Annotated in this window: 50 protein-coding genes and 3 pseudogenes (2 of these 53 cut by a window edge); 17 read left to right on the top strand and 36 right to left on the bottom strand. The window is 66.7% G+C overall.

The annotated features are described in order from the left end of the window. The 7 genes in view from LRS12_RS20490 to LRS12_RS18575 are tightly spaced (at most 27 nt apart) and all read right to left on the bottom strand, a layout consistent with a single transcriptional unit that may run on beyond the window. Positions 1–38: the beginning of a CoA transferase gene (locus tag LRS12_RS20490; RefSeq protein ID WP_374581584.1), read on the bottom strand. It extends 169 nt beyond the left edge of the window; only the first 38 of its 207 coding nucleotides appear in the window; it begins with the start codon at positions 36–38; its stop codon lies off the left edge, out of view. After that, positions 35–1174, bottom strand: a complete 1140-nt coding sequence (locus tag LRS12_RS18600; protein ID WP_257846193.1) for a CaiB/BaiF CoA-transferase family protein — start codon at positions 1172–1174, stop codon at positions 35–37. The genes LRS12_RS20490 and LRS12_RS18600 overlap by 4 nt, the downstream gene beginning before the upstream one ends. A gap of 27 nt (positions 1175–1201) precedes the next feature. Further along, a complete protein-coding gene (locus LRS12_RS18595) occupies positions 1202–2164 on the bottom strand; it encodes a CoA transferase (protein WP_257845962.1) in 963 nt (320 codons plus the stop codon). Beyond that, entirely contained in the window at positions 2161–3354 is a 1194-nt protein-coding gene (locus tag LRS12_RS18590; protein ID WP_257845961.1) for a CaiB/BaiF CoA-transferase family protein, read from the bottom strand. The genes LRS12_RS18595 and LRS12_RS18590 overlap by 4 nt, the downstream gene beginning before the upstream one ends. Continuing rightward, a complete protein-coding gene (dctP, locus tag LRS12_RS18585) occupies positions 3351–4391 on the bottom strand; it encodes a TRAP transporter substrate-binding protein DctP (RefSeq protein ID WP_257845960.1) in 1041 nt (346 codons plus the stop codon). The genes LRS12_RS18590 and dctP overlap by 4 nt, the downstream gene beginning before the upstream one ends. A 3-nt stretch (positions 4392–4394) precedes the next feature. Continuing rightward, complete coding sequence (locus tag LRS12_RS18580) at positions 4395–5699, bottom strand: TRAP transporter large permease (protein WP_257845959.1); 1305 nt, start codon at positions 5697–5699, stop codon at positions 4395–4397. After that, on the bottom strand, positions 5689–6225 hold the full coding sequence (locus LRS12_RS18575; RefSeq protein WP_257845958.1) for a TRAP transporter small permease: 537 nt from the start codon (positions 6223–6225) through the stop codon (positions 5689–5691). The genes LRS12_RS18580 and LRS12_RS18575 overlap by 11 nt, the downstream gene beginning before the upstream one ends. 89 nt (positions 6226–6314) lie before the next feature. Between LRS12_RS18575 and LRS12_RS18570 the strand changes: the two genes are divergently transcribed. Then, positions 6315–6830, top strand: a complete 516-nt coding sequence (locus tag LRS12_RS18570) for a MarR family winged helix-turn-helix transcriptional regulator (RefSeq protein WP_257845957.1) — start codon at positions 6315–6317, stop codon at positions 6828–6830. Here LRS12_RS18570 and LRS12_RS18565 read toward each other — a convergent pair. The 5 genes from LRS12_RS18565 to LRS12_RS18545 are packed head-to-tail and all read right to left on the bottom strand — an operon-like array spanning position 6821 to position 15800. Next, positions 6821–8584, bottom strand: a complete 1764-nt coding sequence (locus LRS12_RS18565; protein WP_257845956.1) for a CocE/NonD family hydrolase — start codon at positions 8582–8584, stop codon at positions 6821–6823. The two genes, LRS12_RS18570 and LRS12_RS18565, sit on opposite strands and share 10 nt — an antisense overlap. Then, positions 8581–10065 (bottom strand): alpha/beta hydrolase domain-containing protein, encoded by a 1485-nt coding sequence (locus tag LRS12_RS18560; protein WP_257845955.1) that lies wholly within the window; start codon positions 10063–10065, stop codon positions 8581–8583. The genes LRS12_RS18565 and LRS12_RS18560 overlap by 4 nt, the downstream gene beginning before the upstream one ends. Further along, complete coding sequence (locus LRS12_RS18555) at positions 10062–11594, bottom strand: tannase/feruloyl esterase family alpha/beta hydrolase (RefSeq protein ID WP_257845954.1); 1533 nt, start codon at positions 11592–11594, stop codon at positions 10062–10064. The genes LRS12_RS18560 and LRS12_RS18555 overlap by 4 nt, the downstream gene beginning before the upstream one ends. After that, on the bottom strand, positions 11591–13135 hold the full coding sequence (locus tag LRS12_RS18550) for a tannase/feruloyl esterase family alpha/beta hydrolase (protein ID WP_257845953.1): 1545 nt from the start codon (positions 13133–13135) through the stop codon (positions 11591–11593). Before LRS12_RS18550 ends, LRS12_RS18555 begins: the two co-directional genes overlap by 4 nt. Positions 13136–13145: 10 nt before the next feature. Continuing rightward, positions 13146–15800 carry a TonB-dependent siderophore receptor gene (locus LRS12_RS18545; protein ID WP_257845952.1) on the bottom strand — a complete coding sequence of 885 codons (2655 nt, stop codon included), beginning with the start codon at positions 15798–15800 and terminating at the stop codon, positions 13146–13148. Between the two features lie 142 nt (positions 15801–15942). Between LRS12_RS18545 and LRS12_RS18540 the strand changes: the two genes are divergently transcribed. Continuing rightward, the gene (locus LRS12_RS18540) at positions 15943–16395 is read left to right on the top strand and encodes a MarR family winged helix-turn-helix transcriptional regulator (protein ID WP_257845951.1); all 453 of its coding nucleotides are present in this window, start codon (positions 15943–15945) and stop codon (positions 16393–16395) included. 33 nt (positions 16396–16428) lie between these two features. On the opposite strand, the gene LRS12_RS18535 is transcribed toward LRS12_RS18540, so the two are convergent. The 5 genes and pseudogenes from LRS12_RS18535 to LRS12_RS18515 all read right to left on the bottom strand — a co-directional run bounded on the left by LRS12_RS18535 (position 16429) and on the right by LRS12_RS18515 (position 22904). After that, entirely contained in the window at positions 16429–18477 is a 2049-nt protein-coding gene (locus tag LRS12_RS18535) for an acetate--CoA ligase family protein (RefSeq protein WP_308223059.1), read from the bottom strand. Between the two features lie 177 nt (positions 18478–18654). Then, positions 18655–19492 (bottom strand): annotated as a pseudogene (locus tag LRS12_RS18530) (p-hydroxycinnamoyl CoA hydratase/lyase). A 30-nt stretch (positions 19493–19522) separates the two neighbouring features. Then, entirely contained in the window at positions 19523–20050 is a 528-nt protein-coding gene (locus LRS12_RS18525; RefSeq protein WP_257845950.1) for a DUF3237 domain-containing protein, read from the bottom strand. Positions 20051–20054: 4 nt separating this feature from the next. Next, on the bottom strand, positions 20055–21479 hold the full coding sequence (locus tag LRS12_RS18520; RefSeq protein ID WP_257845949.1) for an aldehyde dehydrogenase: 1425 nt from the start codon (positions 21477–21479) through the stop codon (positions 20055–20057). A gap of 33 nt (positions 21480–21512) precedes the next feature. After that, entirely contained in the window at positions 21513–22904 is a 1392-nt protein-coding gene (locus LRS12_RS18515) for an MmgE/PrpD family protein (RefSeq protein ID WP_257845948.1), read from the bottom strand. A gap of 59 nt (positions 22905–22963) precedes the next feature. Between LRS12_RS18515 and LRS12_RS18510 the strand changes: the two genes are divergently transcribed. Then, a complete protein-coding gene (locus LRS12_RS18510) occupies positions 22964–24220 on the top strand; it encodes a S9 family peptidase (RefSeq protein WP_257845947.1) in 1257 nt (418 codons plus the stop codon). On the opposite strand, the gene LRS12_RS18505 is transcribed toward LRS12_RS18510, so the two are convergent. The 4 genes and pseudogenes from LRS12_RS18505 to LRS12_RS18495 form a co-directional block, all read right to left on the bottom strand. Continuing rightward, complete coding sequence (locus tag LRS12_RS18505) at positions 24217–24411, bottom strand: hypothetical protein (protein ID WP_257845946.1); 195 nt, start codon at positions 24409–24411, stop codon at positions 24217–24219. The genes LRS12_RS18510 and LRS12_RS18505 overlap by 4 nt on opposite strands. A gap of 229 nt (positions 24412–24640) precedes the next feature. Beyond that, positions 24641–25432, bottom strand: a pseudogene (locus tag LRS12_RS20485) (NAD-dependent epimerase/dehydratase family protein); the annotation flags it as partial. Next, positions 25347–26324 carry a hypothetical protein gene (locus tag LRS12_RS18500; protein WP_257845945.1) on the bottom strand — a complete coding sequence of 326 codons (978 nt, stop codon included), beginning with the start codon at positions 26322–26324 and terminating at the stop codon, positions 25347–25349. The gene LRS12_RS18500 and the pseudogene LRS12_RS20485, both read right to left, overlap by 86 nt. A gap of 62 nt (positions 26325–26386) precedes the next feature. Next, positions 26387–27379, bottom strand: a complete 993-nt coding sequence (locus tag LRS12_RS18495; protein ID WP_257845944.1) for a LacI family DNA-binding transcriptional regulator — start codon at positions 27377–27379, stop codon at positions 26387–26389. A 78-nt stretch (positions 27380–27457) separates the two neighbouring features. On the opposite strand from LRS12_RS18495, the gene LRS12_RS18490 reads away from it, so the two are divergent. The 5 genes from LRS12_RS18490 to LRS12_RS18470 are packed head-to-tail and all read left to right on the top strand — an operon-like array spanning position 27458 to position 35010. Beyond that, positions 27458–28636, top strand: coding sequence for a cytochrome P450 (locus LRS12_RS18490; RefSeq protein ID WP_257845943.1), 1179 nt, complete (start codon positions 27458–27460; stop codon positions 28634–28636). Beyond that, positions 28633–29754, top strand: a complete 1122-nt coding sequence (locus tag LRS12_RS18485) for a CapA family protein (protein WP_257845942.1) — start codon at positions 28633–28635, stop codon at positions 29752–29754. The genes LRS12_RS18490 and LRS12_RS18485 overlap by 4 nt, the downstream gene beginning before the upstream one ends. Continuing rightward, positions 29751–30797, top strand: a complete 1047-nt coding sequence (locus tag LRS12_RS18480; RefSeq protein WP_257845941.1) for a hypothetical protein — start codon at positions 29751–29753, stop codon at positions 30795–30797. The genes LRS12_RS18485 and LRS12_RS18480 overlap by 4 nt, the downstream gene beginning before the upstream one ends. Positions 30798–30856: 59 nt before the next feature. Then, complete coding sequence (locus tag LRS12_RS18475) at positions 30857–33490, top strand: TonB-dependent siderophore receptor (protein WP_257845940.1); 2634 nt, start codon at positions 30857–30859, stop codon at positions 33488–33490. Then, the gene (locus LRS12_RS18470) at positions 33490–35010 is read left to right on the top strand and encodes a tannase/feruloyl esterase family alpha/beta hydrolase (protein ID WP_257845939.1); all 1521 of its coding nucleotides are present in this window, start codon (positions 33490–33492) and stop codon (positions 35008–35010) included. Before LRS12_RS18475 ends, LRS12_RS18470 begins: the two co-directional genes overlap by 1 nt. Positions 35011–35157: 147 nt before the next feature. Here LRS12_RS18470 and LRS12_RS18465 read toward each other — a convergent pair whose 3' ends face one another. The 4 genes from LRS12_RS18465 to LRS12_RS18450 are packed head-to-tail and all read right to left on the bottom strand — an operon-like array spanning position 35158 to position 38669. Then, a complete protein-coding gene (locus tag LRS12_RS18465) occupies positions 35158–35667 on the bottom strand; it encodes a hypothetical protein (protein WP_257845938.1) in 510 nt (169 codons plus the stop codon). Beyond that, complete coding sequence (locus tag LRS12_RS18460; RefSeq protein WP_257845937.1) at positions 35564–35914, bottom strand: hypothetical protein; 351 nt, start codon at positions 35912–35914, stop codon at positions 35564–35566. The genes LRS12_RS18465 and LRS12_RS18460 overlap by 104 nt, the downstream gene beginning before the upstream one ends. 5 nt (positions 35915–35919) lie before the next feature. Further along, a complete protein-coding gene (locus LRS12_RS18455; protein WP_257845936.1) occupies positions 35920–37401 on the bottom strand; it encodes a hypothetical protein in 1482 nt (493 codons plus the stop codon). Then, on the bottom strand, positions 37398–38669 hold the full coding sequence (locus tag LRS12_RS18450; protein WP_257845935.1) for an MFS transporter: 1272 nt from the start codon (positions 38667–38669) through the stop codon (positions 37398–37400). Before LRS12_RS18450 ends, LRS12_RS18455 begins: the two co-directional genes overlap by 4 nt. 83 nt (positions 38670–38752) lie before the next feature. Here LRS12_RS18450 and LRS12_RS18445 point away from each other — a divergent pair, with 83 nt between their 5' ends. Beyond that, the gene (locus tag LRS12_RS18445; RefSeq protein ID WP_257845934.1) at positions 38753–39940 is read left to right on the top strand and encodes a cytochrome P450; all 1188 of its coding nucleotides are present in this window, start codon (positions 38753–38755) and stop codon (positions 39938–39940) included. 93 nt (positions 39941–40033) lie between these two features. Here LRS12_RS18445 and LRS12_RS18440 read toward each other — a convergent pair whose 3' ends face one another. The 6 genes from LRS12_RS18440 to LRS12_RS18415 all read right to left on the bottom strand — a co-directional run bounded on the left by LRS12_RS18440 (position 40034) and on the right by LRS12_RS18415 (position 46213). Further along, positions 40034–42346 carry a TonB-dependent receptor gene (locus LRS12_RS18440; RefSeq protein ID WP_257845933.1) on the bottom strand — a complete coding sequence of 771 codons (2313 nt, stop codon included), beginning with the start codon at positions 42344–42346 and terminating at the stop codon, positions 40034–40036. A 358-nt stretch (positions 42347–42704) separates the two neighbouring features. Next, complete coding sequence (locus LRS12_RS18435; RefSeq protein ID WP_257845932.1) at positions 42705–43367, bottom strand: GntR family transcriptional regulator; 663 nt, start codon at positions 43365–43367, stop codon at positions 42705–42707. A 32-nt stretch (positions 43368–43399) separates the two neighbouring features. Next, entirely contained in the window at positions 43400–44722 is a 1323-nt protein-coding gene (locus LRS12_RS18430; protein ID WP_257845931.1) for an MFS transporter, read from the bottom strand. A 48-nt stretch (positions 44723–44770) separates the two neighbouring features. Continuing rightward, positions 44771–45196, bottom strand: coding sequence for a MarR family winged helix-turn-helix transcriptional regulator (locus tag LRS12_RS18425; RefSeq protein ID WP_257845930.1), 426 nt, complete (start codon positions 45194–45196; stop codon positions 44771–44773). Continuing rightward, positions 45193–45465, bottom strand: a complete 273-nt coding sequence (locus LRS12_RS18420) for a hypothetical protein (RefSeq protein ID WP_257845929.1) — start codon at positions 45463–45465, stop codon at positions 45193–45195. Before LRS12_RS18420 ends, LRS12_RS18425 begins: the two co-directional genes overlap by 4 nt. A 67-nt stretch (positions 45466–45532) precedes the next feature. After that, entirely contained in the window at positions 45533–46213 is a 681-nt protein-coding gene (locus tag LRS12_RS18415) for an aromatic ring-hydroxylating dioxygenase subunit alpha (protein ID WP_257845928.1), read from the bottom strand. 81 nt (positions 46214–46294) lie between these two features. On the opposite strand from LRS12_RS18415, the gene LRS12_RS18410 reads away from it, so the two are divergent. Continuing rightward, positions 46295–47401, top strand: coding sequence for a 5-methyltetrahydropteroyltriglutamate--homocysteine S-methyltransferase (locus LRS12_RS18410; protein ID WP_257845927.1), 1107 nt, complete (start codon positions 46295–46297; stop codon positions 47399–47401). Between the two features lie 141 nt (positions 47402–47542). Here LRS12_RS18410 and LRS12_RS18405 read toward each other — a convergent pair whose 3' ends face one another. Genes LRS12_RS18405 through ligK form a run of 5 tightly spaced genes read right to left on the bottom strand, consistent with a single transcriptional unit; the run spans position 47543 to position 51296 of the window. Continuing rightward, positions 47543–48007 carry a hypothetical protein gene (locus LRS12_RS18405; protein ID WP_257845926.1) on the bottom strand — a complete coding sequence of 155 codons (465 nt, stop codon included), beginning with the start codon at positions 48005–48007 and terminating at the stop codon, positions 47543–47545. Continuing rightward, the gene (locus tag LRS12_RS18400; protein ID WP_257845925.1) at positions 47923–48705 is read right to left on the bottom strand and encodes an MFS transporter; all 783 of its coding nucleotides are present in this window, start codon (positions 48703–48705) and stop codon (positions 47923–47925) included. The genes LRS12_RS18405 and LRS12_RS18400 overlap by 85 nt, the downstream gene beginning before the upstream one ends. Then, positions 48702–49577 (bottom strand): amidohydrolase, encoded by an 876-nt coding sequence (locus LRS12_RS18395; RefSeq protein ID WP_257845924.1) that lies wholly within the window; start codon positions 49575–49577, stop codon positions 48702–48704. The genes LRS12_RS18400 and LRS12_RS18395 overlap by 4 nt, the downstream gene beginning before the upstream one ends. Further along, on the bottom strand, positions 49574–50629 hold the full coding sequence (locus LRS12_RS18390; protein ID WP_257845923.1) for a 4-oxalomesaconate tautomerase: 1056 nt from the start codon (positions 50627–50629) through the stop codon (positions 49574–49576). The genes LRS12_RS18395 and LRS12_RS18390 overlap by 4 nt, the downstream gene beginning before the upstream one ends. Further along, positions 50622–51296 carry a 4-carboxy-4-hydroxy-2-oxoadipate aldolase/oxaloacetate decarboxylase gene (ligK, locus tag LRS12_RS18385; RefSeq protein WP_257845922.1) on the bottom strand — a complete coding sequence of 225 codons (675 nt, stop codon included), beginning with the start codon at positions 51294–51296 and terminating at the stop codon, positions 50622–50624. Before ligK ends, LRS12_RS18390 begins: the two co-directional genes overlap by 8 nt. A 118-nt stretch (positions 51297–51414) precedes the next feature. Between ligK and LRS12_RS18380 the strand changes: the two genes are divergently transcribed. The 7 genes and pseudogenes from LRS12_RS18380 to pobA form a co-directional block, all read left to right on the top strand. Further along, a complete protein-coding gene (locus tag LRS12_RS18380; RefSeq protein WP_257845921.1) occupies positions 51415–52623 on the top strand; it encodes a LysR family transcriptional regulator in 1209 nt (402 codons plus the stop codon). 157 nt (positions 52624–52780) lie between these two features. Further along, positions 52781–53692 (top strand): NAD(P)-dependent oxidoreductase, encoded by a 912-nt coding sequence (locus LRS12_RS18375; RefSeq protein WP_257845920.1) that lies wholly within the window; start codon positions 52781–52783, stop codon positions 53690–53692. Next, positions 53689–54708, top strand: a complete 1020-nt coding sequence (locus LRS12_RS18370; RefSeq protein ID WP_257845919.1) for an amidohydrolase family protein — start codon at positions 53689–53691, stop codon at positions 54706–54708. The genes LRS12_RS18375 and LRS12_RS18370 overlap by 4 nt, the downstream gene beginning before the upstream one ends. Next, the gene (gene ligA, locus LRS12_RS18365; protein ID WP_257845918.1) at positions 54705–55115 is read left to right on the top strand and encodes a protocatechuate 4,5-dioxygenase subunit alpha; all 411 of its coding nucleotides are present in this window, start codon (positions 54705–54707) and stop codon (positions 55113–55115) included. Before LRS12_RS18370 ends, ligA begins: the two co-directional genes overlap by 4 nt. Before the next feature lie 2 nt (positions 55116–55117). Then, the gene (locus tag LRS12_RS18360; RefSeq protein ID WP_257845917.1) at positions 55118–55999 is read left to right on the top strand and encodes a class III extradiol dioxygenase subunit beta; all 882 of its coding nucleotides are present in this window, start codon (positions 55118–55120) and stop codon (positions 55997–55999) included. Positions 56000–56096: 97 nt separating this feature from the next. Continuing rightward, positions 56097–57044 carry a Gfo/Idh/MocA family oxidoreductase gene (locus LRS12_RS18355; RefSeq protein ID WP_257845916.1) on the top strand — a complete coding sequence of 316 codons (948 nt, stop codon included), beginning with the start codon at positions 56097–56099 and terminating at the stop codon, positions 57042–57044. 40 nt (positions 57045–57084) lie between these two features. Further along, positions 57085–57671, top strand: a pseudogene (gene pobA, locus LRS12_RS18350) (4-hydroxybenzoate 3-monooxygenase) (it continues 583 nt past the right edge of the window).

Below are 57671 nucleotides of genomic sequence, written 5' to 3'. Positions count from 1 at the left end.
AGCCCTTCAAGCGGGCGTTCGCGGGTGGCTTCGGTCACGGGAGTCGTCCTTCAAGTGCAGCGGCCTGCGCCGCGGTGTAGCCTAGGGTCGCCAGCACCTCCGCCGTATCGGCACCCGCAGGGCGGGCAACGGCGGCGGGCGTGGCGGGGGTATCGGAAAGCCGGATCGGGCAGCCGGTGTGGCGCACCGTGCCGCCGCCGGGCGCGGGCAGATCGAAGATCATGCCGCGCGCGTGATTGTGCTCATTCTCCATCGCCTCCGCGACGGTCAGGATCGGGGCGAACTGGGTGCCCGCCGCGTCGAGGATGGCGAGCCATTCATCGCGCGGCCTGGTCGCCATCACCTGCGCGATGCGGTCCTTCATCGCGGGCCAGTTGGGACGGTCCATCTGCTTGTCGGCGAGGTCGGGCAGGCCGATCGTCTCGACGAAGATCCGCCAGTAACGCGGCTCCATGTCGGTGGTGACCAGCCATTCGCCATCGGCGCAGCGCCAGATTCCGCTGTCGGCGCGGTGCATCCCCTTGGGCGGTGCCTTGGCGAGGTCCGGGTTGCGCGACAGGATGTTGGCGATCAACGCGAGCGAGGCGTCGGACATGGCGATGTCCACCTGCTGCCCCCGGCCCGTCGTCGCGCGCGCGATGACGGCGGCGAGGATGCCGATCACGGCATTCGATCCGCTCAGCAGGTCGGCGACCGGAACACCGGGGAAGGCGGGGCGGTCCGGATCTTCGCCCATCCGCGACAAAGCGCCCGCAATCGCCAGCGCGACCGGATCATGGCCGGGCTTGCGCGCATAGGGTCCGGTCTGGCCGCACAAGGTGACGGAGCAATAGATGAGGCGGGGGTTACGCGCCGCCATCTCGGGCCAGCCATAACCCATGCTGGCCATCACGCCGGGGCGGTAATCCTCGACCAATATGTCGGCCTGATCGATCAGCTTGAGGATCGCTTCGCGCCCGTCGTCGCTGCCGGGGTCGATCAGTACGCTCTTTTTGCCGCGTGCGAGGATGTCGTGGGCGCGGAGCCGGGCATTTTCCGCGTCGGACAGCTTGTCCCAGCCAAACACCTTGCGCTGCTTGGCCAGCTCGCGCGGATTCTCGACGCGGATCACCTCCGCGCCGAGGTCCGCGAGCAGCCAGGTGCAATAGGGGCCGGGGGAGGAATTTAGAGAAATCGACGACCTTGAGGCCCTGCAACGCGGTCATTGCCCGTCCTCCAGCGACGACACCCACAGCTTGCCGGGCAGCTTCACGCCATCGACATCGCGCCACAGCCCCCGCGCGGCGAGATGGTCGCTGGCGAGCGCATCGGCGGGCGTGTCGATCCACGACAGGCCAAGCCCGTTCGCCTGCGACATTGCGCCAAGCTCGGCGCGGGTGTGGCGCAGGAAGGAGGCTTCGACCACCGCCTCCCACTCGATCAGCGTTTCGCGCGGGACATCGGCGACGAGGATCGCGTCCCAATCGACTTCGGCGAGTGGCCCGGCGGCGTCGCCCATCGCCTTGACCATGCCGCGCATCATCGGCTGGTTGTCGACCAGCGCCCAGGTGACAAAGCCATCGGCGCACGGCCAGACCTGCCGCACGCCGGACTTGCCGCGGATCAGCAGATTGCCGGTGCGGTTGCCGACCCGCCCGGTCCATTGCCAGGTCAGCGGCTCGCGATAATTGGCGAGCACGGCGGACTGATAGGCGGAGACCTCGACCAGCTGACCTTTGCCGGTCGTAGCACGGGCATGGAGCGCGGTGAGCGCGCCGATCACCGCCTGAATGCCGGCGAGCGCATAGGCCTGTTCGCCGGGCAGCGTCAGCGGCGCGCGGTCGGGATCGCCGATGATCGTCATGAGGCCGGAGCGCGCCATGAGCGTCAGATCGGTTTCGGGCCGCCCGTCATTGGGCCCGCCGGGCAGGAACGGCGCGACGACTACGTCGATCAGCTTCGGGTTGGCGGCGGCTAGCGCATCGTGGTCGCGGCCGGGATTACGGAACAGGATATCGGCGGTGGCGAGCAGCGCTTCGGTATCGCCGGTCTGCTTGCCGGGGTTCCACGCCGCGTCGCCGGGTTCGGCGCGCACGACCTGCGCACCCAGTTCGGCGAGCATCCGGCCTGCGAGTTCGCCCAGACCTTCGGTCAGATCGACGATGGTGAGATGCGCGAGCATCATGCGAGCGCTCCCGCTTCGGTAAGTTCGCGGACTTCGGCTTCGCTCATACCGAGCAGACCGACGAAAATTTCATGGTTGTGCTCGCCCAGATTGGGCGGCGCGTCGACGCGGATGTCGCTGTCGGAGAAGCGCAACGGCGGGGCGGGCAGTTCGGTGCAGCCCAGCTTGCTGTGCGTGACCGGGCGGTAATGGCCGCGCTCGATCAGTTCCGGATCGGTGAACACGTCGCGGCCGTCGTTGACCGGCTCGGCTGGGATGCCGAGCGCGGCGAGCCGGTCGGCCAGAACGCGCTTGTCCTGCCCGCGCGTCCACGCCGAAAGCGCCGCGTCGAGTTCGTCCTCATGTGCCTTGCGCCCGGCCAGCGTGTCGAAGCGCGCATCGGCGATCCCTGCGACCTGTGCCAGGGCCGCCCATTCGCCATCATCGCGCACCGCAATCGCGATCCATTGATCCACCCCGCGCGCGGGATAGGCACCCTGTGGTGCGCGGTGGGGCGAGCGATTGCCGGGCTTGCCGCCCGCGCCGGTCTGCTCGGCCAGAAACCGGTCGGCCATGACGTGGATCAATGGTTCGGTCTGGCTGATATCGATCAGCTGGCCCTCGCCGGTCTGGCGGCGATGTTCGAGCGCGGCGAGCGTCGCGACGGTCGCGAACATCGGCGCGACGACATCGCCATAGGCGAACGGTGCCATGTGCGGATCGCGATCGGGCCAGCCGGACAGCGCCGCCATGCCCGACAATGCGCCCGCCGAATTGCCGTATCCGCGCATCGTGCCGAGCGGTCCCTTGCGCCCCGCCACGCTGACGCTGATCTGGATGATGTCGGGCTTGATCGACTGGAGCGTATCGAAGCTCAGGCCAATCCGGTCCATATAGCCATGGCTGAAATTCTCGACCACGATATCGGCCCAGGCGACCAGCTTCTTCGCGACCTCGATCCCCTTCGGGTCGTTGAGATTGATCGTCACCCCCAGCTTGCTGGTGTTGGTGATCGCGAAGAAGGTCGAGGCGTCGGGATCGCGTCCGCCACCGGCGAACGGGGGCGAGAGACGACCCAGGTCGAGCCGCTTGCGCGATTCGATCTTGATGACCGTCGCGCCCAAGTCCGCCAGATCCTTGGTCGCGCGTGGCCCCGCGCCGACCCAGGAGAAATCGGCGACCTTGACGCCTTCAAGGGGGAGCTTGCTCATCGCGCTGCCACCTTCGCATCGCACCGGATATCGCCGCTCGCGATCAGCCGCTGTGCTTCCTCATAGATCGGCACTGCGTCGATCCCGATCTTGCCTAGCCGCTCGGCCTGAATGCGTGCATCCTTGTTGTAGAGCGCATCGAATGCTTGCTGTTCCTGCGCGGGGATGGTGGAGAAGGTGATCCCTTCCTTTTTCCCATAATCGATCCCCGCCTGCTCGGCCTTGAGCAATTGGCGGTTGAGCGCCGCTTCCCACACCTTGCGCCCCTCGATCAGGACCGCCTGAAGGTCGGGGGGCAGCTGTCGCCAGGTCTTGTCCGACATCGCGCGCGCGGGATAGGCGCCGCGACTGAAGCGGATCGTGGTGAAATGTTTCGCGACTTCCGCGAAGTGCAGGCTGCGGATCGTGTCGGCGGGGGCGACGACGCCGTCGATCACGCCCTTGGCGAGTGCCGAATAGACCTCGCCCATCGGCATGTTGACCGGGTCCGCGCCGAGTTGCTTGAGGATGTCGACCGCGTCGCTCTGCGCGCGCAGGCGCAGACCGCGAAAGTCGGCGAGGCTGCGGATCGGGCGATCCTTGGTCAGGACGCCCGGGAAATTGCCGCCCTGCACCGCGAGTACATGCAGCCCGTGCAACTCGTTCTCGAAGGTGGGGAAGCGCTTGGCGAGGCAATCATAGATCGCAACCTGATCGGTGATCGTTCGCACCCCGCCATAATAGGCCGCCTGTCCGCGGAGCAGGTGCGCGCCGCCCTTGGCATAGATGGGCGTAATCAGGCCGATGTCGGCGACGCCGTGACGCACCTCCTCCATGCTCATGTCGGACGAGATCAGCGCGCCGGACCAATAGGGCTTGAACGCGATGCGTCCGCCGCTCTTGGCCTCGACCCACTTCATCCATTCCTGATCGGCCAGCCCGAACGGGTGGGTGGGGGTATAGGGGCTGGCATAGGTCAGCACATGCTGCGCCGTCGGCGCGGGCGCGACGTTGCACCCGGCGAGCGCGAGCGCGGCGAGGATCGGTAACAAACGCATCGGTCAGGCCCCCATCACGCTGGGCAGCCACAGCGTCACCACCGGGAAGGCGATGATCATGGCAAGGTGGAAGAAATCGGCGATCAGGAACGGCACGATCCCGCGGAAGATCTGCCCCAGCGGAATGTCCTTGCCGATCGCCTGAATGACATAGACGTTGAGGCCGAGCGGCGGGTGGACGAACCCGATCTCCATCGTGCGGACGAGGAAGATGCCGAACCAGATCGGGCTGTAGCCCAGCTCCAGCACGATCGGCAGGAAGATCGGCGTGGTCAGCAGCATCAGCGCGAGGCCGTCGAGGAACGATCCCAGCACCAGCAGCATCAGCGCGATGACGATGACCACAACGATCGGGCTTGCGTCCATGTCGCGCACCGTGTTCGACATCAGGTCGGCGATGCCGGTCACGCTGATGAACGTCGCGAACAGGATCGCGCCGAAGATGATCAGGTAGATCATGCCCGTGGTCGACAGCGTCTTGGCAAAGCTGTCCGCGATCGCCTCCCGGTTGAACGCCCCGCGAATGCCCATCAGGATGAAGGCGACGATGACGCCGACCGACGCGGCTTCGGTCGGGGTGAACCACCCGATCATCAACCCGCCGATCACGAACACGACCAGGATGATGATGTCGATGATCCCGAGCAGCCCGCGCATCCGGTCGCCCCAGCCGACCCGCACCGAACGCGGCCCCAGCTCGGGCTTGAACCAGCACAGGATCGCGATGGCGATCATGTAGAACAGCGCCTGGCTGAACCCCGGAATGATCGCCGCAGTGAACAGCCGCCCGATCGACACTTCGGCGATGATGCCGAACACGATCAGCGCGCCCGATGGCGGGATCAGCGCACCGAGCGTGCCGCCAGCAGCGAGCGCACCGGCGGCGAAACCAGGATTATATCCGGCACGCCGCATCTCGGGCAACGCGGCCGATCCGACGGTGGCGACGGTGGCGAGGCTCGATCCGCTGATCGACCCGAAGCCCGCGCACCCCGCGATCGAGGCGAGGCCGAGGCCCCCGCGACGATGCCCGACGAAGCGCGCGGCAACGTCGAAAAAGTCGCGGCTCGCCCCGGCGGCGAAGCACAGATGCGCCATCAACAGGAACAGCGGGAGGACGCCGAGCTCGTATTTGTTCGCGACCTCGAACACCACCACGCCCGCCTTGACCAGTGCGGCTTCGGGCGAGAGCATTACCATCAGCCCGACCACGCCGGTCAGCGCAAGGCTGACGCCAATCGGCACGCCGAGCGTCAGCAGCCCGAGCAGGGCGAGGATGCCGATCAGGCCAATGACCTCAGGCGCCATGACCGGCCTCCGGCGTCTCGCGGGTGAAGGCGTGACGGACGAACAGGATCGCCACGAACACCAACGCCGCGATCATCAGCAGCCGGAACCAGCGCAGCGGAATGTGCAGCAATTCCGACCGCTCATGCCCGTTCCACAGATCGCCAAGCAGGATCACCGATCCGGCGGCGAGCAGCAGCACCGCCAGCGCGCCGAGCAGATTGGCGATCCGCGCCAGCGTCGCGCGCCGCGACGGCGACAGCCGGTCGGTCAGGATGTGGACCGCGGCATGACCGCGCGACAGCGTCACCGCGACCATCGACGATGCGGCGATGAACACGATCGCCGCCTGTACGATCTCGATCGATCCGATCAGCGCAAATCCAGTGTGACGACCGAGCACCGCGATCAAATCCGCGGCGGTCGCGAGCAGCAGGCCCGCCGACCCGATATAGAATGCGGTCTTGCCCGCGATGCCCGTGATCGGGGCGGGCGGTGGCTCTTCATCATGTAGCGGCGCTGCGCTATCGGTCACCGGGTCGGACACGCTCTGCCTCTCCTGATTGACAGCCTCTCACTGGGGCGGTCTAACTGATTGGTAGGATCAAAACCGTAGATAATTTCAACCATCCGTCAATGGCACGATTTACGGATGACGACAAGGGGACGCATGTGACGCAGTTGCGGTCGAAAACGCCGGACGAGGTGCTGGAGGGCGGGCTGAAGCTCGGTCGGCTGGGCGACTATGTCGGCTTTCGCATGCGCCGCGTCCAGAATCAGCTGTCGGCCGATTTCGCGGCGGCGACTGCCCATTACGGCATCCGCGCCGGCCTGTTTTCCTCGCTCGCGCTGATCGAGGCGGATCCGGGGCTGTCGCAACAGCAATTGTCGAGCACCGTCGGCCTCGACAAGTCGATCACCGTCCAGATCGTCGACGAACTGGAAAAGCGCGGCTGGGCGAAGCGCGAGCGATCGACCGTCGACCGCCGCCGCCACGCGCTGACGATCCAGCCTGAGGGGAAGAAGACGCTCGACGACCTGTTCAACATCATGAAGGGCGTCGAGGCCGAGGTATTGGCACAGCTCAGCCCCGAGGAACGCCCGATCTTCGACGCCGCGCTCGACCGGATGTACGCGGTCTTTCATCGCTGAGCATAGGCGACGGTGTAGGTCGCCGGAGCATAGGGCAGGGTGACGGTCGAGCGGTGCTTGGCGTCATTGAGGATACGGATCGTCGATACGGTCTTTGGTGCCTGCCGCTCGCGCCAGTCCCATCCGGTGACGGTGACCTGCAGCTTGTGGCCCTTACGGAAGACATAGGACGCCGGGAGCATCGAGAACTGCAGTCGTGCGGGTTCGCCGGCCTTGAGCGGCTGGGCGTCCTCGGCATAGCCACGGTGCCAGGGGATGCCGATATTGTCCCAGGGCGGCGTGCTGGTCTTGCGGATGCTCGCCTTCAACCGTCCCTCGGTCACCACCGTCACCTTGCCGTCGGGTGCGACGTCCTCAAGATAGGCGAAGACATGCTCGTCGGGCGCGTCGGAGGTGATCCACAGGTCGGCGATCGGATGCCCGGTGATCTCGGTATCGGCGGTCACGGGGGTGCTCCATGACGCGCCAAGGCCGGGGATGTGGCAGGGTTGAGCCGCCGCGCCGCCATTGCCGGGGCACTTCCCCTCGCGCTTCACGGTGAACGCCGTCGCCGCATCGCGCGCTGGCTTCGCAGCCAGCAACCCGCCGCCGCCGAGGTGGAGGGTCTGCATCCGCGTGCCCGCCAGCGGGAAGCGGTCCGCAGCGCGCCAGCCGGTCCCTTCGGGCGCGTTGATCGTGAAATAGTGCACCGGCGCGTCGCGCGTCGTGCCGGTGTCGATGCCCTTCAGATGCTGGTCGAAGAAGCGCAGCACCTCATTGCCGACCAATTCCTCGTAGCCGGTGGTCGCGCAATGCGTCCACGGACCGATAATCACCTTGGGCCGGTTGGGCAGGTTCGCCTGCGCGATCAGCCCCTGGCCCCGGAAGTCGTCGTACCAGCCACCCATGATGTACGTCGCGACCCAGGATGTCGCTAGCTGGGCGCGATAGCTGCTGACGCTACCCTCGCCCCAGAAGCGGCTGAAGGTCAGCGGGGAGAAGCTGTCGCGATAGGGCATCGACACCATCAGGTCGAACAGGTTGCTCGCCCCCTGATGCTCCTCGGCCGCCTGGCGCAGCAACACGCGGTTCTCGTCGCCATCGACCGGGGTGGACTTCATGTCCTCCTCCAGCGTGCGGGTAGGGCCGGTACCCCAATTGGCGATCATGCCGCCCCGGGTGAAGCCGTCGAACTTGTCCCAGTTGAAGCAGCCGGCGAACACGGCCTTCAGGCTGGGCGGCAGCACGGTCATCGCGTGCAGCACTGCCTCGCCGGTGTTCGAACAGCCATAGATGGCGGTCTTGCCCGACGACCAGCTCTGGCGCGCGGCCCATTCGTTGATCTCGTATGCGTCGTGCGCCTCGTTGCGGTCCTGATAGCCGCGGCGCTTGCCGAACGATGCGCCCGATCCGCGCCGCGCGGCGGTGACCAGCACATAGCCATGGCCGACGATGCTGCCGATGCCATAGGCGTTGCGGAACGCGCTGAACGTACCGTCTTCCGCCACGATCGGCCCGGTCTTGTACGGGCTGCGGATGTCGAGCGATCCGGTCCACACCACCGGGAACTTGCCCGGCGCGGGCTTGCCGTCGATTGCGGGGCGGGTGACGCTGACCGCGATCCGCACGCCATCGCGCATCGTCACATATTCGGAGGTAACGATCGCGTCCCTATACTGGAGCGCAGGGGCGTAGCGGCCGAAGCTCGACTCCGGTTGCGCCAGTGCGGCGGGGGCGGCGGTGAGCAGCAGGATGGTGGTCGCGGTGCGGATCATTTGAAGGCTTCCTCGGCGAAGGTTCTGGCTTCGGCTTTCTGCGCGGCAGCGTCGGGTGCGCGCAGCCAGCGCTGCGCCACAAGCGCGTCGATCGCGGCATCGAAGCGGCGGAGATACTCGGCCTTGCCGCCCGGATAGAGCTGGTCGAGCCGCGCACGGGCCAGCGGCACCCGGCGCATCGGGATCGAGGGGCTGCCGAGACCGGGGCGGACGGGATCGCATCCGCTGCCCTCCGGCGCCGCGCCATAGCGGGCAAGGGGGACGGTGATCTGTGCCGGTCGCACACCGCCCAGCGTGTTGCCGTCGGCATCGCGCCGCTGGACGCCCGCGTCATGCGCCAGCCGCTGCGCGCGCGGTGGCGCCACGCCCTTGCGCGACCAGCGATCGAGATTTTCATGTGCGGCGGACGCGATCGCCGCCATGTCGATATCGGTCTGCGCGAACGGACAGCTGTCCGCCCGCGCGGGCTGTGACTGACCGGTGCGCGCGGCGATCTGGCGTTCGGACACCGTACCGCGACGGCGGCTCGATCCGTGCGTCAGGCCCGGCACCTCGTACAGCCGATGCGCGCCCGGCGCGGTGTCGCGGTCGGGCGATTGCGGCTCGCGGTTGGTGATCGCCTCATTCTCGCTCTGCAACTCGATCACCGGCACGTCGATCGGCACATTGGGGCGGCGCGGGTCGGTCTCCGGCGGGATCGTGCTGCGCGAGTTGATCGGGACATAGCCCGAGCGGAAGCTGAACGAGGAAATCCCCATAAGATAGCCGTCGATCAGCGGCCTGCCGTTCGGCATCCGCGCCGCGTCATGAAAACCGCTATTGATGAAGGTGCGCAGGAAGCTGCCGGTGAACGACCAGCCCGCGGCATACGTGCGCGTGACCTTCAGCCCCTTGAGCGGGCCGTCGGCGGCGCGGATCAGCCGCGCGGTGTCGGCGAACACGTCCCAGCGGATGCCATCCTCGTCCGCCGGCCAGTCGATCGCGGCATAGCGGTGCGGGTTGAACCAGCCCAGTACCTTCGTCGCCATCATCGGCACCGGTCCTGGCGGCGCGCGGCGGGTATTGTCGTCGGCACCGATCATCACGCCGACAAACGCGTCGCCGCGCTCCATCGCATAGTCGGCGATCGTCCCCCAGCTGCTGTTGCCCATCACCGGGTGGAAGGGGTTGAGCTGGACGGTGCCGCTGAACCGTTTCGGATCGCGGGGGCGGATCACGATGACGCGGGTGGTGTAAGGGACGTCGGCGCGCTCGACCACGACCCTGCCGGCGGCGTCATAGGAATAGACGTTGGCGGTGCCGGTCTGGAACCACTCTTCCCGAATGTAACCCGCCTTCGCCAGCGCCGCCGCCTCGGGCGTGCCGGGCAGGCCGGGGTCGAGCCAGATCTGCGACGTCGCGGTCGGTTCGGGCGCGCGCCTGACCGAATCTGCCATCGCGGGCGTAGCGATCAGCGACAGCGCAAGCAGATGCCGGATCATGTGCGGCGCGCCTTTCCGGTGCAGGCGAAGGAACTGGCCTTGTTCGGATCGCCTCCATTGTACTTCGCCTGCTGCGGATAGGGACAGATGAGCCGCGTTCGCGTGACCGCGCCACCCTCGACCTTCGACGCGATCATGGCGCCCGGCGCCTGACCCTTCTCCACCCAATGCTCGAGCGCAGTGAGCAGGTCGTGCTGCGCATCGACCACCGGCGCGTCGCGGCCCGAACCGCCGATCTGGTCGGGGCCGGGGCCGCCTGCGCAATGATGCACGCCGGGCAGCATGTAGAGTCGGCTGAACGATGCGGCCTTGGCCGGTCCGCCCATCCGCTTCGTCATAGCTTCGTGATAGTCGATCACCATCCGCGCCGCGACCGCGCCGTCGAGCCAGCCGGTGTACTGGATGACCTTGCCCCCGCGCTTCCTGAAGGCGGAGATGTCCGGATTGTCGGCGCGCAGCTGCGGCATCACCCGGTCGATCGCAGCCAGATCCTTGGCTGCGTCGAAATCCTTGCCGTCCCATTCGCGCAGGCCCCGGATCGCTTGGCCAAAGGTGCCGATCGCGAGCTGCGATCGCCCGCTGTCGACCAGCACGCCGGGGAGCAGCCCGCCGTCGATCGCCTTGCCCGACGCATCACGCAGCGGGGCGTAGAAGCGCTCGGCGAAGGCGACCTGCTGCGCCGACAGGCAGGCTTCGGTCTGGCCGGGTTTGCAGGTGAGCGATGCGATCCTGAAGGTGCAGGCGCGGGGGTCTTCGACCAGCCCGTCCGTGACCCCGTCTGCCGCGTCGCACGCCTCGGTCCCCCTGTCGGCGATCAGCTTCCAGTCGGCGGGGGACATCAGCTTCGGGTTGGCGTCGCGCTGCAGGATCTCCCACATGCGCCGCACGGTCATCTCGGGCGTCTTCGGTCCGTTCGCGCCGGTGAGGATGCCGTCATAGTCGGACGGGTAGAGCTGAAGCTCCTTCAACCCCTGTCGCCCGCCGCCCGAACAGCCGATGAAATAGCTGTAGCGGGGGCCAGTGCCGTAATGCGCGGCGAGGATCGCCTTGCTCTTCACCGCGAGCAGATGGTTGGCGCGATGCGTGTAATTCTCGCGCGCCCGTGCATCGAGCATCCACGCCGGATCGCTGATCTTGTGCCCGGTATCGGTTGTCGCGGCGGCATAACCCCGGCTCACCCCGCGCGGCAGGTCCTGAAAGTTGAACGTCCCCGCTGCGCCGCCGACCCCGGCGCCCAGAAATTTGCCATTCCACTCGGCCTTGGCGGGCAGCCATAGTTCGAACGCGATGGTCTTTTCGATTGTCCCCTGCACCCGGCAGAACGGGCGCGCGACGCTGGCGGGCTGGCCGCGCCCCGGGGGCATGTCCTTGGCCCAGGCTGCACCGGCCTCGGTCGGGGTCGCGGCGGTGATGGCGACGTCGGGGACGTTGAGCGATGCGACTTCCACACAGGCGTTCGCCGCCTGGGGCGCAGGCGCTGCAGATGCGAGCAGCAGCGCGGGCAGGGGAAACAACAGGCGCAGGATCATTTCTTCGCTCCGGCTTCGCAGGAATAGGATTCGGCGCGCTCGATCGGTCCGCCCTTGTAGCGCACCCGTGCGGGAAAGGCGCAGGCGGGGCGGGTGCGCACCGGCTTGCCGTCGGCGAACTGCGCGGTGCGGACCATTGCCGGGGCGGGGCCGCCGTCGAGCCATTGCTCCAGCGCGGTGAGCAGATCGTCGCCGGCGGCGCGCGATACGCCCTCGGTCGACAGGCCGCCCGCGCCGCCGAAACGGTCGGGAACATCGCCGCCCCGGCAATGGTCCATGCCCGGCATCAGGAACAGCCGGGCAAAGCTGCGCGCCTTCGCTGTCCCGAACCGCTTCTCCAGCGCTCCATAGTAATCGATCGTCGGCTGTGCCGCGACCAGCGCATCGGCCCAGCCATGATAGAGGATCAGCTTGCCGCCGCGCTTCACGAACGGGTCGACGCGCGGGTTGTCGGCGTGGAGGTTCATTACCTTGTCGATCGCGGGCAGGTCTCGCGCGATGCTGAACTTGCGCACGTCCCAGTTGGCGTCGCCGTAAATGCCCTGACCGAACAACACCGTGGCGAGATATTTGGGGCCGGGGGTGAACGGCTCGGGCGCGGCGACCGGCGAGATCGGCACGCCGGGCAGGATACCGCTGTCGATCCTCTTGCCATTCTCGTCATGCAGCGGGGCGTAGATGCGGCTGGCCAGCTCGACCTGCGCAGGCGTCAGGCCCGGCACATCGGCGGGGGTGAAACGGCACGCACGCGGGTCTTCGATCAACCCGTCCTTCAGGCCATCCTGCGGATCGCATTGCGCCACGGCGGCATCGGCAATCCGCTTCCAGCCCGCCGCATCCAGCACCCCGCGATGCCGGTCGTGCTGGATCATCTCCCACAGGCGCCGTGCGCTCATCGCGGGGGTATTCACCCCCGGCGCACCGGCGAGGATGCCGTCATAATCGCCGGGGAAGCGCTGCATCTGGGTCAGCGCCTGACGCCCGCCGCCCGAACAACCGACAAAGATCGCCTTGCGCGGCGCTGCGCCCAGATAGGCGGCGGCAATCGCCTTGCCCTTGACCGCGAGCAGATGGTTGGCCCGCTCGGCATAATTCACCGCTCGGTCGGGACGGTTCAGCAGCCAGGTCTCGTCCGACGCCTTGTGCCCGGTGTCGGTCGAGGCGGCGGCATAGCCACGCTCGACCCCGCGCGCGAGGTCGGGATAGGCAAAGCTCCCCGCCTGTCCGCCGACTCCCGCACCCAGGAAACGGCGGTTCCAGTCGGCACGCTCCGGCAGCCACAGTTCGAATCCGATCTCGGCTTCGATCACCCCCTCGACCCGGCAAAAGGGGCGGGTGGGGCGGTAGCCCCGCGCTTCGGCGACGCTCGCCCCCGCCGCGACCTGCGAGGCGCGGGTCACACGGACATCGGCGGGCAGCGCGACGGGCACGCCGCACAGCTCCGCCACGCCAGACAAAACGGGCGCCGCCGCTCCGGGGAGGAGGATGGCGACGCCCGGTGCCGACGCGGCGATGATCAGGGCGGCGAGCGTCCGGATCATCGCGCGCCGATCAGAACGACTTGCGGATATCGAACGCGATGAAGCGACCGATAGGCGACGCATTCTGGCTGTCCCACGCCGAGGTGCCGTTGATCACGTCCGGCGGATCGCGATCAAACACATTCTGTGCCGACAGCGTCAGCCGCAGACCGCTCAGCGTCCCTTCGTCCGGGAATTTGTAGCTGATCGAGGCGTCGAATGTGTTCCACGCCTTGACCGTCTGGTTCGGCGTGATCGAGTTGTTGAGATAGTCACCGACATGGTTCCAGTAGATGTTGGTCGACAGCTTCCCGTTGGACCAGCCGAGATTGCCCCGCATGCGGGTATCGACCGGGAAGTTGATGATGTTGAGCGCATTCTGGAACGGCACGCCCGGAGCCGAGGAGCGTGTCGAATTGAGGATCTGGGTCAGCGCCAGCCCGGCGGTGAACGCGCCCACCCCGGTGTCGATCCGCTGGTTGAGCTGAATGTCGATGCCGTCCTGGTGCAGCTCGCCCAGATTGTCGCGGCGTCCGTCGACGATCAGCAGGATGTTCGCCGACGGCTCGCGCACGCTTTCCAGATTGGGATGGTTCATCAGTGCATCGACCTGGGCGATGGTCGGGTTGCGGATGACGTAATCGCCATAGAGTGTGTTGTTGCTGAGGATCGTCGCGGCGCTCAGCACGCTGATCACATTGCTGTACTTGATGTTGTAGTAGGTCGCCGACGCGCTGAACCCGGGGATGAATTCGGGCTTGAAATCCGCACCCAATGACCAGGTCGTCGCTTCTTCGGGAGCGAGGCTGTTGTTGCCGCCATTCATGAAGATGCCGCGCTTGGTCACGCCGCCATCGACGAGGTTCTGGATGAAGATGTTGAAGATCGCGTCGGACGAGTCGATCAGCGACGGCGCACGGAACGACGTGCCCCAGCTGCCGCGCATCCTCAAACCCTCGAACGGGGTCCAGGTGACGCCGATCTTGGGATTGAAGGTGTCGCCAAAGTCCGAATATTCCTCGTAGCGTCCAGCCAGCTGGACCGTCAGCTCCTGAAAGCCTCCGGTCGCATTTTCGGGGCCAAAGATCGGCACGTTCAGCTCTGCGAACACCGCCTTGCTGTTGCGCGACTTGCCGCGGTCGCGGTCGAGCAACAGGTCGTTCGCCGCGTTCTTGATCGACGAGTAGATGATGTAGCGCAGATCATTCTCATGATATTCCGCGCCGACGGCCGCGCGGACATCGCCGCCGCCGATCGCGAACAGCGGGCCATCGAGCTTCAGGGTGAAGTCACGGCTCTTGTTGGTCGTGAAGCTGTCGCGCACGCCCCAGATATCCGCCAGCGTCGCCGGATTGTTGTTCGCCAGCGCGCCATTGCCGAACGGATTGAACGCGGTTGCCGGATTGGTGTTGGCGAGCGTCAGCGGAATGAACTGGAGGTTGATGACGTCGGCGGTGCGCGCATTGCCGCGATTCTTGCTGATCGACGCGGTCGCATTGACCTGCCACCCACCGTCGAGGTCGTAGCGCAGCCCCAGCGAGTTCTGCCAGCCCACGTCAAAGCCCGACCAGTTGGCATTATAGGCCGCGTCCATGAAGCGATATTCGACCTGCACCGATGCCGCGAGCGGGTTGGTCGGGTGGACGAAGAACGGGTTGGCACGCGGTACCGTCAGCGTCGCCGTCGGCGGCTGGACGCGCTCCGAGAAGGTGCGGTCGCTGTAAAAGCCTTCATAGGTCAGCGTCAGCCGGTCGGTCAGGTCCTGATAGGCGCTGACGAAGATCGAATGCCGCTCCTGTTCGGGCAGGATGTCGCCCCAGCGGCCCGCGTCGAACAGGTTTGGCGACCCGGCGGTCAGGCTGGCCGAGGTCAGCCCGCGGCCATTGCCATTGGGCAGCGGATAGCGCACCCCGCTGACGATGATGTTGCCCGGCGCGGCGAAGGTCGAGCGCTGGTCGGTTCCACCGATCGAACGCAGGTCTGACGTTGTGAAGTCCCGGTCACTTGCCGCCAGGTTGCTGCGGTAATAATATTCATAGGCAGCGACGAACCCGCCGCCATTCCATTTGCGGCTGAACAGCGCCGATCCCTGCATCTGGTCCATACCGTCCGCGCCGCCATAGCGCAGCTGCACTTCCGCGCCGTCGAACGGGCGACGGGTGATCATGTTGACCACGCCCGCGACCGCGTCTGCGCCGTAAATGGCCGATGCGCCGTCGGGCACGATTTCGAGGCGCTCGATGGCGATCGCCGGGATCATGCTGGGATCGGCCAGCGCGCGGATCGTGCCGTTGGGGGCAAGGCGGCGGCCGTTGAGCAGCAGCAAGGTCGCCTCGTCGGACAGGCCGCGCAGGTTGATGCTCGACGTGCGCGTGCGGTTTGCGGCCGCATCCTGCGCGCCGCCACGGCGGCTTTCGTCCGACCCGAGGTTGACGACCTGGGGCAGGGTGCGGGCGATGTCGCTCGAGGTCGCCGCACCGCTGCTGATAATCTCTTCGCGACCGAGCTGGACGGTGGGCGAGGCGGGGGCCGCGACGCCGCGGATGCTCGTCCCCGTAACGACGACTTCGTCTTCGGCCTGTTCCTGTTCGGTCGCGGTCGGCGACGTGTCGGTCTGTGCCATCGCCTGGCTGGCGGTCATCAGTGCGGCCAATGCTGCACCGGCGAGTAGCTGCGAAGCCCTCATCACGCTCTCCCTCTCCATGTCGGCCGCTGTTTCGCGACTCGATAAATAGATATGACCATAAACAATCCGTAACGTCAACGTTATCCGGTCGGAGTGATACCCGCATTGACGAAGTGACTGAAATCGTGCTCACGCTTTGGGCATGTCTGGGGAACAGGAACAGGTCGGCGCGCTCGGTCCGCTGGTCGGCTATCATCTGCGGCGCGCTTTTGGTGCGTTTGCCGCAGATTTCGCGAATGCGGTCGAGGGGACCGGGATGCGCCAGGTGCTGGTCGGCATTCTGGCGGTCGTGTCGGGCAGCCCGGGGATCAATCAGGGCGCGGTCGGCCGCGTGCTCGGGATCAAGCGCGCCAATATGGTGTCGCTGATCAACGAACTGGTCGACCTCAAGCTGATCGAGCGGGTGGTGGATCCGTCCGACCGCCGCGCCTTTTCGCTGACCGTCACCGATGCGGGGCGAAAGATGCTGGCCGATTGCATGGCGAAGATCGAGGCGCATGAACGCGCAATGCTTGCCGGCTTCAGCGATGCGGAGCGGGCGATGCTGCTCGAACTGCTCGGCCGCATCGAACGCCGCGATCCGGCCGCGGGGTGACGGCGCGCCTCCCCTCCCGCAAGGAGGAGGGGACTAATCGGCCAGGATCAGCGCATCCAGCGCGACCACGCCCTCACCCTCGGGATAGACCACCACCGGATTGAGGTCGATTTCGCGGATCGACGGCGTCCCCGCCAGCACGCGACCCAGCCCCGCGATCAGCGTCGCCACCGCATCGACATCCAGCGCGGGTGATCCGCGATATCCGTCGAGCAACGCACCCTGTTTGAGCGCGCGCAGTTCCGCGACGATCGCGTCATGGGTCAGATCGTGCGGCAACAGCCGGACGTCGTGGAGCAATTCGGCGGTCACCCCGCCAAAGCCCGCCAAAATCACCGGCCCCCATTCGGGATCGTTGCGCGCGCCGATAATCAGCTCGACCCCGCGCTTGCCCATCGCCTCGACCTGCGCGCCGTCGAGCGCGATTGCTGAATCATAGGCGGCGACATTGGCGAACAGCCGTTCCCATGCCGCATCCAGCGCGGCATCGTCGGCAATGTTGAGGATCACACCGCCCGCGTCGCTCTTGTGGCTCAAGTCCGCCGACTGCGCCTTGATCGCGACCGGATAGCCGACCTTCGCGGCAATTGCCTTCGCTTCGCCCAGATCGGCCGCAAAGCCACCGGCGGGGAAGGGGATGCCGACCGGCGCGAGCAGCTGCTTGGCGCGATATTCGGGGATCACCCCCGATGGCAGATCGAGCGCAATCGTCGCCGCATCCGCCGTCGCAAAATCGCGTTCGGCCAGCTTGCCCAGATGCCTTAGCGCGCGGAAGGCGCGGTCGGGCGAGGGGAAATAGGGCACGCCGATCGCACGCAGCCCGGCGATATACTCTGCAGGAACCTCCGCCCCGTCGTCGATCCCGGCAAAGATCACCGGCTTGTGCGGGCTCAGCGCCGTCACCGCGTCGATGATCGCGGGGAATTTGCGGGCGCAGGTCGCCGGGTCGGTCTGGATGATTCCGAACACCAGTGCCGCGAAATTGTCGTCCGCCAGCAACGGGATCAGCGTGCGGCGATACAGATCGGGGTCGACCAGCGCCTGCGCGGTCAGGTCCATCGGGTTGGACACCGGAATGAAGTCGGGAATCGCGGCCCGCATTTCCTCCGCAGTCGCGCCGTCCATCGCGGGAAGGTCGAGGCCGATATTCTCTGCCAGGTCCAGCGTCAGCGCCTTGAATGCGCCGCTCTCGGTCAGCACCGCGGTGCCGCCGCGCCGCACCGGCTTGGCGCGCACCGCCAGCTCGACGACATCGCCCAGCGCTTCGAGGCTGTCGACCAGCACGACGCCGGCGCGCTCGACCTTGGCCTTCATCAGCTGCCAGTCGCCCGCCATCGCGCCGGTATGCGTCGCGGCGCTTTCGCGCGCGGCGCTAGACGTGCCGGGGTGAAGCAGCACGATATGCTTGCCCGCCGCGCGTGCCTTCTCGGCGAACGCGAGGAAACGCGCGGGCTTGCGGAACTGCTCGACGATCATCGCGATCGCAGGCGTTTCGGGATCGTCGATCAGATATTCGACATAATCCTCGACGCCGGACGCCGCCTCGTTCCCGGTGGAGACGGACACGGTGATGCCCAGCCCCTTGCTCATCAGCGTCGCGCCCAGCACGACCGCCATCGCGCCCGACTGGCTGACGATGCCGATCGTCGGCTTGCCGGTGAGGTCCAGCACCGGCGTCTCGACGAAGGTCAGCGGGACGCCCGCGGCATAGTTGACCATGCCAAGGCAATTCGGTCCTTCGACCACCATCCCGTGTTCGTGGGCGATCCGCGCGACCTCGGCCTGTGCGGCCAGCCCTTCCTCGCCGCCCTCGGCAAAGCCTGCCGAAAAGATGATCGCCGCGCCGACTCCCCGCGCCGCCAGCGCCTGCACCGCGCCCAGCACTGCCGGTCCCGGGATCGCCAGCACCGCCGCATCCACGCCGTGCGGCAATTCGTCGATCGACTTCAGGCACGGCCGCCCGTCGATCGCGTCGCGCTTCGGATTGATCAGGTGGATGTCCCCGGCATAGCCGTGCCGCTCGAGGTTGCGCAGTACCGAATTGCCCAGCGCACCGGGCGTGGGGGACGCGCCCACGATCACGACCGAGCGGGGGTCAGGAGACGGGAAAGGTCGGGCATCATGTCCTCGATGCTGGAATCTGTGGCCACCCTCACCCTTCCGGCGCTGCGCCCTCCTCCTCCCTCTCCCATTGGGAGAGGGAAGGGGCCCGCGAGCGCAGCGAGTGGGAAGGGTGAGGGTGACGTCAGTGTCGTCGGCTCACGCCTTCACGCGGTCCTTGTCATACGCGCCCAGGCCCGGTTTGTAGCTCTTCTCGTCGATGAACTGGCGGATGCCTTCCTTGCGGCCGTCATTGTCGTAGCTGTTGGCGGCTTCCTGCGCGCGGATCAGATAATCCTCGGCATCGTCATAGCTCATCAGGCCAACGCGACGTACCGCGTCCTTGGTTGCCTTCAATGCCACCGGGTTCTTCTTGAGCAGCACGTTGGCCACCTCGGTCACGCGCTCCTTGAGCTGCGAGAGCGGCATCGATTCATTGACCAGCCCCCCAATCGGCGGCGGTCTTGCCGTCGATATTCTCGCCCATCATCGCATGGTACATCGCCTTGCGGAACGGGAGCAGCTCGGTCGCCACCTTGGTCGCGCCGCCGCCGGGCAGGATCCCCCAGTTGATCTCGGACAGGCCGAACTGCGCCTCGTCGGCGGCAAAGGCGAGGTCGCACGCGAACAATGGGCCATATGCGCCGCCGAAGCACCAGCCATTGACCATCGCGATCGTCGGCTTCTGGTACCAGCGCAGGCGGCGCCACCAGCCATAGGCCTCACGCTGCGCCTGACGGCTCGCGCCCAGGCCCTGCGCCTCGGTCTCGCGGAAATATTCCTTGAGGTCCATGCCGGCGCAGAACGCCTCGCCCTCGCCGGTCAGCACCAGCACGCCGACATCGTCGCGATATTCGAGCTTGTCGAGCACTTCCATCATGTCGCGGTTCAGCGTCGGGCTCTGCGCGTTGCGCTTGTCCGGGCGGTTATACTTGACCCAGGCGATACCGTTTTCGACGCTGTAGGCGACGACGCCGTTGGTGCTCAGTTCGGTCATACTCATGTCCCTGTTGGGCGCTGCATGCGCCTATTCGACGATGTAGAAATCGATCACGACGTGATCGGGCATTCGGATGCCGCGCCCGACCAGCACCTTGCTGCGCAGCCACTGATGCGCGCCGGGTGGGGGATCGAAGCTCGCGGCGGAGCGGAAATAATAGCTGCCGGGATCGACCTTCTCGCCGCGCGCGATCCTGTCGGTCACCTCGGGGCTGGCGACGCGGACGCCGACATTGTGGATGCCGATCACCGCGCCATCGGCCGCCTTGAGGAAGTAGCGCGCCTCGACACTGGTCACACCGCCGGCATGGATCGCCTGCCAGTCGCCGCCGCCCGGCAGGACCGTGCCGGTCAGGCGCGGGCCGGTGATCGTGCCGCCGGTGATCGGGATGAAGCGCTTGCGCGCGCCGTCGATCTCACCCTGCTCGACCGGAGCCGTCACCTCGACCCGCGCCGAAAAGGCGTAGGTCAAAGTCGGGGCGGAGGCGGACTGGCCGACAGCCAGCCCGATGCCCGCCACTGCGGCCAGAGCAAGGGAAGGGGAGAGCGCGCCCATCGGATCAGATCGGGTAATGGCCCGGTTCGGTCTCGATCGTGATCCAGCGCAACTCGGTAAAGCTGTCGATGCCCGCGCGCCCGCCGAACTTGCCGTAACCCGATGCCTTGACCCCGCCGAACGGCATCTGCGCCTCGTCATGCACGGTCGGGCCGTTCACGTGGCAGATGCCCGACTTGATCTGCTTCGCGACCTTCAGGCCGCGCGCGGTGTCGCGGGTGAACACCGATGCCGACAGGCCATATTCGGTGTCGTTGGCCAGTTCGATTGCATGCGCCTCGTCGCGCGCGCGGATCACGCCCACGACGGGGCCAAAGCTCTCGTCGCGGAACAGCTTCATCTCCGGCGTCACCTTGTCGATGACATGCGCGGGCATCAGTACACCGTTGGCGTCGCCGCCATTGACCTGCACCGCGCCGTGCGAAACCGCGTCGGCGATCAGCGACGTGCAGTGATCCACGGTCTTCTGATCGACGACCGCGCCCAGCGGGGTCTTGCCCTCGCGCGGATCGCCGACCGCCATCGTCCCGACCTTCGCAGCGAACTTGCTCACGAACGCGTCCGCGACGCTGTCGACGACGATGATCCGCTCGGTCGACATGCAGATCTGGCCCTGGTTCATGAACGCGCCGAACGCAGCGGCCTTGACCGCCTCGTCGAGGTCCGCGTCTTCGAGCACGATCAGCGGCGCCTTGCCGCCCAGTTCGAGCAGCACGGGCTTCAGATGCTCCGCCGCGCGCTTGGCGATGATCCGGCCGACTGCGGTAGACCCGGTGAAGTTGATCCGGCGGACATGCGGATTGTCGATCAGCGCCCCGACGATCTCGCCCGCGTCCTGCGGCGCGTTGGTCACGATGGTCACGGCGCCCTTGGGCAGCGCTTCGTCGAAAGCTTCGGCGATCAGGCTGTGGGTGCGCGGGCACTGCTCGCTCGCCTTGAGCACCACAGTGTTGCCGCACGCCAGCGGCACGGCGACCGCGCGCACGCCCAGGATGATCGGTGCGTTCCACGGTGCGATGCCCAGCATCACGCCGACCGGCTCTCGCAGCGCCATCGCGATGCAACCGGGCTTGTCGGACGGGATCACTTCGCCGCCGATCTGCGTCGTCAGCGCAGCGGCTTCGCGCACCATGCCGACCGCGAGCATCAGGTTGAAGCGCGCCCAGCCTTCGGTCGCGCCGATCTCGCCCATCATCGCATCGACGAACTGGTCAGCCTTGGCGGCAAGCGCGTCGGCGGCCTTCGTAAGCGCGGCGCGGCGGGCATTCGGGCCGAGCGCCGACCAGGCCGGGAAGGCGGCGGCGGCGGCTTCGACGGCTTCATCCGCGTCGGCGACGCTGAACGCTTTCGCCTCGGTCGCCACGGCGCCGGTGACCGGGTTCAGACGGGTAAAGGTGACGCCGGGAGCCGGCGGTGCGATCGTAGCCATGAACCTCTCCTTTATATTGTTATGCTATATAACCTAAGTTTCAGGCGCGCAAGCCGGTTGATCGATCAGGCTGCACGCCGGACGATCTGGTGAAAAATCGAGGATGTTCAACGCCATGGTCTGCGCGCGGCGCGCGTCGATCGGCTGCGCGGCATGGGCGGCGCAATCGACGAATTTGGCGATCAGCGACTCATTATCCATCGGTCGGTCGGGGTGCCCGGCGGCCTGCATCACGCGATGGATCAGGACACAGCCATCGTCGAGCGTGACCGCCAGCGATCCGCTCGCCGCTTGGCCCCGGCCCCAGTCGGGATTGCGCCGCTCGACCACCTTGTGCGCCAGTGCCCGTGTCGCCGGATCAGCGATGCGCTCCGCCGCGAAGCTGTCGAGCGTTACGGCCCCGTCGATCAGCGCTGCCGCAACGGTGTAGGGGATCGAAAATTTCGCATCGATCGCGCGGCCCGGTTCGGCCTTTACCGGCTGCGGGCGGATCAGCATTTCCTGGATCGGCCCGGTCTCCGCCTCGATCCGCACCACCCGCGCCGGATCGATCCGGTCGCGCAGCACCAGCGCCGCCTCGATATAGGGATGCGTCCCCCGGCACGCGGGCCAGGGCTTGAAGCTAACCTGATCGCCCAGAAAAGCTTCGCCCAGCCCGTCGAGCAGCGCGTCGCGCGGCGCACCCCCGCCATAGACGGCGAAGAACCCCGCACGCCCCTCCAGCGGCTCGGCGAACGCCGTCGCGCCAGCCTCGGCCAGCAACGCCGCCTCGACCGCCGCCCGCGCCACCAGCCCCTCGCGCACGCCCCGGATCGGCGAGGTCGCATCATATTTGATCTCGCTCGGAAAGCTGCCCTGCAACAGCGCCAGTCCCATCGCATGCCGGATGCCATCCGCGTCCAGCCCGATGAACCGCGCGCACGCCGCCGCCGTGGCGATCAGATTGACCAAAGGCGGCGGATACCAGCCGCCTTCCTCATAGGGTCGCGGCGCCGCGATCGACAGGCGACAGGCAAGGTCGCTTCCTGCCGCCATCGCGGCCAGAAACTCCCCGAACGCCAGCGCGGGCCGCGCATCGGCGAGCGCGAGCAGGGCAGGGACCAGCGCCGCATTGGGATGCGCCGGCCCTGCGTCGAACGTGTCCCCGAAATCCAGCTGATGCGCCAGCGCGCCATTGGCCAGCGCCGCCAGCGCGGGCGTGCTCGACCCGCCAAAGCCGATCAGCCGCGACGGCCCGGGAGTCGTCTCGGCGTGGCGGCGATAGGGTGCAGCATCCTCGCCGAGTCCGGTCGCGCCCAGCGTTACCCCCACCGCATCGAGCAGCGCGCGCCGCGTCGCGTGCCGGGTCGCCTCCGGCAGCACGTCATGCGGCAGTCCCGCAAAATGCGCCGCGATGGTCGCCGAAATAGCTTTATCACAAAACATTCTATGCAAACGCTTTCATCGGCTTTATCGGAAACGCAAGCAAAAAACGGGAGAGAGCGATGCGGACAGGCGCGATTGCGGCGGTGACGATGCTGGCGATGACGCTGCCGGGGACCGCGCGACAGGAGCCGGCAGCGCAAATCCTGCCCGGCGGCGCGCGCTGGTCGGCGGAGGTTCCCGCCAACTGGAACGGCACGCTGCTGCTCTACAGCCGCGGCTATTCCCCCAATGTCGGCAACCCCGACCCCGCGCCCAAACAGCATCGTCAGGCATTGCTCGACGCCGGCTATGCCATCGCCGGATCGGATTATGGCAGCGGCGGCTGGGCGCTCGAACAGGCGGTCCCGGCCCAGCGCGCCACCATTGCCGCCTTCGCCGCGAAGCACGGCAAGCCAAAGCGAGTCATCGCCTGGGGCAGCTCGATGGGCGGCTTGGTCAGCACCGCGCTGGCCGAGGCGAAGGGCAGCGGCATCGACGGTGCCGCGCCGATGTGCGCGTCGATCGGCGGTTCGCTCGGCATGATGAACATGGCGCTCGACGGCGCCTATGCCTTCCGCACGCTGATCGCTCCCGATGCCGGCATCCGCGTCACCGGCATCGACGACGACCGCGTCAACGGCAAGCGTGTCGCCGATGCGCTGGCTGAGGCGGCCAAGACCCCGCAGGGCCGCGCGCGCATCGCGCTGGCCGGTGTGCTGGCGGGCATCCCCGGCTGGACCAGCCGCGACAAGCCCCAGCCTGCCGCCACCGATTACGCCGCACAAGGCGCGGAGATCGCAAAGTCCTTCGTCATGGGAGTCTATCTCCCGCGCACCGATCAGGAGGCGCGCGCGGGCGGCACCTTCAGCTGGAACACCGGCATCGACTATCGCGCCCAGCTCGCCAGGTCGGGCCGCCGCGCGATGGTCGAGGCGCTGTACCGCGACGCCGGGCTCAAGCTCGATGCCGACCTCGCCACCCTCAACGCCGGCAAGCGCATCGCCGCCGACCCCAAGGCAGTCGCCTATATGCGCGCCAATTACACCCCCAATGCCCGCCCGCTGGTGCCGCTGGTCGCGGTGCAGACGATCGGTGACGGCCTCACCGCGCCCGCCCTCCAGCGTGGCTATGCCGAGGCGGCGCGCGGCGACGTGAAGAGCCTGTACGTCAACGCCGCGGGCCACTGCACCTTCGACACCGCAACCGTGCTGGCGACGATCCGTTATCTCGATACGCGGATCACGACCGGTAAATGGCCGCAAACCCCCGCCGCCTTCGTGCCGCACAAGCCCGCCCCAATGCTGCGCCCATGCTGGCGCGGCGGCAAATGTAGCTAGGTTTCGCCCGGCGCGCGCGGATGTGCGTGCGCATGGGAATAGGCGAGAACGTCCCCCGTCACCGCCGCGATCGCCACTCGGCTGCGCGCCATCTCGGCGATAATCCGATCCTCCAGCCCATAGTCGAACGCATCGCGCAGCAACGGCTCGACTGCCTCGCCCCGTGCGGGATCGTCCAGATACCAGCGCACCGTTTCGCGCAGCGCCTCTTCCCGCCGGGATCAGCGCCACCCCAAGACGCGCCAGCTTGGTCGTGTCGAGGATCTGATGCCCGGTCGCCAGCGGATAGCGCGCATAGGGCCAGGCGGGCGCCGCCAGCTCCATCGGCACCGACACCAGCTCGACCGGGCTTCCCATTTCCTCGGCGATCACCGAAATCCAGCGCCGCAGCGTCAGCACCTCCGCGTCGGCGCAGTTGAACGTCTCGCCCGCCGCCACCTCGGGCCGGTCCACCGCCGCCAGCACGATCCGCGCGGCATTGGCGTTGTACAGCGCGCTGCGGACCAGGAACCCGCCCTCCGGCGCGATGATCCGCCGTCGCCCGTCGCGCAGTCGCCGGATTATGCTCCATTCGGTCGCGCCATCCTGACGCGGGCCATAGAGGCGCGGATAGCGCAGGATCGTCGCGGCAAAATCGCCCCGCGCGCCATGCTCGCGCACCGCCCGGTCGGCTTCGACGATGCGCTGGCCGAACTTGCCGAGCGGTTCGAGCGGCGTATCCTCGGACACCGGCCTCGCGCCGTCATAAGTGCGCGGGGCGAGCGCGGAAGCGTCGGCGGGCGCGTCCTCCGGCCGGAACATGCTCGCCGAATCGAGCCAGCCGGGATAGGCGCGCGTGCTGATCGCGATGAGCTGGTCCGTGCGCCCGGCCAGCGCCGCCGCGACCAGCCGCAACCGGCCATAATTCGCCACCGCCACGTCGAACCGCCGCCCCGCCAGCGCCGCCTCCAGCGACTCGGAGAAATGCGGATCCGCGGTGATCCGCTCTACCGATCCCGCGAACTTCACCGGGTGCCGCCCGGTGCTCAGCACCGACACGGCAAAGCCACGTTCGATCAGGCCGTTGACGACCAGCGGTCCGGTCGGGCCGGACCCGCCAACCACCAGCGCGCGGCGGGTCACCCGGTCAGATCCCCTTGCGCTCGATCTTCCACTTCGGGTCCTTGCACAGCCCGCAGTCGGCCCCCTTGAACAGTTTCCCCGCCTCGGCATCGCCGCGCAGCTGCCAGTTCAGCCACGCGACCGAGAAGCGCCCGACATCGCCGCCATTGTCCTCGCGGAACGTGCCGCCATGCCCGACATCGGCGTCGAGCAGCGCGACCGGGATATGGTCGATCCGGGCATAATCGTCGGTGCCGTTGGGCCACGCGACGTCGCCCTTACCGCCCAGCACATAGAGCGTCGGGGTGTGCAGCGATTTGAGCAGGGACTTCTCCACCGTCATGCCGCTGATCGATTGCTTGCCGTCATTGAACACCCCGCTGTTATGGACCAGCACGGTCTTGATCCGCTTGTCCGCGCCGGCCTGAATCGCCTGCAACCCGCCACAGCTATGCCCGGCGACCGCGACCTGCGCCGGGTCGATCAGCCCCTTGTAGCGGCTGCCGTCGCGGCCATTTTCGGCGAGCGCCCAGTCGAGCCCCTTGAGCACATCCTGCGCGCTCGTCGCGGGCGGGGGCAATTGGCCGGTAGCCGGATCGGGACCGCGTGCCGCCGTAGCGGGGCGGGGCAGGGCGCCGGGGCCGCTGTAGATCTTGCCCGGCGCGATCACGAGATAGCCGTAGGAGGCAATCTGCGCGAGGTGATGCCGCGCGCTCGCCCCATCGGCGGCGCATCCGCCATTGCCCCACACCACCACGCCCAGCTTCTTGCCGCCGAGCTTGGACAGGTCGGCGGGGCGATAGACGGTGTGGTCGGGCAGAGCGGGATCGGCCTCCTTGATCGCGGCATAGGGGCCGGTGCCGACCGAATCGGGGCGCTTGACGTCGGCGGCGCGCATCTCGGCCATGCGGCGCGCCGCTTCCGGATCGGGCTGCGGAGCCGTTTGCGCCAGCGCGGTGCCGCCGATCAGCGCCAGTCCAAGCGCGAATAGTCCGATCCGCATCATGCTCTCCCAAGGTTGTTATGTGATAAAGCTAACCCCGGAATGCGCTGATGCAAGCCCTTTCATGCGCTCTCGCGCGCGATCACCCGAAAGCCGACATCGATCCGCCGCTCGATCTCGTGCGCCGCAGCTCGCGCGCGCAGCACGCGCATCACCTCGCGCGCGATCCGCGCGCCGTCGATATCCATCGACGTGATCGTCGGTCGCATGTCGCCGGCCAGGCGGAGATTGCCGAAGCCGGTGACGGCCAGCTGGTCCGGCACGCGGATCCCCGCCGCCTGCGCCTCGACGATCAGGCCCTGTGCGATCCAGTCAGATCCGCACACCACCACATCGGGCTGTTCGGGCAGATCGGCGAGGCCGCGATAGGCGAGGCGGCCTTGCCCGAAGTGGCTGGGAACATTGACTTCCAGCCGGGTCGGTTCGTCGCCGCCATCGTGCATCCAGCGCGTCGTGAACCCGTCCGCGCGCCGCTCCGACCGCGTCGATCGGGGGACCACCAGATGCGGCCGCTTGTACCCGCGCTGGCGCAGGAACCTTGCCATCTCCTCGCCCGCTGCGCGGTGGGAGAACCCGACCGCGACGTCGATCGGATCGTCGGGCAGGCCCCAGGTTTCGATCACCGTGATCCCCGCCGAGCGCAGCCGTTCGCGCATCTCCGCATCGGATACGATCCCGGTCAGGATGATCGCATCGACGCGCCGACCCAGCGCCATGTTGATCTCGCGCGTCAGGCGCCGATTGTCCGCGCCGGTCAGCGCCAGCATGACGCTGTTCCCGTCGCTGGCCAGCTCGTCGATCATCGCCTCGACCGTGTCGTTGAAGATCGACTGGGCAATGTCGGGGACCAGGGCCGCGATCATCCGGCTGCGGCTTCCCGCCAGCGCCGTGGCGGCGAGGTTCTGGACATATCCGGTCTTTTCAATCGCCTCGCGGATGCGCGCGCCGGTCGCCGCTGCCACCACTTCGGGGCTGTTGAGGTAGCGTGAGACCGTTGCGGCCGACACGCCCGCCATCGCCGCCACATCGTCCAAGCGTGGGTTTCGTCCTGCCATGTCGCATTCCTACACCGGGGCGCGGAAAATATGCAAAAACTGTTGCAAGCGCTTGCACTGTGGAATAACTGTATTGTTATGACGCATGACTTCGATCCGCTTCAGCCGGAGACGTTCGACAGCGCTAACGGAGAGTATGCCGAGCTTCGCGCCCGGTGCCCCGTTGCGCATAGCGACGCATGGGGCGGCTTCTGGGCCTTGATGAAACATGATGACGTGTCGGCGGCCGCGACCGACTGGCAGACCTTCATCACCTCGCAACAGAATGTCGTGCCGAAAGTCGCCTTTACCGGCCGCCGCCCGCCGCTGCACCTCGATCCACCCGAGCACACCCCCTATCGCCGCGCGATCGCGCCCCTGCTGACCGAGCGCAAGGTCGCGAAGCTGGAGCCGGTCGTGCGGCGGATTTGTCGGGATCTGCTGGCAGAGATGGTCGCGAAGGGCGGGGGCGATGTCGTCGCCGACTATTCCGCGCATATGCCGATCGCGGTGTTCGCCAACTGGATGAACCTGACGCCCGATGCGGTCGACGAACTCACCCGGGTGGGTCAGCGCTACAATATCGCGGTTCAGTCGAACGACATCGATTCAACCAAGGAATCGAGCCTGCTGCTCTATGACATGGCCCGCGCCATCGTCGCTGACCGCAAGGCGAACCCGATGCCGGTGGACGAGGATGTGACGAGCGCGCTGCTCGCCACCCGCGTCGATGGCGCGCCGCTGCCCGAGGAAATGATTGTCGGCACGATCCGTCAGGTGCTGGTGGTCGGCATCATCGCACCCAGCGTGATGATCGGGTCGATCGCGGTGCATCTCGGCCGGGATCAGGCGCTGCAGGCGCATCTGCGCGCCAATCCGGCGCTGGTCCCGGCGGCGGTCGAGGAATTTCTGCGCCTCTACACCCCTTATCGCGGCTTCGCCCGCACGGCGGTCCGCGACGTCACGATCCGCGGGCGTACCATCCCGGCGGGCGAGCCAATCGCGCTCGTCTATGCCTCGGCCAACCGCGACGAGGATGTGTTCGAATGCCCGCATGAATTCCGCATCGACCGCCCCAACATGAAGGATTCGCTGGCCTTCGGGCGCGGCACGCATTCGTGTGTGGGTGCGGCGCTGGCGACGCTGGAACTCAACGTCGCGGTCGAGGAACTGCTCGCCGCCGCGCCGGGCTTCACGCTGACCGGAGAGCCCAAGCCGACCCGCTTCCCCGAAATCGGCGCGCTCAGCGTGCCGGTGGCGTTCGAGGGCGCGGCATGACCCACATCTTCCTCGCTGCGGGCGATCTCGCCCCCGATCGCGACAGTTACGACGAAAGCTATGTCGCGACGCGTGACGTGCTGCACGCCGCCGACATCGCCTTTGCCCAGCTCGAAACCAGTTTCGCCGAAAAGGGCGTCCGGCTGCCCCAGGCGCGCCACGCCGTGCTCGCCCGGCCCGACGGTGCCGATGCGCTCGCCCGCGCCGGGTTCGACGTCATCTCGATGGCGGGCAACCATGTCCTCGACTGGGGCAATGACGCGTTCTTCGAGACGAAGGCCAATCTCGAACGCGTCGGCCTCAAGGTCGTCGGGGCAGGGGCCAACATCGCCGAGGCGCGGCGGCCGGTGAAGATCACGCTCGGCGACGGCACGCGCGTTGCGATCCTCGCTTACTGCACGATTCTGCCGCACAGCTATTGGGCGGAGGAACGCCGCCCCGGCTGCGCCCCGATGCGCGCGCACACGCTATACGAACAGATCGAGCATGATCAGCCGGGGACTCCGGCGCGCATCCACACTTATCCGCATCGCGAGGATCTCGCAGCGCTTGAGGCGGATATCCGCGCGGCCAAGGCGGACGCCGATCTCGTCTTCGTCTCGCTCCACTGGGGCATCCATTTCGTGCGCGCGAGCATCGCCGACTATCAGCGCGACGTCGCACGCGCGGCGGTCGCGGCGGGTGCCGACGCGATCCTCGGCGGCCATCCGCATATCCTGAAGGGGTGCGAGGTCATCGACGGCGCGCCGGTCTTCTATTCGCTGTGCAACTTCGCGACCGATTTGCGCATGGACCCGGTCCACGCCGCGTCGAAGAGCTTCAACGAAATCCGGGTCCTCGCCGAGGAGTGGGAGCCGGATTTCGACAGCCTCTACAATTTCCCCAAGGCGTCGCGCCTGTCGATGGTCGCACGGTTCGAGATCGCGAACGGGCGCATCGTCCGCTCGGGCTTTCTTCCGCTCTACATCGACCGCGACGCGGTGCCGCGCTTCGTCGATCCGGGTAGCGAGCGCCATGCCGAAATCGTCGATTACATGGCGGCCGTGACCGCCGAAGCAGGGCTCAACGCCCGCTATCGTGTGGAGAGTGAAATGGTCGTCCTGGAAGCCGCCGCATGAGCGACGGAAAACCCGCAACTGCATCGGGCTTTCCGCTGGAGGGCTATGTCCTCCTCTATCTGCTCGCCTATCTGCCCAACGTCATCATTACCAAATTGGTGACGAGCACCGTGCATCCGGGCCTCGGTCGCCCGCTGACCGGCCTCGAAACGCTGCCCGCATCGCTGATCATCAGTCTGGTGCTCACCTATATCTTCATCTGGTGGTCGGGCTGGCACAAGGACGCGCATGGCGTGATGATCCTTGGCCGTCGTATCCCGGTGCCGACCAAATACACCATGTATTCCGGCCTCGGCACCGCGTTGGTGCTGTTCACCGTGCCGTTGTCCTTCACCTTCGAAGGGGTCAGCATACCGTTCATTCAGCTGCTGATGCGCGGCGACATCCTCTTGATCGCGCCGATCGTGGATCTGTTGTTCGGCCGCCGCGTGCGCTGGTGGAGCTGGACCGCGCTGGTGATGGTGCTGGTCGCGATGATCATCACGCTCAAGGACCGCGGCGGGCTGTATCTGCCCCCGCTCGCGATCCTGACCGTGGTGCTCTACACCGTCGGTTACTTCGTCCGCCTGATCGTGATGACCAAGGTGTCGAAGAGCGGCGACCCCGCCAGCGTCCGCCAGTATTTCGTCGAGGAAAAGGTCTTCGCGCTCCCGCTGTCGGTCGCGATCCTCGCGGCGATTTCCGCATCGGGCATCGGCAGCCAGTCGGGCGCGCTCGGCTGGGGCTTCATCTCGGTGTGGACCGATCCGGTGATCTTGCCGCTGTTCGGCATCGGCTTCACGCTCACCATCGTCTCGGTCTTCGCGATCATCATCCTGCTCGACCCGCGCGAGAACGCCTATTGCGTCCCGCTCGAGCGCGCCGCGAGCCTGGTCGCGGGCGTCGGGGGCGCGCTGATCCTCGCCTGGGTCTGGGGCCTGCCGCATCCGCGCCCCGCCGAACTGATCGGCGCCGGAATCCTGATCGCCGCCATCGTGTTGCTTTCGCTTGCTCCGCGCTACGCCGACCGGCCTGCCCGGGCGGCGCGTGCGGAGACCACCTGACATACGCTTTCATTCGACCCGCAGAAACAGGCGGGCTGATCTTGAGGAGGGGACTGAACATGACCAAGACCATTTGTCGCCCGTCGACCCTGTTGGGCCGCAGCGCGCTGGGCGTACTCGCGCTCGCCATCGCCACCCCGGCGCTCGCGCAGGACGAGGCTCCGGCGGCCGAGACCCAGGCTGCCGAGCAGGACATCGTCGTCACCGGCAGCCGCATCCGCGGCATCGATCCGGTCGGGTCGGCGGTGATCGCGATCGACGCCGACCAGATCATGGAAGAGCCGGTCACCTCGACCAACGACATCCTGCGCCGCGTGCCGCAGGTCGTCTCGCTCGGCGCGAACCGTGCAGGTGGCACGGCGCAGAATGGCGCGGCGAACGCGACGCGTGGCGCGGGCATCAACCTGCGCGGCCTGTCGACCAACGCGACCTTGCTGCTCTATGACGGCAAGCGCCTTCCGCCGCAGGGGACGCAGGGCCAGTTCACCGACCCGTCCGCCATCCCCTCGATCGCGCTCGGCCGGATCGAGGTCGTCGCCGACGGCACGTCCGCCGTCTATGGCTCGGACGCGGTCGCGGGCGTGGTCAACCTGATCCTGCGGAAGGACTTCTCGGGGATCGAGGTGCGCGGGCGCTACGGCATTACCGAAGCGGATTATTACGAGGCACAGGCCGCGCTGCTCGTCGGACATAAATGGGACACCGGCTGGATCATGGCAGCCGGCGAATATGCCAAGAACAACAATCTGTTCGGGTCCGAACTCGACTTCTACACCTCCGACAATCGCAGTCGTGGTGGCCGCGACCTGCGCGGCACCAACTGCGCGCCGGGCACGATCGTCGCGGGCGGCGTCAACTATGCGATCCCCGCTGGCGGCGTTACCACCGCGAATGTCGGCAGCCTGGTCGCGGGTACCCGCAACCTCTGCGAATTCCGCGATATCGCGCAGGTCATCCCGGATCAGGAGCGCTGGAGCGGCGTTGCGGCACTGAGCCAGGATATCACCGACGGCGTCCGCATCTTTGCCGACGGCTTCTACTCGCGGCGCAGCGGCACGTTGCTGTTCAATCCGACCGCCAACGCCAACGTCCCCAGCACCAATCCCTTCTTCGTCTCCCCGGTCCCGGGCGCGACGTCGGTGACGGTGCAGACCAACTTCCTCGCCGCCACCGGCCCGCTTCCCAACCCCTATTGGGCGAGCACCTGGAACGTGTCGGGCGGACTTGAGGCCGACCTGTTCGGCGATTTCCAGGGCACCATCTATTACGCGCAGGGCCGGTCGGAGGAGGTCGCAGATCGCCGTCGCTCGGGCATCAATGCCGGCGCGCTCAATGCCGCGCTGGCCGATACCAACCCGGCGACCGCACTCAACGTGTTCGGCGGACCGAACAACCCCGCGACGCTGGCGCGGATCACCGACAATTACTTCGTGATCGAGGGCCGCACGCGGCTCGAAGTCATCAACGCCCAGCTCGACGGGTCGCTGTTCGCGATTCCCGGCGGCAATGTCCGCATCGCGATGGGCGCGGAGCATCGCGTCGAATATACCTATACCTCGCTGCTCACCGGCCAGGCGGCGACCCAGGTCCGTACCGCTGACTCCGGCACCCGCAATGTCGACGCCGTCTTTGCCGAGCTGTTCGTGCCGATCGTCGGTGCCGACAACGCCGCCCCGGGGCTGGAGCGCCTCAACCTCAGCCTCGCGCTGCGGCACGAAAATTACAGCGATTTCGGCAGCACCACCAATCCCAAGATCGGTGTGACCTATTCGCCGTGGCAGGGGCTGGTGCTCAAGGGTACCTATGGCACCTCGTTCCGTGCGCCGACCTTTACCGAGGTCTCTACGATCGGCGGCGGCGCGGGCCTCTATTTCGACACGCTGCCCGGCCCCAGCGGGAACCAGATCGGTATCGGCATCGCCGGCGGCAATCCGGGGTTGCAGCCGGAACAGGCGACGACCTGGTCGTTCGGCGTCGATGTCGCGCCGGTCGCGCTTCCCGGCTTCACCGCCTCGGTCAACTATTTCCGGATCGACTATACCGACCAGATCCAGGCGCTGCGCGGTACGCCCGGCCTGCTCACCAACCCGATCTACAGCCAGTTCGTGCAGTTCAACCCGACCCCGGCGCAGATCAGCGCGCTGGTGAACTCGGGCTTGCCGATCAATCAGGCGATCAACCAGTCGCTGGTGACCTTCATCGCCGATGGCCGTCGCCAGAACCTGGGCACCTCGCTGTTCCGCGGGCTCGATTTCACCGCCGCCTATCGCTGGAACTGGGGCGGGGTCGATCTCGATGCCGGTATCCAGGGCACCTATGTCCTCGACTATCTGTTCGAAGCGGTGCCGGGCGCGGGGCTGGTCGATGTGCTCGACACGATCGGCTTCACCCAGCGGTTCCGCACGCAAGCCGACATCGGTGCCAAGGTCGGCGGGTTCAAGTCGCGGCTGACCTGGAACCACCTCAACGGCTACACCAACACCACGTCGACCGTGGTGCGAAAGGTGAGCAATTACGACACGTTCGACCTGCTGATCGGCTATGACTTCACCGACCGCATCAACCTGTCGCTCGACGTGCGCAACCTGTTCGACGAGGATCCGCCCTTCGTCGACACCACCAACGGCTTCGACCCGCAGGCGTCGAACCCGATCCCGCGCATGTTCGCGATCACGGCGAACGTGAAGTTCTGATGCCGGCACTGCTCGCCGCAGCCCTTGCCGGGTGCGCGTCCCTCACGGGCGCGCATCCGGGCGGGGTCACCGTCACGGCGGCGACAGCGATCACTCCCGCGCCGAGCTGGACGCCGCAGACGACCAGCTTCTATCGCGGCGGCCCGGTCAGCGTGCCCTTGTGCCGGGTCGAGGGCGTGATCGAGGGTAATATCGGCTTCGAACTCTGGCTTCCGGCGACATGGAACGGGCGGCTGCTCGGCGCTGGCGTCGGCGGCGATGCCGGGGTCTACAACTATACCGACATGAGCCGCCGCATCGGCGAAGGCTTCGCCACGGTCACCACCGACAGCGGGCACAAGGTAACCCAGGCGCGCTGGATGGCCGATCCCAAGGCGCGGGTCGACTACGAACATCGCGCGGTTCATCTCACCGCGCTCGCCGCCAAGGCGCTCGCCGCCAGATTCTATGGCCGCCCCGTGGACAAGAGCTATTTCACTGGCTGCTCGGGCGGCGGGCGTCAGGCGCTCAAGCAGATGCAGAATTATCCCGGCGATTATGACGGCGTGATCGCCGGCGCGCCCGGACCCTATATGCCGCTGCAATCGGTGCGGATGCTGTGGTTCGCGCTGCAGCAGAAATGGACCCCCGCTGGCGCGCTCAGCGATACCGATTGGGCGTTGTATGAGAGCAAGGCGACCGCCGCGTGCGACAGCCAGGACGGCGTCAAGGACGGGGTGATCAGCAACCCGCTCGCCTGCAAGTTCAAGACCGCAACATTACTGTGCAAGCCCGGACAGACCGAAGGCTGCCTGACCGCGCCCAAGCTCAAGATGCTCGACCTGATCCGCGCACCGATGCGCGACGAGGCGGGCAGGGCGATGGATGGCGGCCTGTTCGCGGGCGTCCGCACGCGCCCCGGCCCGCCCTCGCCGCTGCTGCGCGCGATGTGGGCGGACGGCGTCTATGACGACGCCAACTGGAACGAGGACAGCTTCCAGCGCAGCCGCGACCTGCTCGCCGCCAACCGCAAGATGCCCGAACTGCGCGCCGACAAGGTCGCGATTGCGCCCTTCATCAAGACGGGGGGCAAGGCGATCCTCTATCAGGGCTGGGCCGACCCATCGACCAATGCCGGCCCGACGATCGACTATTATGCGGCACTCGCCCGCGCCAATGGCGGGCTGGAGAGGCTCGATGACAGCGTCCGCCTGTTCATGGCCCCCGGCATGTACCACTGCGCGCGCGGCCCCGGCGCCGACCAGCTCGGCGCGTCGGGGCATTCAAGTTGGCCCGGCGATCCGTCACGCGACGTGCTGTGGTCGCTGATCCACTGGGTCGAAAAGGGGCAGGCACCGGAGCGTCTGACGGCGACCAAGCTGGTGGAGGGGAAGGAGGCGTTCACGCGGACGCTCTGCCCCTATCCCCAGGCGGCACGCTGGGACGGGAAGGGGCCGGTTGAGGCGGCCTCCTCTTACCGCTGCGTGGTCGATCCGGCGCTGGTCAAATATATGGGTCGAAAAACGCTGGTGGGGTCCTGACCTAAACCCCTCTCCCTTTGGGAGAGGGGCAAGCCACGCAGCGGCGCGGGGTGAGGGTGAGCGGGATGACCTGGAGAACTGTCGCCCTCACCCTTCCGCCGCCGTTGGCGGCTCCCTCCCTCTCCCAAGGGGAGAGGGATTGAACGGCTATTCCGGCACGATCCGCACATCCACCCGCCGCGCCTGCGGCCAGCTCAGCCCATCAAACGCCTCCGTGACGAACGGCCCCGACAACGCCTTGACGATCCGGATCCGCTCCGGCGCAATTCCACGCAGGATCAGCGCGCGCCGCACCACTTCCGCGCGGGTCCGCGCCAGTGCCTTGTCCTCCACGATCTCGCGCCCCGACACCATATCCGGAACCGTCTGTGCGACCCCGGCAATCTCGATCCGCGCCGGCTGCACATCCAGCGCATAGTTGATCGTCGCGTCGAGATAATAGTCGCTCAGCTGATAGGTGATGAAGCTGCTGCGATAGCCGAACGGAATCGTGAACCGTCCCTCGGCGAACGGCTGGGAGGGCTTGTTGCGCGCCTCATAGAGCGGCCGGACGTTACGCGCGGGCAGGGCGAAGCGCCGCCCCTGATAGCCCTCCGCGCGGATCAGGTGGCGGGTGCAGGGCTCCTCCAGCACCGATACTGTCGCTGGCTCGATCACCGTACCCCCCGCACGGATCGCCGCCATTCGTCGCGACGAACCCTTCGACCAGGATCGCATGGTTCCAGTCGGGTTTGGTCGGCGCGGCGGTGACGTCATATCGGATGCCGGTCGCCGGATCGCTCGCCAGCCAGCATCCCGACTTCCGCCCATTGTCGGTGTCGCGATAAACCGGGCAGGCGATGAAGCGTACCGTCTGGTGCGCATCCTGCGCGCCGGTCAGCAAGACCGCGCCCAACAGCAACACCGCCCTCACAGCGCGCGCATCAGGTTTTCGAGATCGCGCTTCTCCTGCTCGGTGTACCCGATATTGTAGCGCCGCTCGTAATAGTCGATCACTCCTCGCAGATCCTTCGCGCTGCCGTTGGAGAAATAGGGCGCGCGCGCCGACAGCCCGCGCATCGTTTGCAGCGTGATCCGCCCGACATCCGCGCATTTGCCCGTGGTCAGCGCAAAGCCCGGATCGCTGGTCAGGATCGTTCGCCCATAATGCGGATGCGGCTTGCCGGTGCAGGTAATGCGGAACAGCGGAAGGTGCGGGGCGGGGTCGGCGAACGGCGCGTTGGTCGTCCCGAGATCGACCTGACCCGGCGCAACGTCCATGCCCATATACGACATGTTGTGACAGAAGACGCAGCTGTTCCGTACCGGATTGCCGAACCCGATCGGCGAGTTGATGCCCGCAGTGTCGGTGATGAGGAACGTCTTGTCGCGAAACACCCGCGCGCCCCTCGCGACGGACTCACGAAATTCGCGCACTTCGGGTGACAGCTTGGCCTTCTCCGCGGCGGACATTTTCTCCCACGCCTCGAACTCGCTCCATACGGGAATGCCGCCGTCGCTGCCCAGCCGCCCGGCCGCCGATATCTGCAACGTCTTCGTCCCGCCCATCGACCCGTCGCCGTCCAGCGGTCCGCCCCTCACGTCGATTTGCTGCGCAGCATAGATCCGCCGCTCGAAATCGAGGATGCGGGCGATGTCGCCCTTGTCGAGATTCTTCAGGAAGCCGAGATGCGCCCCCGCCGCGTCGCGCATCTGTGCCTCCAGCGTCGGCACGCGCCCATCGGCCATCAGGTTGCCGCTGACCGGCTTGCCTGTCTCCGGATCGACCGGCAGCGGCATCCCGGCCTTGGGATCATAGGCGAAACCCATCGCCTCGATATATTTGAAGTTCGCCACCGGGCGCGGACGGCGGAACACTGATACCATCCCCGCACCCTTGAGCCCGTATTTCGGGTCGAGATTGCAGGTCGACGGATCGCGCACCACCTCGATCGTGAAGTCCGGCTTCACATCCTTCGGCGGCCAGGGGCGGGCGATGCGGATCAGGCCATGGTCGATCAGCAACGAATGCGACGCGCGCTCGCCCTGAGGCAGGCTGGGGCAGTTGGACCCGTCGGAAGCGGCGAACAGCGGGTCCTTCGCGCCATGCCGCCCCCATTGCCGCGCCGCCGACGCCGCCGACAGGCTCATCGCGTCGGCAGGTTGGTGACAGGTGACGCACGCCCGCCCGTTCGGCCCGATCGCGGTGAAGAACGGGTGGTCCTTCGTCTCCATCGGCCCATTGTCGAGCAAGAGCCGGAGCGTGCCATGGGCGTTGCGATAATCGAGCTGCGCCGGGAATACGCGCCCCTCATTCGGATCCCACCACGGATCCCTCTCGCCCCCCTGCGCAAATGCGACCGCCGCGGCGAAGGCGGCGGTAGCTGCACCCAGGGCGAGTGCGCGGATCACGCCTTGCCCTCACGCGCATTGCCCAAGCGGCTCAGCGGCAGGATAAGCAACGCGCCGAGCAGCATCAGCCCTGACAGGACGAACACCGGCACCGTGATCTGGCCCGTGGTCGCGACGATCCAGCCGATCACCACCGGCATCACCGTGCTGCTGGCATTTCCGCACAGGTTGATCGTCGCGATGGCACCCGGATTGCGCGCGCCGACGAATTTGGTCGGGATCGTCCAGAACACCGACTGGGCCCCGCCAAGCCCGAACCCGCCGATCACCAGTGCCGCGAGCGCCAGCGGCCCGTTATGCGTGAACAGCGCCGCGACCCCGAATGCCGCCGCCGCGCCCAGCATCGGCCAGGCGAGGTGCCGGTAGCGTTCGCCACTCCGGTCCGAATGCCGCGCATTCCACACCATCCCGGCCCCGATCGCGACCCAGGGGAGGGCGGCAAGCACCCCCACCTCCAGCGGATCGCTCCGCCCCAGCGTCTTGATCGCAATCGGCAGCCAGAAGATGATCGCATTGGCGCCGGTGATCAGCACGAACCACACTCCGGCGGACACCCACAGGATCGGGTCCTTCAGCGCATCGCTCAGCTTCGCACTCGGTGCCCGCGCGTCCGCAACCTCGGCTGCGATCGTCGCTTCGATCTGCTCCCGCTCCCCGTCCGATAGCCAGCGCGCCTGCGCCGGGCGATCCACGAACCAGAAGATGGCGACAATCCCGGCGATCACCGTCGCCAGCCCCTCGATGAAGAACATCACCCGCCAGGACGCGATGCTGCCGGTATCCATCGCCATCAGCGCGCCGCACAGCGGACCGCCGAAGATCACCGAAATCGGGATCGCCAGCATCGTGCCGGCAATCGCCCGCGCGCGATATTGCTGCGGCAGCCACTGGCTGACATACCACACTACGCCCGGCGCAAACCCGCTCTCGAACAGCCCAAGCAGGAAGCGCAGCACATAGAAGTGCATCGGCGTCTGGATTGCCGCCATCGCGGTCGCGACGGTGCCCCAGCCGATCACGCTTCCCGCGATCCACCAGCGCGGCCCGATCCGCCGCAGCACCGCCGCACTCGGCAGCTGGAACAACAGATATCCGACGAAAAAGATGCCGACGCCAAAGCCATAGGCCTTGGGATCAAGCCCGAGGTCGGGATTCATCTCGATCGCGGCGAAACTGACGTTCACACGGTCGAGCGAACTCAATATGATGAGAAAGGTCAGCGGCGCGACGACGCGCGCCATCACCTTGCGATAGGTGGTCGGTTCCAAGCCTCTCTCCTTTGCGGAAAACGCTATGCGATAAAGCATTTTTGTGTCAACGAGATTGTCGACAATCGTTGAGGACGAGGATGATGACGCCGCGCTGGAACGGCCAGGAATATGACCCGCACGCGCATGAGGATTTCGACACGCCGCACCGCGTGTTCGCCGAACTGCGCGCCAAATGCCCGGTCGCGCACAGCGACGCGTTCGGCGGCTTCTGGATCGCGACGCGGCACGCCGATATCAAGGCGATCCTCGATGATCCCGCCGAGTTCACGACGACGGTCCGCAACGTCGTCCCCGGCGCGTCCGCCACTGGTCGCCGTCCGCCGCTGCATCTCGACCCGCCCGAGCACACGCCCTATCGCCGCGCGATCGACCGCGCGCTGGGCGCCTCGCGGCTCGCTGCGATCGAGCCGGTGATCGAACGCCATGTCGCAATGCTGCTCGACGCCTATATTGCGGCCGGCGGCGGCGATTTCGTGGAAGGCTTCGGCAGCCCGCTCCCGGCGTTGCTGTTCGCAGACTGGTTCCAGCTCAGCGAGGACCAGACCGATCTGCTGTGGCGCACAGCCAAGGATTTCGTAAAGGCGTGGGAGGCGTTCGATATCGAAACCGTGTCGCGGACCAGCGAGACGCTCTACGACCTCGCCCGCGACCTCATCGCCACCCGCCGCGCCGCGCCGCTCGACCCGGAGTTCGACCCGGTCAGCAGCCTGCTCGCCGCGACCGACGCCGACGGAAATCCGCTCCCGCACGAAATGCTGGTCGGCTGCGTCCGCCAGATCCTCGTCGTCGGCCTGGTCGCGCCGCCGGTGTTCCTCGGCAGCGTCGCGGTCCATCTCGCGCGCCATCCGGCGCTCGCCGACCAGCTCCGCGCCGCGCCAGACATGATCGACGCCGCGGTCGAGGAGTTCCTGCGCCTCTACACCCCCTATCGCGGCTTCGCGCGCACGACTCGCAACGGCATCCAGCTGGGCGGTCGCCGGATCGAGCCCGGTGAGCCGATCGCGCTCGCCTATGCCTCCGCCAATCGTGACGAAGCGGTGTTCGATGCTCCGGATGAATTCCGCCTCGACCGCGCCAATGTGCGCGACCATCTCGCCTTCGGACGCGGCCCGCATCGTTGCGCCGGCATGGCGATGGCGCGGATGGAGTTTCGCATCGCGCTGCGCGAACTCCTCGCCCGCACGCGTCGCATAGAACTGGCTGGCGAGGTGCGGATGAGCGGAATGCCCGAAGTCGGCCCGGTCTATGTCCCGCTCAAGGTGGCCTAGCGCAAAGAAAACCCCTCCGCCTTTCGGGGGAGGGGCAAAAGGTTCGGGGAGTCCCGCAAGGTTGGCCTCCCCACCTGGAGAGGCCGTCCAAGATCAAAAACTGAACCGCACCGTCGCGTAGATTTCACGCGGCGCCGCCGGGATCGCCACATATTCGCCGGTCGGCGGCAGCGTGCCCTTGTAATAGGCGTGATCGGTCTCGGTCAGGTTGGTGCCCTCGACCGACAGCTCGATACCGGGCAGGAAGCTCGGCTTGAACCCGATCCGCGCGCCCAGCAGCGTGTATGCATCCTGGAAGGACGTCGCATCGGCGGGGGTCAGGAACTGCGACCCCTTGTGGCTCAGATCGCCGCGCAGCGTCAGCTCGCCCGCACCGGTCTCGAAGCCGTATGAGATACCGGCGTTGATCGACCAGTCGGGGATCTGCGGCACGCGATCGCCCAGCCTGAACCCGCTCGAAATCGCCGATGCCGCCAGCGTGTCGAACCGTGCATCGACATAGCCGACGCCCAGATTGAGATCGAGCCCGCGAGTCGGCCGCGCCGCAATCTCCAGCTCGAACCCCTTGATGTCCGAACCGCCCGCGTTGCGTGTCGTCCGGATATTGGCGTTGGTGATCGGGTCGGTCGACTGCACCGTCAGCTGAATGTCGCGATATTCGGAATAGAAGCCCGCGACGTTGAACGTCAGCCGATTGTTGAACCAGCTCGTTTTCGCGCCCAGTTCATAGCTGGTGAGCTTTTCCGGGTCGTAGCGCGGCGTCGGGGTCGAAGCGACCGTGGACGCGCCGAAACCGCCCGATTTGAACCCCTTGGACCAGCTGGCATAGAGCAGCATGTCGGTGTTCGGCTTATACTCCAGCGCGACGCGCGGGGTGAAGCTTTCCCACTCCGCCACCGCGCTCGACAGCGGCACGACGACGCTGTTGTTCTGCGGCCGCATCACCGATGTCGCATATTCCTTGCGGTCCTTGTTGTACCGCGCGCCGACCGTCACGCCGAACTGGTCGGTCAGCTTCAGCGTCTCCTGGGTGAAGAGCGCATAGCTCGTCGCCTTCATGTAGAAGGTGGTGAAGGTGTTGCCGACATCTGCCGCCGTGGTCGGCTGGTTTGCGGCGATCAGCGCTTCATAGATACCCTCGAACGAGCGGGTGAAGACGGTGGAATCGCCTTCCTCGCGGAACGCATAGGCACCGATGAGGAAGTTGAGCTTGCCGTCCATTGCGGTGCCGCCCAGCTGCAGCTCCTGGCTCAGCTGGTCCTGGTTCATCGTCGTGCGCGATTGCTGGAGGGGGTAGGGGGTCTGGTCCCCGTCCACCTCGATCAGCGCGTCGATCGTCCGCCACGCGCTCACGGATTTGAGGTACACCGTGTCGCTCAGGTCGATGTTCAGCACCGCCGACAGTCCGCCGATATCGGCGTCGTCCTGCTGCGGCTGGAGCGAATAGACATTGTAGGGGTCGGGCGCTTCCCAGCGCGCGTCATAGATTGATCCGGTGGGCAGGCCCAGGCGCGGGTTCCAATAGGGCGCGGCGAACTGGTTGAACCGCGCGATCTTGGCGACGGTCGGTCCTGCGGGCACAAAATCGATCAGATAGCCCGAGGGCGGGTTCTGCCGCTGCCGCGTATAGTCGCCGGCGACCTTCAGCGTCACTGCATCGCCCAGCTGCGCCTTGATCGCGCCGCGAATGATGAAACGGTTCTCGCCGGCATAATGCAGCCCGTCGAGTATGCGCGTGCCATAGCCTTCGCTGGTCAGATAGGAGGCGGACAGCTTGAGGCCCAGCACGTCCTGAACCAGCGGTGTGTTGATCAGCGCCGAGACGTCGGCACGCTTGTAGCTGCCGGCGCGCGCCTTGACCACGCCGCTCGCCTCGCCCGACAGACGCGGCTCGGTGGTGATGACGTTGATCGCGCCGCCGATCGTGTTACGGCCATACAGCGTGCCCTGCGGCCCCTTCAGCACCTCGACCCGCTCGATATCTTCCAGGCTCAACAGGCCGCCCATCGACCGCGCGATATAGACGTCGTCGACATACAGGCCGATGCCGGGATCGGTCGGGAACTGGAAATCGCCGGTGCCGACGCCGCGGATATAGCCCGCGAACGCCGAACCGCCGCCCGCCGGACGGTTGGTCGGATGCAGCTCGAGATTGGGCGCGAAGTTGGAAACATCGCCCAGATTGTCGATTCCGCGCTCGACCAGCGACTCCGCGCTCAAGGCGGTGACCGACAGCGGCGCGTCCTGCAACCGCTCCTCGCGACGCTGCGCGGTGATGACGATCTCGCCGACCCCGACCTCATCCTCCTGCGCGGCAGGGGCGTCCTGCGACAGGGCAGGCGATGCGGTCAGCAGGGCGGCGATCGACGCTGTGGTGGCAAGCGCGACGGTCGGACGAAAGCGCATTTAGGATCCTCCCCAAGGCAAATGTCGGGGGTCGTTGCCCCCTTGTGATGCGATGGTTATGGAACAATACAAATATTGTCAACAATCTCGTCAGCAAACTGTTGAGGGGTGCCCAAGCCTCTCCGCGCTCAAGCCTCTCCCGCTTGCGGGAGGGTTGTGGAGGGTCTTCGTCCTCATCCTCTCCTTCGTGCTGCTCCCGTCCCCCGCCATCCTCCATCGTCACCCCGGCTCCCGTGCCGGGGTCCACCTTGAGGTGAGCGTGAACATGGAGGCTCGTGATGCGCGTGAGCCCGAGGAGACCCCGGCACAGGGCCGGAGTGACGTCAGGAGCAGGGGAGAGAACTCCGCCTACGTCCGCTCAATGCGGGAGCACATCCTCCATCTCGATCACGGCCGCGAGCGCATCCTCGACATGTTTCCGCATCAGTCGCTCGGCCTCCGGCGCGTCGCCGCGCACGATCGCGTCGGTGATCTGGCGGTGGTCGCTGTTCGCATCGTCGATGCGGTGCGGCTTGAAGAAGGCGGAGAAGAGCAGGCGGTAGAGCGGCAGCCGCAGCCGCTCGACAAAGCCCCGGACATAGTCGTTATCCGCACCGTCGAGGATCAGTGCATGCCACGCATCGTTCGCGCGCACGAATGCCGGGTGGTCGCCGGTATTCTCGACCGCGTTGAGCTGCTCCTGCAACCCCACCAGCTGCGCCTTGCGTTCGGGATCGTCGGCCAGCGCGAAGTCGTGCGCCGCCAGCCCTTCCAGCACCATGCGCGCGCGATAGATCTGGCGGATTTCATCGCGGCCGAAACGGCGAACCGATGCGCCGCGGAACTCCTCGATGACGATCAGCCCTTCGCTTTCCAGCCGTTGCAGCGCCTCGCGCACGCGGCTGCGCGTCGCGCCGGTTTCGCGAATGATGTCCGCTTCCACCAGCCGCTGGCCCTGCACCGCGCGCCCGGTACGGATGCGTTCGCGCAGCCAGGCGGCGACCTCGGCGGCGGAAAGGATGCGGTCGGGTTCGTCGGCCATGCCGCGACCCTCGCCGGGGCGCGGGGCGCCTGTCAACCGGCCGCGCCCTCGACCGGTGCCTTCCACCCGCGCATCGCGAGCAGCGCGCCCGCTGCAACGATCGAGCCAAGGCCCATCAGGATCGCCACCGTCGGCAGGCCATAACCGGCTGCGAACAGGAAACCGGCAAGGGCAGGGGCCAGCGCCGATCCGCCGCGCCCGACGCCGATGACGAAGCCGGTGGCGGTCGCACGGACCCCGGTCGGGAAGGACTGGGCGATCAGCGCGTACAGGCCGACGACACCGGCATTCGTGGCGAAGCCCGCTGCCGCTGCGACCATCGACAGCCCGGCCAGGTCGCTCTGCCCCTGGCCGAACAGGATGACGAGGCCCGTCGACAGCAGCATCGCGACAATGGTCAGCGCGAGCAGCCGGATCTTGCCGGTCAGCAGCCCCAGGATCAGCGATCCGGTCGCACCGCCGATGCTCGCCCAGACCAGCACGCCGGCGGCCTCGGGCGGCGGGAAGCCCATGTCGACGACGATCTTCGGGATCCATTTCAGGATGAAGTAGAAGGTCATGATGTGGGCGAGATAGGCGAGCGTCAGCAGGATCATCGGACGCATCAGCGCAGGCGAGAACAGGTTGACCAGCGGCGCCTTGCGCGTCGTCACCACGTCAGGATCGGGCAGGGCGTCGATCGGTGGGTGCCCCATCCGCGCCAGGTTGGCGTTGATCCGCTCCAGCGCGTTGGGCGGTCGCTTGTGCATCAGAAACGCGACCGACTCCGGCGCGCGCCACAGTACCAGAGGCACGAACAGGATCGAACAGACTGCGCCGAATACGAACACCGCGCGCCAGTCATACATCGACAACAGCACTGCGGAGATCGAGCCGCCGATGATCGTGCCCACCGGATAGCCCGCCGCCATCAGCACCACCGCGAGCGAGCGGTGCTTGGCGTTCGCTGCTTCCGCCACCGCCGCGTTGGTCGCCGCGAGCATGCCGCCGATGCCAAGGCCCGTCAGCACGCGCCAGAGCATCAGCGAATAGACGCCGTCCGCCGTTGCTGCACCGAGCATGCCCACGGTCATGATCGCGAGGCACGAAAGGATCGTCGCACGCCGACCGATACGATCGGCAATGCCGCCTAGGAACAGCGAACCGATCGCCATGCCGACCAGCTCCATCGACAGCACGATGCCGAGCTGCGCGCGGTCGATGCCCCAATCCTTGGCGATGCCGGGGGAGGCGAAGCTGATCGACAGCACGTCGAAGCCGTCGAGCGCGTTCAACCCGACCATCGTCGCGACCACGCCCCACTGGAACCGGGACATCGGTGCGCGGTCGATCACTGCACGCGGATCGGTAGCCATTTCCCCTCCATCGGCCGGTGTTCGGCCATTGTTATATCGGCAAACAAGTCAGCGATAGATGCGTGCGAGCAATTCCTCAAGCATTCCGAGTTCGGCCGCGCTGAACCGCGCCTTCACCCACGTCTCATGCTCCAGAATCGCCGCTTTGGCCCTCGCAAGCAATGCCGTGCCGTCGGCGGTCAGGCGGAACGCGATCCGTCGGCCATCGGTCCGCGACGGGCTACGCGATACCAGTCCGCGCTTTTCGAGACCATGGACCAGCGCCATCGTCGTCGCGCGATCCATGTCGAGCGCCTGTGCCAGATCGGCCTGTGCCAGATCGGGGTGATCCCCGGTCAGCCACAGCACCGACACCTGCTTCTGTGTCAGCCCCAGATCGGCGAAATGCTCGACGAAGTGCCGCTGCACCGCGCCATGCGCGCGCCGCAGCCTGAGGCCCAGAATATTGTCGAGTTCACCTCGCCCGATCGTCACGCGGTCTCCGCTTCCATCAGCTTGCGAATGATCGCGCGCGCGCGAACGCTGCCCTGATCCATCGAATAGCCGCGCAGCTTCATGTCGGGATTGGCCAGGATACTGCGCTGCTGGGCCTCCAGCACCTCGACATCCTCGTCGAACACCTGGCCCTGCTGCCCCTTCAGCCGCGCGGTAAAGCCGGCATCGTCGATGTCGAAATTGCGCGCCATGCCCCAGAAATAGTGAGTCGTTGTTTCGGTCTCCGGTGTCATGGCATCGACGACCACGCCGCGCACCCCAGATCGTGGCTCTCGATCGTATCGCCCGCCTCGACCGGCGACACGCCGACATCGATCAGGACTGACGAGGGGGAAGGAAGTGGCAGATCTGCCAGCGATTGACCAAGCCCGTCGATCGCAGCGCATCGCGCCAGAAGGGCGGCGGCTCGATCCCCGGCATCCAGCGGCGGACGAACACTTCCTCGCCCTTCACCACCGTCTCGATCGGCGCTTCGGTAATCTCATGCTGGCCGATCGACCCCTGATGGACCCAGGTCTCGTGGCTGAGGTCGAGCAGATTGTCGATCACCAGCCGGTAATCGCTCTTGATATGGTCGTATCCGCCGTCGAACGTCCATCCCGGCGCGCTGCACGGCCAGAAATCGGGCACGGTCGCCGGGTCGGCCTTGGCCGCATCGCCGATCCACACCCAGATGAAGCGATGCTTCTCGACCACGGGATACAATGTGGCGCAGACCGCCTTGGGCACGGTCTCGGACTTGATCGGCATTTCGGTCGCGCAGCCATCGGGACCGAGCAGCAGGCCGTGATAGCGACAGCGGATCGAATCGCCCTCCTTGAACCCCATCGACAGCGGCAGCAGCCGGTGCGGACAGGCGTCGCGCATCGCGACGACGCTGCGGTCGAGCTTGCGGTAGAGCATCACCGGCTCGCCACAGATGGTGCGGGCGATCGGGCTACTGTCTACCTCGGAATCCCATGCGGCGACGTACCAGCGATTGACGATCCAGGTCATTGCCTCGCTCCTCTCTCTGTCCTATCGGTCTATGCAGCATTTCGTATGTAACACTTACAAATAATGCAAGGAGATTTGAGGATGCCCACCCCCCCGTTTCGCGCCGACCATGTCGGCAGCTTCCTGCGCCCCAAGGCGCTGATCGACGCCCGCGCCGCGTTCAAGGAGGGCAGCATCGATGCCGCCGCCTTGCGCGCGGTCGAGGATGAGGCGATTCGCGGCGTGGTGAAGTTCCAGGAGGATCTGGGGCTGGAAGGGATCACCGACGGCGAATTCCGTCGCACCTTCTTCCACACCGATTTCCTGCTTCAACTCGACGGTGTCGAGACCGCCGGCTTCACCCAGGTGAAGTTTCACCAGCATGGCGGCAAGGAGCTGGAATATGCCCCGCCGGTGATGAAGATCACGGGCAAGATCGGCCATGCCAGGGACATTCAGCGCGCCGACTATGAGTTCCTCGCCAGTTGCACCAGCCGGACGCCCAAGGTGACGATCCCGTCGCCGACCATGCTGCACTTCCGCGGCGGCCGCGACGCGATCGACGCTGCAGCATATCCCGACCTCGAGGACTTCTACGCCGACCTCGCCGCCGCCTATCGCGCTGAGATTGCGAGCCTCGCCGATGCCGGCTGCCGCTACCTCCAGCTCGACGACACCAACCTTGCCTATCTGTGCGACGAAACGCAGCGCGAAAATGCCCGCAAGCGCGGCATGGACCCCGATGAACTGCCGCGCCTCTATGCGCAGATCATCAACGGATCGATCCGCGACAAGCCCGAGGACATGATCGTCTGCGTCCACCTATGCCGCGGCAATTTCCGCTCGAGCTGGGCGGCCGAGGGCGGCTACGAGCCGGTCGCAGAGGTTCTGTTCAACGAACTGAATATCGACGGTTACTTCCTCGAGTATGACGATCCGCGCTCGGGCGATTTCGCCCCGCTGCGCCATGTGCCGAAGGGCAAGACGGTCGTGCTCGGCCTCGTCACCACCAAGCTCGGCGAACTGGAATCGAAGGACGACGTGAAGCGCCGCATCGACGAAGCCGCGCAGTTCGCCCCGCTCGACCAGCTGGCCCTGTCGCCGCAATGCGGCTTCTCCTCGACCGTCCACGGCAACGACATCGAGGTCGAACAGCAGGCGGCAAAGATGCGCCTGGTGATCGATGTGGCAAAGGACGTGTGGGGCTGACGACAAACAATCCTCCCCCGCAAGGGAGGTGGCGCCGCAGGCGACGGAGGGGAGGACGGCTGCGTCCTCTCCCTTCATGCAGCAACCCTTCCGCCCCCTCCGTCAGCGCTCCGCGCTGCCACCTCCCCTGGCGGGGGAGGATTAGCGCGCTTCTCGCCCACCCCACGCCCTTAACCCCAGCGCCAACAGCACCAGCACCCCGATCAGCGCCAGCTCGACCGCCGGATCCGGCGCGATCCGCACCGCCAGCGTCGAGATCAGCGCCGCGCCGCCCATCTGCATCGTCCCGAACAGGCTGGTCGCCGCGCTCGCCCGCTCGCGTTGCCGCTCGATCGCTTCGGCGAGCAGGGCAGGGCCAGTCAGCCCCGCGCCGAACGCGATCAGCGCCATCGCGACGAACAGCCCCGCCAGCGGTGCGCCGCTCGCCGCGACGATCAGCACGGCGACCGCGCCGCTACCCAGCACGAGCGTCCCGCCCGCCTTCAACCGCGTCGGCCAGCGCTTCAGGATCATCGGCACGCTCAGCGTCCCGCCGATGATCGCGCACGCGACGCCCGAATAGAACAGCCCCGCCTGCGCCGGCGTCGCCCCCGCCGCGTCGAGCACGAAGGGGGAGGCGGCAAGGAAGGTGTAGAACCCCCGCTGATCAACGCATTCGCCGTCGCTAGCGGCAGATACCCGCTCTCCCGCGCCACCCGCCAGTAATTGCCGATCAGGCGGTGCGGATGCAGCGGCGCGCGGTCGCCAGGCCGCGTCTCGGGCAGCATGCGCAATGCCAGCATGCCGCCGATCAGGGTCAGCCCTGCCAAGATCCAGAACAATGCCCGCCACCCGCCGATCCCGGTCACCACACCGCCCACCGCAGGGGCAAGCGCAGGTGAGATCAAGGTTACGCTGGTCAGGATCGCGAGCGGCGCGGCGGCCTTGCCCACGGGCGCGGTGTCGGTCGCCATCGCGCGCCCGGTGACCAATGACGATGACGCCCCGACCGACTGGATTGCGCGGCCGAACAGCATCGTGGCAAGATCGCCCGCCCCTGCGCAGACCAGCGTGCCGACCAGAAATACTACGATCCCGCCGAGCAGCACCGGACGCCGCCCGTGATGATCCGCCACCGGCGCCCACACCAGCTGACCGAGCGCCAGCCCGACCAGATAGACCGATATGACCAGCTGCCCGCCGGCTGCATTTGCGCCGATGCCCGCTGCCAGCAGGGGGAGGGCGGGAACGATGATCTGGATCGCCAGCGATCCCAGCGCGGTGATCGCGCCGAGCAGGATCAGGCGACCCGTCGCGGCGCTCAAATCTCTTCGGGCCAGTAAAGCCGCATCGGATTGTCGATCAGCAATTTGCGTTGGAGTTCGGCGGTCGGCGCGATGCGCGGCAGCACATCGACCAGCTGCCCGTCATCGGGGATGCGGTGTTCCATATTCGGGTGCGGCCAGTCGGTGCCCCACAGTACGCGATCGGGATAGCGCTCCACCACCGGGCGGATCACCTCGACGAAATCGTCGAACGGCGGCCCTTGGATCGACAGGCGCTCCGCCCCCGACACCTTGGTCCAGATGTTAGGATGGGTGTCGAGTAGCTGCTTGAACGCGGTGATATCCGCGCCATCGGGGCCCTGCGCGATATCGGGACGACCTAGATGATCGACGACGATGGTGGTCGGGATCGCCTCGAGGAACGGGACCAGCTCCTCGAGAATATCCGCCTCGAAATAGACGATGACGTGCCAGCCGAGCGGCGCGATCTTGCGCGCGATCTCCAGAAACTTGTCCTTGGGCGCATTGTCGACCAGCCGCTTCAGGAAGTTGAAGCGCACGCCACGAATGCCGCCCTCGTGCAGCGCCTTCAGCTCCTCGACCCCGATATCGGGGTCGACCACGGCCACCCCGCGCGCGAGGCCGCCGGACTTGGCGATTCCCGCCAGCGTCGCTGCGTTGTCGGTGCCGTGGCAGCTCGCCTGCACGATGATGTTGCGGCTGAGGCCCAGATGGTCGCGCAGCGCGAACAGCATTTCCGGCGTCGCGTCCTCGGGATGATATTTCGCTTTCGGGCTGAACGGGAATTCCGCCTCCGGTCCGAACACATGGACATGCGCATCGATCGCGCCGGGCGGTGGCGTCCAGCTCGGCTTTGACGGCGTATCGACCCAAGTCTTGCTGCGGCTCATGCGAAAATCTCTCCATCCATCAGCTTGCGCGCAGTGCGCAGCATCCCCGCCTCGACCGGCGTCCCATCTTCATCCAGTGTCACCACGCACTCGGTGACCCCGGTCGGATGCTCGACGCCCAGGGTCAGCGTCCGCCCCTCCGGCACCACCGCGAGCGCCGCCGCAGGTGACCCCTCGATCAGGCACGCCGTCGCCACGCTGACCGCGCCCAGCACCCCGATCGAGGCATGAACGCGGTGCGGAATCAGCGATCGCACGGCAATCGCGCCGCCGTCGCGGGGCGCCGCGACCAGCATCATCTTCGGCACCGATTTCGCGGCCACATCGCCCAGGTTCATCAGCGGCCCGGCCTTCAGCCTTATCGCCTCGACCTTCGCCTTCATCGCCTCATCGGCGTCGAGCGTGTCGCGGTCCTCGTACCCGGTGATTCCCATATCGCTGGCGGTGATCACCACGCACGGCATGCCATTGTCGATCAGCGTCACCTTGACGCCATCGATCTCGTCCACGCCATTGCCGGTAGGCAACAGTGCGCCGCAGCTCGACCCGGCAGTATCGCGAAAGGCAAGCGGAATGGGCGCGGCGGTCCCCGGCACGCCGCTGATGCTCGCATCGCCGTCGTAACGGACCACGCCGCCTGGCGTCTGGACCGTCGCCACCGCGACCTGTCCGGTATTTTCCATGAAGATCGCGACCCGCGTCTCGCCGTCCTGCGCCGCTACCAGCCCGCGCTCGATCGCGAACGGGCCGATGCCCGCGAGGATATTCCCGCAATTCTGCGCGTCCGTCACGATCGCCTGATCGACGAACACCTGCAGGAACAGGTAATCGACATCGACCCCGTCGCGCGCGGACTTGCGCACCACCGCGACCTTGCTCGTCAGCGGATCGGCGCCGCCCATGCCATCGATCTGGCGCGGATCGGGCGATCCCATCACCCGCAGGAGGAAGGCATCGCGCGCGGCGGTGTCGGCGGGCAGGTCGTCAGCGAGGAAATAGCCGCCCTTGGACGTCCCGCCCCGCATCCACATGCAGCGGACGCCCTCACTCATATTTCAAGCCCATCTCTGCCAGCCGCGGCCGCATGTCGTAGATGTCGAGTCCCAGCTCACCCGCTGCCAGCCGCACGCGCTTGGCCTCTTCGGCTGCCTCGCGCTTGCGCGCCGCCTCCAGCACGGTGGCGGCATCCGCACGCTTGACCACGCACACCCCGTCGTCATCGGCGACGATCACGTCGCCCGGCTCGATCGCGGCGCCCGCGCACACGATCGGCACATTGACCGACCCCAGCGTGTTCTTGACCGTCCCCTGCGCGAACACCGCCTTCGACCATACTGGAAAGCCCATCTGCGTCAGGTCGCGCACGTCGCGCACCCCGGCGTCGATCACCAGCCCCCGGCACCCCCGCGCCATCGCGCTGGTCGCCAGCAAATCGCCAAAATAGCCGTCGACGCATGGGGAAGTGGGAGCGAGGACGAGGATGTCGCCCTCCTTCAGCTGTTCGATCGCGACATGCACCATCCAGTTGTCGCCCGGCGGCGACGAGATGGTGACGGCGTTCCCCGCAATCCGCGCTCCGGAATAGATCGGGCGCATATAATGCGCGAGCAGCCCGATCCGCCCCTGCGCCTCATGCACCGTCGCGACGCCAGCGTGGCCAAGCCCCTCCACGATGTCCAATGGAGTGCGCTGGATATTCTGCACAACGCGTGCCGACATTGGACATCTCCCGAGGGAAAAAGCGAATGGAAGTAGGGGGCGGATGTAGCGTTTATCGGCGACATGTTCTCTATCTGAAATTCCGAGCCGCGATAAGATTTTCTGATATGTCTGCGGAATGATTCGCCCGTTCGACCTCAATCTCCGCCATCTGCGTGCCCTTGGTCAGGTGATTGCGCAGGGCAGCCTCAACCGCGCGGCAGAGGCGGCGGGGTTGTCGCAGCCGGCGTTGACGCAGGGGCTCGCCAAGCTGGAGAAACAGCTTGGCGTCACCCTGTTCGACCGGCATTCGGACGGGGTCACGCCCAGCCCGGCAGGCACAGCGCTGGCCGAGCGGGTGGAGCGCGCATTCGACCAGCTCGCCGCGGCGACGCGGCGGTCGGCGCGCGGCGGGACGCGCGGTTTTGCCCGCCCCGAGCTGCTGATGACCGCGACCCAGCTCGATGCCTTCCTCCACTTCGCCGACGCACAGGGCTTTGCCGGCGCGGCGGCGGCGAGCGGCATGTCGCAACCGGCGGTGCACCGCTCGGTGCGGGAGCTGGAACAGGTCTGCGCGACCCCGCTGGCCGAGCGGCGCGGGCGTGGCATGGCGCTCACCCCGGCGGGGCGGACATTGGCGCGCGGCGTGCGGCTTGCTGCGAGAGAGATCTCCGCCGGGATTGCCGAAGCGCGCGGCGACGAAGGGGAGGGCGGGCGCATCGCGATCGGCGCGATGCCGCTCAGCCGCGCGCTGCTGCTCCCGCACAGCCTTGCGCAATTCCTCCGCGAGGAGCCGCGCACCGTGGTCGATGTGGTCGAGGGGTCGTGGCGTGAGCTGGTCGATCCGCTGCTCGACGGCATCATCGACATCATGGTCGGCGCGTTGCGCGACGACTGCCCGCCGGGGGTGGAGCAGGTGCCGCTGTTCACCGACCGCCTCGCCATTTTCGGGCGGCGCGGGCATCCGCTGGCGCACGGCGCAGTCGACCTCGACACGCTCGCCGCGCAATCCTGGGTCGTCGGCCCGGTCGGCACCCCGCTGCGCGCGCACTGGGAGGCGTTGTTCGCCGGACGCGACCTGCCCCCGGTCCCGATCGAATGCGGCTCGGTGATGGTGATCCGCGGCCTGCTGGTACAGAGCGATCTGCTGACCCTGCTCTCCCCCGATCAGGTCGCGCTGGAGGTGGGCGCGGGGATGCTCGAGCGCGTCGGCCCGCAACTCCCCGGCGCGGTCCGCACCATCGGCATCAGCACCCGCGCAGGCTGGCGCCCCACCGCCAGCCAGGCACGCTTCATCGACCTGCTCCACCGCGCGACAATCGAGACGAGAAGTCAGGAAAATCGATAGGCGCAAATCCAATTGGATTAGCCCTGTCGGGGCAAGCACGACTAAGCCCCGAAATCATGCCACTGCAACGCGAACAACATTGTTCTTGTGATGCGCCTCGCGCCGCCGTTGCGGTTGCTGAGGCGCTTTGCAACGCGCGACACGCGAGTGGCGCGTGATGCACGAAGCGGTCGCCTTGATCGGTTTTGGCGAAGCGGGACAGGCGTTCGCACGTCCCGATATTGCCGCATTCGACATCAAGTCCGAAGCTCCGGAAACCCGCCTCATCAAGATCGCCGAGTTCGAACGGGCTGAAGTGCGCTGGTCGGCGACTCCGGCGGGGGCGCTGGCACAGGCCGATGCGGTGCTCAGCCTGGTGACGGCCGATCAGGCGCTGGTCGCGGCGCAGCGATGCGCGCCCTTGCTCCGCGCGAGAGCCTTGTGGTTCGACATGAACAGTGTCGCGCCGGGGACCAAGCGCGATGCGGCGGCGGCGATCGAAGCGGCGGGCGGACGGTATGTCGATGTCGCGGTGATGGCGCCGGTGCTGCCCGCCCGGCTCGCGGTGCCGCTGTTGGTCGCCGGACCGCATGCACTGGAAGCGAGCGAGGCGCTGCGCAGCTACGGGTTTACCAACGTGTCGGTCGCAGGCCCGAAGGTCGGCGATGCGTCGGCGATCAAGATGATCCGGTCGGTGATGGTCAAGGGGCTGGAGGCGCTGACCGCCGAATGCGTGCTGGCCGCGGAGCGGGCAGGGGTGCGCGATGCGGTGCTCGCCTCGCTCGACGCGAGCTGGAAGGAACAGGGCTGGGCGGAGCGGGCCGATTATAATCTCGACCGCATGCTGGCGCACGGCACTCGTCGCGCGGCGGAGATGGAAGAGGTTGCGAAAACGCTGAGCGATCTGGGCGTCGATCCGGCGATGACGCGGGACACGATCCAGCGTCAGCGGGAGCTAGGGGCGTTGGGCATAACGCCGCCGGAGGGGCTGACGGCGAAGCTGGCAGTGCTTGCTGGCGTTGAAGAGGAAGCTGGGCCCCGGCTCAAGGCCGGGGTGACGATAAGTGAATCTGGGGAGAGTGCCGCGTGATCATCGACTGCCACGGCCATTACACCGTCCTGCCCAAGGCGCACGATGCCTGGCGCGAGGAGCAGAAGGCGGCGTTCAAGGCGGGGACGCCGTGTCCGCCCTATCCCGAGATCAGCGACGACGAGATCCGCGAGACGATCGAGGCGAACCAGCTGCGCCTGATCAAGGAGCGCGGTGCGGACCTGACGATCTTTTCCCCCCGCGCATCGGCGATGGCGCCGCATGTCGGGGACGAGGGTGTCGCGATCGAATGGGCGCGGCGCTGCAACGACCTGATCGCGCGCGTCGTCGGGCTGTTCCCCGAGACGTTTGTCGGCGTGTGCATGCTGCCGCAATCGCCCAAGGCCGACATGACCGCCAGCATCGCCGAGCTGGAGCGTTGCGTGACCGAACTCGGCTTTATCGGGTGCAACCTCAACCCCGATCCGGGCGGCGGGCATTTCACCCATCCGCCGCTGACCGACCGCTATTGGTACCCCTTCTACGAGAAGATGGTCGAGCTGGACGTCCCGGCGATGATCCATGTCTCGGGCAGCTGCAACCCGGCGATGCATGCGACCGGCGGCTATTACATCGCGGCCGACACGGTCGCCTTCATGCAGTTGCTGGAGGGCGATCTGTTCGCCGATTTCCCGACGTTGCGCTTCATCATTCCGCATGGCGGCGGCGCAGTACCGTACCATTGGGGGCGCTATCGTGGCCTTGCCGACATGCTGAAGAAGCCGTCACTGGACACGCATCTGATGAACAACATCTTCTTTGACACCTGTGTCTATCACCAGCCGGGCGTCGACCTGCTGGCGGACGTGATCGAGAACAAGAACATCCTGTTCGGGTCGGAGATGGTCGGCGCGGTGCGCGGGATCGATCCCACCACCGGGCATTATTTCGACGACACCAAGCGCTATGTCGACGCGCTGGACATCAGCGATGCCGAGCGCGCGGCGATCTTTTCCGGCAACGCCCGCCGCGTCTTCCCCCGTCTCGATGCCAAGCTGAAGGAGCGCGGCCTGTGAGTGACCATAGCGACATCCACGCCTATCTTGCCGAGTTCGAGGATATTCCCGGCACCCGCGTGTTCACTGCCAAGCGCGCGCGTGCCGGGTACCACATGAACCAGTTCGCGATGAGCCTGATGAAGGCGGAGAACCGCGAGCGGTTCAAGGCGGACGAGCGCGCCTATCTCGACGAATGGCCGCTGAGCGAGGAAGCCAAGCAGGCGCTGCTCGCCCGCGATTACAACAAGTGCCTGGACCTAGGCGGCAACGTCTATTTCCTCTCGAAGCTCTTCTCGACCGACGGCATCGCCTTTGCCGAGGCGGTCAGCACGATGACCGACATGAGCTTCCCCGAATATCGCGAGATGATGATGCGCGGCGGGCGTTCGCCCCAAGGCGTCCGATCGATCAAGGAAGGTAAATAACCATGGCCCGCATCACCGCAGGCGTCGCGTCGAGCCATGTCCCGCTGCTGGGCGTAGCCGTCGATCAGGCCAAGGATCGCGACGATTATTTCGGCCCGATCTTCGCCGGCTATGACTGGACCCGCGAATGGGAGAAGGCCGAAAAGCCCGACGTCGTCATCCTGGTCTATAACGACCACGCGTCGGCGTTTGACATGAAGATCATCCCGACCTTCGCGATCGGTTGCGGCGAGCGCTACAAGCCCGCCGACGAGGGCTGGGGCCCGCGCAAGGTGCCGGACGTGGAGGGCCATCCCGACCTGGCCTGGCACATCGCGCAGAGCCTGGTCCTCGACGAATTCGACATGACGATCATCAATGAGATGGAGGTCGATCACGGACTGACCGTCCCGCTGTCGATGATGTTCGGGACGCCCGACGTGTGGCCGTGCAAGGTCATTCCGCTGGCGGTCAATGTCGTCACCTATCCACCGCCATCGGGCAATCGCTGCTGGGCGCTGGGCGAGGCAATCGCGCGCGCGGTGGCGAGCTTCCCCGAGGATCTGAACGTGCAGGTGTGGGGCACCGGGGGCATGAGCCACCAGTTGCAGGGGCCGCGCGCGGGCCTGATCAATCGCGAATGGGACAATATGTTCCTCGACGGGCTGATCGGCGAGAGCGATCACCTGCGCCGCATCCCGCACATCGAATATCTGCGCGAGACCGGGTCCGAGGGGATCGAGATGGTGATGTGGTTGATCATGCGCGGCGCGCTGGGCAAGCGCACCGCCGCGCTGCACCGGCATTACCACGTGCCCTGTTCCAATACCGCGATCGGGCATCTCGTGTTGCGCCCCGACAATGGCGAGGGGCTGGATATGACGGGGAGCGGGGTCGCGGCCTGATCCGTCACCCCAGCGAACGCTGGGGTCTCGGGCGGCAAGGGCAAACCTCATGAGACCCCAGCGTTCGCTGGGGTGACGAATTAGACTGGAGCGAAACATGAAAATCGCACTCGCAGGCGCCGGGGCATTCGGCGAAAAGCATCTCGACGGGCTCAAGAACATCGACGGGGTCGAGGTGATCTCGGTCGTCGGGCGCCGGCTCGAACCGACGCAGGCGGTGGCCGATAAATACGGCATTCCGCACGCGACCACCGAGCTCGCCGAGGCGCTGGAGCAGCCGGGGCTCGACGCGGTGATCCTGTGCACCCCGACCCAGATGCATGCGGCGCAGGCGATCCAGTGCATGGACGCGGGCAAGCATGTGCAGGTCGAAATCCCGCTGTGCGACAGCCTGGCCGATGGCGAGGCGGTGCTGGCCAAGGCGCAGGAGACCGGCCTGACCGCGATGGTCGGGCATACCCGCCGCTTCAACCCGAGCCACCAGTATCTCCATCGCAAGATCGCGGCGGGCGAACTGAACGTCCAGCAGATGGATGTGCAGACCTATTTCTTCCGCCGCCAGAACATGAACGCGAAGGGCGAGGCGCGCAGCTGGACCGACCATCTGCTGTGGCATCATGCCGCGCATACGGTGGACCTGTTCGCCTATCAGGCCGGACCGATCGTGGCGGCCAACGCGATCGAAGGCCCGCACCACCCGGAACTCGGCATCGCGATGGACATGTCGATCCAGCTCAAGGCGGAAAGCGGGGCGATCTGTACGCTCAGCCTGTCGTTCAACAATGACGGGCCGCTCGGTACCTTCTTCCGCTATATCTGCGACAACGGCACCTGGATCGCGCGCTATGACGATCTGGTGACCGGGCGCGAAGAGCCGGTCGACCTGACCGGCGTGACGGTTTCGACCAACGGGATCGAGCTGCAGGACCGCGAATTCGTCGCCGCGATCCGCGAGGGCCGCGAACCCAATGCCAGCGTTGCGCAGGTGCTGCCCTGCTACCGCGTGCTGCACCAGCTGGAGCAGCAGCTGAACGCGGCGCGCTGAACGTCAATCGGCCGCGTACGGGCGGCCTTGGGGGAATGACATGAAGACCCAGGTTGCGATCATCGGGGCAGGGCCGTCGGGCCTGTTGCTCGGCCATCTGTTGTGTCAGGCGGGGGTGGATTGCGTCGTCGTCGAGCGCGCGGCGCCCGATTATGTGCTCGGCCGCATTCGGGCGGGGGTGCTGGAGACGGTCACCACCGACCTGATGACGCGGCTGGGCATCGATGCGCGGATGAAGGCGGAGGGGCTGGTCGAGGCAGGGTTCAACCTCGCCACCAACGACCGGCTGATCCGCATCGACATCACCGCGCTGACCGGAAAACATGTCACTGTCTATGGCCAGACCGAGCTGACCCGTGACCTGATGGACGCGGCGCCTGGGCGCGGGCTGGAGATTGTGTATGAGGCGGGCGACGTGGCGCTGCATGAGATCGAGGGCGATTCGCCGTTCGTCACCTATGTGAAGGATGGCGCGACGCAGCGGCTCGACTGCGCGTATATTGCGGGGTGCGACGGGTTCCATGGGCCGTCGCGCAAGGCGATCCCGGCGCATGCGGTGCGTGAGTTCGAGCGGGTCTACCCGTTTGGCTGGCTCGGCATCCTGGCAGACGTGCCGCCGTGCCATGA

Source organism: Sphingomonas sp. J344 (assembly GCF_024700005.1).
GTDB lineage: Bacteria > Pseudomonadota > Alphaproteobacteria > Sphingomonadales > Sphingomonadaceae > Sphingomonas.
The sequence above is the reverse complement of the archived record's forward strand: the minus strand, read 5'-3'. Positions and strand labels throughout refer to the sequence as shown.

Excerpts from the sequence above, each read along its gene's own strand:
- LRS12_RS18595 (WP_257845962.1), bottom strand. The coding sequence starts at position 2,164 with ATGATGCTCGCGCATCTCACCATCGTCGATCTGACCGAAGGTCTGGGC.
- LRS12_RS18590 (WP_257845961.1), bottom strand. The coding sequence starts at position 3,354 with ATGAGCAAGCTCCCCCTTGAAGGCGTCAAGGTCGCCGATTTCTCCTGG.
- dctP (WP_257845960.1), bottom strand. The coding sequence starts at position 4,391 with ATGCGTTTGTTACCGATCCTCGCCGCGCTCGCGCTCGCCGGGTGCAAC.
- LRS12_RS18580 (WP_257845959.1), bottom strand. The coding sequence starts at position 5,699 with ATGGCGCCTGAGGTCATTGGCCTGATCGGCATCCTCGCCCTGCTCGGG.
- LRS12_RS18570 (WP_257845957.1), top strand. The coding sequence starts at position 6,315 with ATGGCACGATTTACGGATGACGACAAGGGGACGCATGTGACGCAGTTG.
- LRS12_RS18565 (WP_257845956.1), bottom strand. The coding sequence starts at position 8,584 with ATGATCCGCACCGCGACCACCATCCTGCTGCTCACCGCCGCCCCCGCC.
- LRS12_RS18560 (WP_257845955.1), bottom strand. The coding sequence starts at position 10,065 with ATGATCCGGCATCTGCTTGCGCTGTCGCTGATCGCTACGCCCGCGATG.
- LRS12_RS18555 (WP_257845954.1), bottom strand. The coding sequence starts at position 11,594 with ATGATCCTGCGCCTGTTGTTTCCCCTGCCCGCGCTGCTGCTCGCATCT.
- LRS12_RS18550 (WP_257845953.1), bottom strand. The coding sequence starts at position 13,135 with ATGATCCGGACGCTCGCCGCCCTGATCATCGCCGCGTCGGCACCGGGC.
- LRS12_RS18545 (WP_257845952.1), bottom strand. The coding sequence starts at position 15,800 with ATGAGGGCTTCGCAGCTACTCGCCGGTGCAGCATTGGCCGCACTGATG.
- LRS12_RS18540 (WP_257845951.1), top strand. The coding sequence starts at position 15,943 with ATGTCTGGGGAACAGGAACAGGTCGGCGCGCTCGGTCCGCTGGTCGGC.
- LRS12_RS18525 (WP_257845950.1), bottom strand. The coding sequence starts at position 20,050 with ATGGGCGCGCTCTCCCCTTCCCTTGCTCTGGCCGCAGTGGCGGGCATC.
- LRS12_RS18520 (WP_257845949.1), bottom strand. The coding sequence starts at position 21,479 with ATGGCTACGATCGCACCGCCGGCTCCCGGCGTCACCTTTACCCGTCTG.
- LRS12_RS18515 (WP_257845948.1), bottom strand. The coding sequence starts at position 22,904 with ATGTTTTGTGATAAAGCTATTTCGGCGACCATCGCGGCGCATTTTGCG.
- LRS12_RS18510 (WP_257845947.1), top strand. The coding sequence starts at position 22,964 with ATGCGGACAGGCGCGATTGCGGCGGTGACGATGCTGGCGATGACGCTG.
- LRS12_RS18500 (WP_257845945.1), bottom strand. The coding sequence starts at position 26,324 with ATGCGGATCGGACTATTCGCGCTTGGACTGGCGCTGATCGGCGGCACC.
- LRS12_RS18495 (WP_257845944.1), bottom strand. The coding sequence starts at position 27,379 with ATGGCAGGACGAAACCCACGCTTGGACGATGTGGCGGCGATGGCGGGC.
- LRS12_RS18490 (WP_257845943.1), top strand. The coding sequence starts at position 27,458 with ATGACGCATGACTTCGATCCGCTTCAGCCGGAGACGTTCGACAGCGCT.
- LRS12_RS18485 (WP_257845942.1), top strand. The coding sequence starts at position 28,633 with ATGACCCACATCTTCCTCGCTGCGGGCGATCTCGCCCCCGATCGCGAC.
- LRS12_RS18480 (WP_257845941.1), top strand. The coding sequence starts at position 29,751 with ATGAGCGACGGAAAACCCGCAACTGCATCGGGCTTTCCGCTGGAGGGC.
- LRS12_RS18475 (WP_257845940.1), top strand. The coding sequence starts at position 30,857 with ATGACCAAGACCATTTGTCGCCCGTCGACCCTGTTGGGCCGCAGCGCG.
- LRS12_RS18470 (WP_257845939.1), top strand. The coding sequence starts at position 33,490 with ATGCCGGCACTGCTCGCCGCAGCCCTTGCCGGGTGCGCGTCCCTCACG.
- LRS12_RS18445 (WP_257845934.1), top strand. The coding sequence starts at position 38,753 with ATGACGCCGCGCTGGAACGGCCAGGAATATGACCCGCACGCGCATGAG.
- LRS12_RS18440 (WP_257845933.1), bottom strand. The coding sequence starts at position 42,346 with ATGCGCTTTCGTCCGACCGTCGCGCTTGCCACCACAGCGTCGATCGCC.
- LRS12_RS18435 (WP_257845932.1), bottom strand. The coding sequence starts at position 43,367 with ATGGCCGACGAACCCGACCGCATCCTTTCCGCCGCCGAGGTCGCCGCC.
- LRS12_RS18430 (WP_257845931.1), bottom strand. The coding sequence starts at position 44,722 with ATGGCTACCGATCCGCGTGCAGTGATCGACCGCGCACCGATGTCCCGG.
- LRS12_RS18415 (WP_257845928.1), bottom strand. The coding sequence starts at position 46,213 with ATGACCTGGATCGTCAATCGCTGGTACGTCGCCGCATGGGATTCCGAG.
- LRS12_RS18410 (WP_257845927.1), top strand. The coding sequence starts at position 46,295 with ATGCCCACCCCCCCGTTTCGCGCCGACCATGTCGGCAGCTTCCTGCGC.
- LRS12_RS18395 (WP_257845924.1), bottom strand. The coding sequence starts at position 49,577 with ATGAGCCGCAGCAAGACTTGGGTCGATACGCCGTCAAAGCCGAGCTGG.
- LRS12_RS18390 (WP_257845923.1), bottom strand. The coding sequence starts at position 50,629 with ATGAGTGAGGGCGTCCGCTGCATGTGGATGCGGGGCGGGACGTCCAAG.
- ligK (WP_257845922.1), bottom strand. The coding sequence starts at position 51,296 with ATGTCGGCACGCGTTGTGCAGAATATCCAGCGCACTCCATTGGACATC.
- LRS12_RS18380 (WP_257845921.1), top strand. The coding sequence starts at position 51,415 with ATGATTCGCCCGTTCGACCTCAATCTCCGCCATCTGCGTGCCCTTGGT.
- LRS12_RS18375 (WP_257845920.1), top strand. The coding sequence starts at position 52,781 with ATGCACGAAGCGGTCGCCTTGATCGGTTTTGGCGAAGCGGGACAGGCG.
- LRS12_RS18360 (WP_257845917.1), top strand. The coding sequence starts at position 55,118 with ATGGCCCGCATCACCGCAGGCGTCGCGTCGAGCCATGTCCCGCTGCTG.
- LRS12_RS18355 (WP_257845916.1), top strand. The coding sequence starts at position 56,097 with ATGAAAATCGCACTCGCAGGCGCCGGGGCATTCGGCGAAAAGCATCTC.